We start from the raw sequence: 57,671 nt of genomic DNA on the forward strand, positions 1-57,671 counted from the left end.
AACACAGGAGGTTTCATCTTTTTTAGTTAAATACGAAAAAAGATGATTACTAAGATATACTCAGTAATCATTTTACTGTTTATATAGATAAAATTGAGGGTAGTGTATTAGTGCTATGTGCTATAGATTTTTGACACTACCAATTTATTGAAGAGGGATGTTTATGAAAATACATGAAGTAAAAGAAAAATGTTATCTGGAAACATTGGAAGAATCGATTACCAATGTGGAGATGGTTATTAACCATCTTGAAAAGCTCGCGTTAAGAGAAGGGGAGTTTGCGAGTCATATTTTAAGAAAAGATCGCATTATCTCCATATTACACCTTGAATTAGCATTAGCTTCTTACTGTGTCTTATTAAGGAAGATGAGAGAAAATCAGATGATTATCTATAATGATAAATTAAGAGCAGATATCAATTCGATTATTCATTCTAATCGCTTTGAATATTTTGGAAGCTATATTATTGTTCATTCACAAAAAGGAAAAGAGGAAGTAGATCTTCACTCGCTATTGCGTTATGGGAAATCTATTCTAAAAGAAAATGAAGCCTGATTTTGAAATCAAGGCTTTTCCATTGAATTTGTATAGAGATAATGTTATCATTTCATCAGTAAATGGAGGATTAAGGAAATGAAAAAAAGACCTATAGTTTTATGTATCTTAGATGGTTATGGACTTACTTCCCGTGTGGATGGTAATGCTGTAAAATTAGCAAATACACCAAATTTGGATGATTTGATGGCTATGTATCCAACAACTACAATTCAGGCATCTGGAAATGCTGTTGGTTTACCAGAAGGACAGATGGGAAACTCTGAAGTAGGACATATGAACATCGGAGCTGGTCGTGTTGTTTACCAGTCATTAACTCTTATTAATAAAGCTGTTGAAGATGGAGAATTCTTTGAAAACGAAGAATTCCTAGCAGCGATCAAACATGCAAAAGATCATGGATCTAAATTACATATCTGGGGATTATTATCAAGCGGTGGTGTTCACTCATTCAATGAACATATCTATGCTTTATTAACTCTTGCTAGAAGAGAAAGACTTGAAAAAGTTTATGTACATGCTTTCTTGGATGGTAGAGATGTTGCTCCAGATAGCGGACTTTCATTTGTAGAAGAATTAGATGCTAAAATGAAAGAAATCGGTGTTGGAGAAATCGCTTCAATCTCTGGACGTTACTATGCAATGGATAGAGATAAGAGATTCGACCGTGTTGATTTAGCTTATAAAGCAATCGCTGAACATGAAGGACCAAGCTTCACTGATCCAGTTCAGTTCGTAAAAGATTCTTATGCTAATGAAGTATATGATGAATTCGTTGTACCAGGATATAATAGCAACGTAGATGGTGCTGTAGAAAATGATGATGCAGTTATCTTCGCTAACTTCAGACCTGATAGAGCAATTCAGATGGCAACTGTTATTACTAATCCAGAATTCTATGCTGATAAGGGTTATGTACCAGCAGTGAAGAGAGAAAATATTTATTTCGTATCAATGATGAAATATGCTGATAGTGTAAAGGGTCATATCGCCTTCAAGCCACAGGTATTAACTAACGTTCTTGGTGATTACTTATCAGCTAAAGGTATGAAGCAGTTAAGAATTGCTGAAACTGAAAAATACGCACACGTAACATTCTTCATGGATGGTGGTGTCGATAAAGAAATCGAAGGTGCAAAAAGAGACCTTATTAATTCTCCAAAAGTTGCTACTTATGACTTACAGCCAGAAATGTCAGCTTATGAAGTTAAAGATAAGTTAATTGAAGAATTAGATTCAGGTGAATTTGATGTTGTTATTGTCAACTTCGCAAACTGCGACATGGTTGGACATACAGGAATCATCCCTGCTGCTATCTCAGCTGTTGAAACAGTTGATGAATGCGTTGGTGAAGTTTATGACAAAGTATTAGAATTAGGTGGAACAATGTTAATCACTGCTGACCATGGTAATGCTGAAACATTATTAGATGAAGAAGGTAACCCATTCACAGCTCATACAACTAACGTTGTACCTCTAATCGTAACTAACTCTCATATCGCATTAAAAGAAGGCGGTAAATTAGGAGATTTAGCACCAACAATCTTAACATTATTAGGATTAGAAGTTCCTGAAGAAATGACAGGTAACGTATTAATCGATAATGAACCAGATTGCTTCCAGTAATCTTAAAAGTGCAGCATTGCTGCACTTTTTGTTTTTCAAGAAATATGCTATGATGTAAACACGAGACTAAAGGGGGGAACACGATGAAAAAATCATTCATTTTAATAATCTGTTTCCTTCTTCTTTTAGGATGTACAAGCAGTGCAAAAAAAGAGAAGGTAACAGGAATAAAAGAAATACAATATAAGGCATTGAAAAAGAAGATGTCTCAAAATGTAGAATTCATGGTCTACATTGGAAGACCGGATTGTGGAGACTGCATGGCCTTTAAGCCTATATTAGAAGAATATCTTGCTAAAAATAAGAACGCAGGATTATATTATCTTAATACGAAAGCCTATCGTGATGCAGCCAAGAAAAAAGATGCCACAAAAGAAGAAAAAGATTTCTATGATAATCTCTATAAGACCTTTGAAATTGACTGGACACCAACATTAGAAGTCATTTCCAATGGCAAGATTGTAAAACAGTACAAGTATCTTGATGAAGCTTATTATGAAATAAAAGATCGTGCTAAACAGATTGAAAAACAGAAAGAGTTTGTAAAGAAATTTAAGACATTTATGGATGACTATTTTAAGGAGGATGCTTCATGAAATGTCCACACTGTCATAATGAAGTAAAAGATGAAGCACGCTATTGTCCACATTGTGGATATCATCTACATGAACAGAAACCATCTATACCAGTATATCGCTATGTGATCGGAGCAGTCGCAGTTGTTGTATTTATCTTTTACACATTGGCCATGACAATGTTAAATCAGTATTTTATCAAGCCTCAAATCAGCAACACTATTGGGACAACTGTTAAGGGAGAAGGTACTTTCTTAAAAAGCTATACGTCCCTTGATGAATTTAATAAAGCCTTCGATAATGCGGACAAGTTTATTTCACCAATTAAAGATTATAATCAATCATTAAGCAAGACCTACGGCCTTACTTTTACGACAAGCTATACTTTCCGTTATTATTCTAATGAGAATCTTAAAGTAAAGATTATTAATAAAGCTATCATCAATAAAGACGTCAGTCTTGAGATAGTAAGAGAATATGATCGTACAAAGACTTATGATGAAGAGATGCTTACATTATCAAAATCAGGATGTCTTCTTTTTGATGATCTTAAGATGAAAGACTTAAAGCCCTATATCTTAAAAATGACAACGAAAAAAACATATCAGAGTCTCCTGAATGCATTTGAAGAGAAACGTACATTGTTTGAAAATAAGGAAGGACTTGGTCATTACGGGGTAGGTGCCTATCTTGAAGGTGGATCTCTTGTCTACTATCCTGATGGACAATCATATCGAAGTGTACTTGAAATCTATAAAAACAAAAACTATCGTTTAGCGCGATAGTTTTTTTCAGGTGTCATATATATAGTTATATGATATAATGAAGTAAGACGTGTCTTACAATTAATATAGGATAATAATTTGGGGAATGTATAGATATGTTTGAATGAGATGTTTTTGGAAGGTGAATATTTAATGAGAAAGGATATGGTCAACACTGTCATTGAAAAAACACGACAGATAATTGAAAGCTTCTGGAACAAGGAAGTGGAACCCTTAGATGATTTTCTTTCTGATGAAGTTATCTATATAGGACCTTTCAGCGGTCAGTTTGTACACGGCAAGAAGGAAACACTGAATCTACTGAAAGGAACAAGGGATGAATTAACAAGCTGTGAATTACGTAATGAAGAGTTTTACCCGATTGTTAATGAGAATCATACATGTGTAGTATGTGGACGCTACATCAGTATGAGCAATAAGAATAATAAGGAATTGTTCTATCAGGGACAACGTGTAACTGTCATTTGGGTATTGACGAAGGATAAGGAACTTAAAATTACGCATATACACTTGTCATCAGGAAACAAATACTATAATGGAAACAAGGAATTCCCACAGGGTCTTAGCAAGCTTGCTTATAATTATCTACAAGATCAGATCTATGCAAATAAGAATAATGATCTGATTCATGTAAAGGATGATAAGAAACAGATTCGTCTGATCAGCTTAGGGGATATTGAATATGCGATGGCATTGGGACATGATACAGTCATCTATATGAACAATGAAAATATCCACGCTAAAATCACATGGAAGAATTTCTTGGAATTGCTTGATAATCGTTTTATTCAGGTACACCGCTCTTATGTTATACAAAAGAGCTGTGTAAAACTAATCGGCAAAAAGTTCTTAGAAATGCAGTCGGGTGATAAAATACCTGTTCCAGCTAAGAATATGAAGAGCGTTTTCTATACTTTGACACAAAAAGAGGAAAAAGGACAATAAACCTTTTCCTTTTTTCGTTATTGACTAAAAAACAATGATAAATTATAATTGCTAAAAAGAGTAGGAGATAAACTATGAGCTGGAAAGATAATCTTAAGAACGTAGAACCATATGTGGCTGGAGAACAGCCTAAAGATAAAAAATTAATTAAACTTAATACCAATGAGAATCCATATGATCCAGGTGAAAAAGTGAATGAAGCCATCAAGAGCTTCGATGCCTCTTCACTTTCTCTTTATCCTGATCCAGAAGCAACAGGCTTAAAGGAAGCGTTGGCTTTATATCATGGTGTCAATGCTAATCAGATCTTCTTAGGCAATGGCTCTGATGAAGTGTTAGCCTTGATCTTTTTAACATGCTTCAATGGTGAAAAGCCAATTCTATTCCCAGATATTACATATTCATTTTATCCAGTATATTGTCATCTGTTTGATATTCCTTATACACAGATTCCATTGGATGAACAGTTCCGCATTAACAAAGAAGACTACTATGTAGAAAACGGGGGCGTTATTTTCCCTAATCCTAATGCACCAACTGGAGCTCTTCTTTTTGTAGAAGATATCAGAGATATCCTTCTCCATAACAAAGATAGCGTTGTAGTGATTGATGAAGCCTACATTGACTTTGGGGGAGAAAGCAGCGTTAAGCTATTAGAGGAGTTTGACAATCTCCTTATCACACAGACCTTCTCTAAATTCCGTTCTTTAGCAGGAATCAGATTAGGAGTTGTGATCGGTAATGAATATTTGATTTCACGTCTTAATGATGTAAAGAATTCCTTTAACTCCTATCCACTAGATCGACTTGCTCAAGCCATCGGAAAAGCGAGCGTGATGGATAGTGATTATATTAAAGAGAACGCTAAAAAGATCATTGCGACAAGAGAGAGAGTTGCTGCTCGCTTAAAGGAACTTGGTTTCGTTATGCCAGAAAGTCGCTCTAACTTTATTTTTGTCAAGCATCCATCCTATGATGCCAACAAGCTCTTTAAAGAGCTAAGAGACCAGCATATTCTTGTTAGACATTTTAATGCGCCACGAATTGATCAGTATTTACGTATTTCAATTGGTACTGATGAACAGATGGATGAATTATTAAAAGCGATTGAGAACCTAGAGGTGTAAAAACACCTCTTTTTGCTTGTATAGGAAGATAATTTTTCGCATAATGTTAAAGCAATATTTTATAATTATGCTATAATGTACACGTATAGTGGTCAGGAGGAATAATTATGGAGGATTATGAAGTTGTATTAGTATCAGGAATGTCAGGCGCTGGCAAGACATTAGCAATGGCAGGTTTTGAAAACATGGGGTATTATTGCATGGATAATTATCCGGTAGCCCTATTAGAAGTATTTGGAGATCTATTGAAATCTTCAAGCTTTGAACCAGCAAAGATTGCGATGGCAGTACGCCTTCACGATGCATTGGATGCGATTCGTATTCTTTCTAATGTCGATCATATAGCTCTAAGTGTCATTGTTTTAGATTGTGATGATGAAACACTCTTGAAGCGCTATAAACAGACAAGACGCTCTCATCCGATGATGATTGCCAATATGGCATCAACTTTAACAGAAGCTATTCAGCTTGAAAGACGTCAGTTTGAACGTATGAAATCACAGGCTCATAAGGTCATTGATACGACATTATTAAAGCCAAAGGCTCTTCAGGATATTCTAGAATCATCATTCTTTGAAGAACAGCGAGATGTCTTTAGAGTCAGCTTTGTTTCATTTGGCTACAAGTATGGTGTACCAAAAGATGCCGATTTAATTCTAGATGTACGTTTTCTTCCTAATCCGTTCTATGTGGAAGAACTTCGTCCAAAGACTGGTAATGATGTAGACGTCTACAACTATGTCATGGAAAAAGAAAGTACAAAGGAATTTGTAAAGAGAACAACAGAATATTATGATTATCTTCTATCGGAATATGAAAAAGAAGGTAAGATGCAAGTAATTGTAGGAATCGGATGCACTGGCGGACAGCACCGCAGTGTTACACTTACAAATTATTTTGCCAACTATTATAGTCAGTATTATCAGGTGTATAAATATCACCGCGATGCTGACCATTAAGGAGTGAACACAGCATGCTTTCTTTTGCGAGAAAGGTAAAAGAAGAAATTGTATTTAATGATTTTGATGTCGATTGTTCAAAAGCTTTGCTTTGTGCCTTGATCAAGGTTACAGGAACATTGCACTTAGGCAATGGCATGTCTTTAACAATACGTACAGAAAATGCCAAGATTGCCTCTAAGGCACATAAGCTTATCAAGGAAATCTATCATCCACAATTGGAATTTAGAGTTTCTAAGAAGATGAAACTTAACAAGAACAACGTCTATATCTTAAGAGTCTCTAAGGCACGTGTGATTCTTGATGATCTTCATCTTATGGATGGACTAGGTTTTCCTATTGTCCCATCACAAGAAATTCTTCATTCATCAGATACTAAAAGAGCCTATCTTGCAGGAGTCTTTCTAGCAAGTGGGTCAGTAAACAATCCGGATACATCAAATTATCATCTTGAAATGAATGTCAATGATCAGCAGCATGCTGATTTTATTGCCAAACTCATGAATGAATATGAACTGAATGCCAAAGTCATTCAGCGTCGTAAAAAATATGTAATCTATCTTAAATCAGCAGAGAAGATTGGTGACTTTCTTCGTGCCATTGGGGCAAGCTCTTCAGTCATGGAATTTGAAATGACAAGAATTGATCGATCAATGGCCAATACTGTCAACAGATGGAATAACTGCGATATTGCTAATGAGATGAAAGTCATGTCAGCAGCAGAAAAGCAGATTGAAGATATCGCTTATGTCATTGATAAGGCAGGAATAGAAATACTAGATGAAAAGACTGCCATCGTTGCTAATATTCGTCTAGAAAATCCGGAACTGTCTTTAAATGAATTGGCAGATGTCTACTTTGAAAAAACAGGAAAGACTATTTCTAAGTCTGGGCTACATCATCGATTCAGAAAGATCAAGGATGAAGCTAATAAACTCAAGCATATGGAGGAGTGATTTTTTGACAACAATCGAAAAGCGATTTGGTATGCGTATTCGTGAACTGCGCATGCTGCAGGAAATTTCTCAAGAGGAGCTGGCGTGGAGATGTCAGCTTTCTAAAAATTATGTCTCTGATGTAGAAAGAGGACGTAGAAATGTCTCATTAAAAGCTATTGAAAAATTTGCAAAAGGTCTCGATGTTAAACTGGAAGACCTTTTTCGATAAAAGGAGATTCTATGGATATACTTGTTATATTGTTAATCGTATTAATTGTCTTGCTGCTATTATCATCAGTGATTTCATTTATTATTTATTTATGGCCATTGCTTTTGATTGCAGCTATCGTCTACGCAATTGTGAATGCTTTTAAAAAGCCACATGAAGAAGAAGTAGAGATACATGAAGAAAATCCAGATATCATCGATGTAGACTACACAGTCGTCGATGAAGAAGAAAAAAAGGAGCAATAAGATGATCTGTTCACATTGTGGAGCTGAAAACCGCGATGATGCCTTATTCTGCAGTCAGTGCGGTCAGCCAATTTCAAGAGCAGTCTGTCCTAACTGTCATCGTGAAGTATCAAAAGATGCATCATTTTGTCAGTATTGTGGATATGCATTAAAACAAGATAACGGTGCAGTGTGCCCGAAGTGCCAGCATGTCAATAACCCAGGAGTTGGCTATTGTGTGCAGTGCGGTACAAAATTAAATCAGTCTGCTACTGAATATAGAATGGAATATATAGAAAAAAACGTAGAAGCAGTGGATTCAAAGATTCACTGGAGCAAAGTGCTAAGAATTTTTCTTGTCTTTGTTCTTGTAACAGTTTTCTGCTACATAATTCTAAAATCAACTCATGGCGTACAGGTCACTGACATGCCAAAGAACGCTATGGTGGTAAAATAAGAGAGGTTAATATGTTAGTAAGAGAGATACTTGAAGCAACAAAAGGAACCCTTCTTTCAGGTCGTGAGGACGATATAATCGAAGGGTTTACACAAGATTCAAGACAAGCAAAAGAAGGAATGATGTACATTCCTTTAAAAGGAGAAAATCATGATGGACATGATTTTATCGCTTCTGCCTTCGACAATGGCGCTAGCGCCATTATTACCGAAAAAGAAGTGAACTATCCTGACAAGAATGTCATTCTTGTCAAAGATACATTAAAAGCTCTAGGAGATATGGCTCGCTATGTGCGTATTCATTCTCATGCGATTGTTGTGGGGATTACGGGCAGTGTTGGTAAGACAAGCACTAAGGATATGATCTACAGTGTTGTAAGTGAACATTTCAAGTGCTTGAAGACGCTTGGAAATTATAACAACCATATCGGTTTACCGTTGACTATTCTTCGCTATAAGGATGAAGAAGCAATGGTGATCGAAATGGGAATGAACCATCTTGGAGAAATTGATTATCTGACAAATATTGCCTTGCCTGATGTGGCAGCTATTACCAATGTCGGGACAGCGCACATCGGTGAAGTGGGATCTAGAGAAAATATTCTTAAGGCCAAGATGGAAATTACTCATGGTCTAAAGAAAGATGGTGTTCTAGTCATCAACCATGACAACGATATGCTTTCTACTGTAAAAGAAGATGGCTTCACATTAAAAGGTATCGGTATTGATGATCAAGCAGATCTTATGGCACAAGATGTCATCTTAAATGAAGATTCTTCTTCATTTAAGATTGAAGTAGAAAATAAGCTTTACGATGTTCATGTACCAGTTGCTGGAAAACACTTTGTCTACAATGCGTTAGTGGCCATTCAGGTAGGATTGTCGCTAGGTGAAAGCATTGAAGAATGTATTCATGGTGTAGAACATTTTGAATTAACGAAGAAGAGAGCTGATCTTATTGAAGTAAAGAATGGCATGAAAGTCTTTGATGGGACATACAATGCCAACTTGGATTCAATGATTGCTTCTATTGATGTCCTTTCTGCCTACAAGGAAAGAAAGGTTGCGATTTTAGGTGATATGCTTGAACTTGGTGAGTATGAAGAAGAACTTCATAGAGAAGTTGGAAAGCATCTTGTCGAAAAGAATATTGATTTAACACTTGCGGTAGGAGAAGCTTCGGAGTATATTATCGATGAAGTCAAGAAAGCTGGACGTAATGGCTATCATTTTAAAAACAAAGAAGAAATGATTAAGGCTATGCATGAATTACTTAATGAAAATGATGTTATTCTAGTAAAAGCGTCCAATGGTATGGGTTTAAAAGAAGTCGTAGATGATTTAAAAGGAGAATAATTTATGAAATTACTTTTAGTCTGTGGTGGACAATCAACAGAACATAGTGTATCGAGAATGTCATGTACTAATATTAGAAAGAAGATTGATGATACACGCTACGAGGTAACTGTATTAGGTATCGATCAGGAAGGTACTTGGTATCATCTTGATGATGAAGTTAAAGATTATGCAAGTGATAATTGGCTTAATAATGCAAAGGAAGTAAAAGAAATCTTCGATTTCTTACGTTCTTTTGATGTTATTTTCCCTGTTCTTCACGGAATGTATGGAGAAGATGGAACTATCCAGGGATTATTTGAAATGGCTGGTGTGCCATATGTGGGATGCAGAGTCAATGATTCTGCCAATGCGATGGATAAGGTTATCACTAAGAAGTTAATCGATGCAGCAGGTATTAAACAGGTTCCTTCTCTTTATGTCAAGAAACGTTTTGATGATGAATTTGTCATTGTTAATGATGATACAACTGAAGAAAAAGATATCGTCAAGAAAGTTATGGATACATTTGGTGTCCCATGCTTTATCAAGGCTAGCCGTTCAGGTTCTTCAGTGGGATGCTATAAGGTCAACAAGGAAGAAGATATTCTTCCTAAGCTAAAAGAAGCTGGACAGTATGACCGTAAGATTCTTATTGAAAAGAGCATCAATGCGACTGAATTGGAATGTGCAGTATTAGGTAATGATGATATTATTTCATCACGTGTAGGTCAGATTCTTCCACATGGGGAATTCTATACATTTGAATCTAAGTATGAAGATGAAGAATCAGCGACTTGCATTCCAGCAAGAGTGGATCAGTCCATCCAGGATACTATCAGAAAAGAAGCAGTACGTGCATTTAAGGCTATCGATGGTCATGGATTAGCACGTTGTGACTTCTTCTTAGATAAAGATACAGGAGATCTTTACCTTAATGAGTTAAATACATTGCCAGGATTTACAAATATTTCAATGTATCCTCAGCTAATGGAAGATTTCGGTATTTCACAGGAAGAACTCATCAACCGTCTTATCGCGCTCGCATTAGAAAGATAATAGAAAAAGACGCTAAAGTATTGGCTTTAGCGTCTTTTTTCTTTTTCATTTTAAAATAATATCTCTTCCTCTTTTTAAATGTAAGCGTTATAATAAAAAAGGACGAAAAAGTAATGTTTAGGTCATTTTTTGTTTATTCCAAAATATGGGTGCTTTAATTATCTTGAAATATAAAAATATGTTTATTTTTTGTTGACATCATAAGATGTTGAGTGTAACATGTTAAGCAAGTTAATAATAAAATACGTTGATGGGAACTAGTAGAGATGAAGACAGGCAGAGAGAGGCTCTGGGTGGTGTAAAGAGCTGCTGTTGACATTTTGAACTCATCCCTGAGTGGAGCACTGAATCAAGTAGGTGGCTACGGTAATTGCGACCGTTATCACGCTAGAGTATGAACTTAAACATTTAAGCGTACTTAATGAGGTTGATGTTGTGAAGCATCAATGAACTGAGGTGGAACCACGGAGTATACGCGCTCTCGTCCTCTTTACTAGCAATAGTAGGGACGGGAGTTTTTTTATAACGTTAGGAGGAGAAATGAAGATGATGAATTACAAGAAGTATAAGAGGTTTGAGACAATTAGTTTGCCAGATCGTACTTGGCCAAACAAGCATATCGAACATGCCCCAACATGGTGTTCAGTAGATTTACGTGATGGTAACCAAGCTCTTGTTACTCCAATGAAGATTGAAGAGAAAGTAGAGATGTTCCAGACGTTAGTTGATCTTGGCTTTAAGGAAATTGAAGTAGGTTTCCCTAGTGCAAGTCAGATTGAATATGATTTCATCAGAGTCTTAATTGATGAAAACATGATTCCTGATGATGTAACTATTCAGGTATTAACACAGTGTCGTGAACATTTGATCAGAAGAACTTTCGAATGTCTTCAGGGTCTTGATCGTGCTATTGTACATATTTACAATTCCACAAGTATTCTTCAAAGAGATGTGGTCTTTAATAAAAATAAAGAACAAATTAAGCAGATTGCTATTGATGGATGTCAGCTTGTTAAAGATCTTTCTTCTGAATTCGATGGAGAAGTCATCCTAGAATATTCTCCTGAATCATTTACTGGAACAGAAATGGATTATGCGGTTGAAGTCTGTGATGCAGTTATGGATACTTGGGGAGCAAGCAAGGATAAGAAAGTCATCATTAATCTTCCTGCTACTGTAGAAATGGATACACCAAATGTCTATGCTGATCAGATTGAATATGTATCACGTAAGTTTAAAGATCGTGATCGTGTTATCTTATCATTACATCCACATAATGATAGAGGGACTGGTGTAGCTGCTACTGAATTAGCGTTGCTTGCTGGTGCTGATCGAGTTGAAGGAACATTATTTGGTAACGGTGAACGTACTGGTAATGTGGATCTTGTTACTGTGGCATTGAATATGTATGTACATGGTATCGATCCTGAATTGGACTTCTCTCATATCAATGATGTAAAAGCCATGTATGAACGTTGTACTAAGATGAAAGTTGGTCCTCGTCAGCCATATGCTGGACAGTTGGTATTTACAGCTTTCTCTGGTTCACATCAGGATGCCATTAACAAAGGTATGCATAAATATCATGAACGTGGTGAAGGTATCTGGGAAGTACCTTATCTTCCAATTGATGCAGCTGACTTAAATAGACAGTATGAACCAATCGTCAGAATCAACTCTCAGTCAGGTAAAGGTGGCGTTGCCTTTGTTATGGATACAGTCTTCGGATATCATCTTCCAAAACAGATGCAGGGTGATTTTGCTAAGGTTGTACAGTCAATCTCAGAAGCTGAAGGAGAAGTTTCTCCAGAAAGAATTTTTGATACATTTACTAAAGAATATATTGATAATGAATCTCCATTCAAATTTATTCATCAGAAACAGACTGATGAATCAGAAGATAAATCACATGAACATGAACGTAAGGTTGAATTAACAATTAGCGATCATGGTGAAGTGAAGACAATTGTAGGGTATGGAAATGGTCCAATTGATGCAGTAAAAGATGCCTTTAACTCAAATGGTTATCCATATATGCACTTATTGGATTACAGTGAACATGCCTTAACTTCAGGGTCTTCTTCAAAGGCAGCATCTTATGTACAGTTGCGTGCTAAAGGAACATCAATCACTGAATTTGGTGTAGGTGTTCATGCTGATATTACGACAGCGACAATGAAGGCTATCATTTCTGCAATGAACAGAATTCATCGTCGTTTGAATAAGCAGTAGGAGGAAAACATATGGAAAGAATGATTCTTTCGATCCTGGTGGAAAATACGCCAGGGGTTCTCAATCGTGTAGCTGGTCTATTCTCACGAAGAGGATACAATATCGATTCGCTGACAGTTGGGGAAACAAATAATCCCGACATCTCACGAATGACTGTTGCGGCAAGAGGAATGCCTGATACGCTCATTCAGATTGAAAAACAAGTAAAGAAAATTGAAGATGTTCTTGATGTCTTTGTTCTTGATGATAACAGTTCCGTCTATCGTGAACTTGTGATGATCAAGGTGAAAGCATCAGCGGCAGAGAGACAGGACATTGTCTCAATTGTCGACATCTTTAGATGTAATATAGTTGATGTGGCTCCAGATTCACTAATCATAGAAGCAACGGGGACACAGTCCAAGATTGATGGTCTATTGGCCATGTTAGATAGCTTCAAGGTCATGGAGATCGTTCGTACTGGGGTAGCTGGTATGGCACGTGGTCTCAGTGATTTTGATATAAAAAAGATGTAAAGTAATAGAGAAACAGGGGGTATATCAAATGGCTAAAATCTATTATGAATCAGATTGTGATTTAAGTTTACTAGAAGGAAGAAAGGTAGCAATTATCGGTTATGGTTCTCAGGGACATGCACATGCATTAAACCTTAAAGAATCAGGTGTAGATGTTGTTGTTGGTTTATATGAAGGATCTCGTTCAGCTGCTAAGGCTGAAGCACAGGGTCTTAAAGTAATGACAACTGCTGAAGCTTCTAAATGGGCTGACATCATCATGGTACTTATTCCAGATGAATTACAGGCTAAAACATATAAAGAAGAAATCGCTCCATATTTAAATGAAGGCGATATGCTTATGTTTGCACATGGTTTCAATATCCACTTCAATCAGATCGTTCCACCTAAGAACGTAGATATCACTATGATCGCACCTAAGGCTCCAGGACACACTGTACGTTCTACATATGTAGATGGACAGGGTACACCTTGCTTAGTTGCAGTTGAACAGGATTACACAGGAAAAGCTCATGATTATGCATTAGCATATGGTGCTGCAATCGGTGGTGCAAGAGCTGGTCTATTGGATACTACATTCAGAACTGAAACTGAAACTGACTTATTCGGTGAACAGGCTGTTCTTTGTGGTGGTGTCGTAGCATTAATGCAGGCTGGTTTCGAAGTACTTTGCGAAGCTGGTTATGATCCAAAGAATGCTTACTTTGAATGTGTACATGAAATGAAATTAATCGTTGACTTAATCTATCAGTCAGGTTTCGCTGGTATGAGACAGTCAATCTCAAATACTGCAGAATATGGTGATTACATCACTGGTCCTAAGATCATAACAGAAGATACTAAGGATGCAATGAGAAAAGTATTAAAAGATATCCAGGATGGTACTTTCGCAAAAGACTTCCTATTGGATATGTCAGCTGCAGGTGGACAGGCTCACTTCAAGGCTATGAGACAGTTAGCTGCTGAACATCAGTCAGAAAAAGTTGGTGCAGATATCCGTGCATTATACAGCTGGGCTGAAGATGATAAGCTATTAAACAACTAATCTTAGTACAACACACAAATTTTGTGTGTTGTCATAAGGAAGCAAGATCTTGCTTCCTTATGACAACATATAAAGGGGGATAAAAGAGTATATGACTAAGATGACGATGACACAAAAAATCCTTTGTGATCACGCAGGATTGGATCATGTGACTGCAGGACAGTTGATTGAGGCCAAGCTTGACCTCGTGATGGCAAATGATATTACAGGTCCGATGGCGTTGCCTATTATCGAAAAGATGGGTGGGCACGTTTTTGATAAAGACAAAGTTGTCTTTGTGCCGGATCATTTTACGCCAAATAAGGATATCAAATCAGCAGAAAATGCGAGAGATATTTTAAAATATGCGATTAAAGAAAATCTGACACATGTCATGGTGCAGGGAAAATGTGGTGTGGAACATGCCATCTTGCCTGAACGCGGACTTGTCTATGGTGGACAGTGCGTCATTGGGGCAGATTCTCATACCTGTACATATGGTGCTTTAGGAGCATTTTCAACAGGTGTTGGAACAACTGATATTGCTGCTGGAATGGTTTCTGGAACAGCATGGTTCAAGGTTCCAGAAGCAATTAAATTTAATTTGACAGGAAAGCTTCCTCAATTTGTCAGCGGGAAGGATGTCATCCTTCATATTATCGGTATGATCGGTGTTGATGGAGCTTTATATAAATCAATGGAATTTGTAGGAGAAGGCGTCAAAGAATTAAGCATGGATGATCGTTTTACTATCTGCAATATGGCCATTGAAGCAGGTGCTAAGAACGGGATCTTCCCAGTTGATGACTTAGCGAGAGAGTATATGAAAAATGCAGGGGTAGAAGACTGGAAAGAATATACTGCTGATGAAGATGCTGTCTATGAAAGAGTCATTGACATTGATTTAAGTTCAATTAGACCTACAGTCGCATTCCCACATCTTCCAGGAAATGCACATACAATTGATGAAGTAGATCAGGAAGAAAAGATCATGATTGATCAGGTTGTTATTGGTTCATGTACAAATGGACGAATGAGCGACTTAAGAAAAGCAGCTGCTGTTCTTAAAGGACATACAGTTGCTGATAATGTGCGTGTTATGGTTGTACCAGCTACACAGAAAATCTTCATGGAATGTGTTCATGAAGGATTGGTAGATATTTTTGTAGAAGCAGGATGCGCTTTCAATACACCATCATGTGGACCATGTATGGGTGGACATATGGGTGTACTTGCAAAAGGTGAAAAATGTGTCTCTACGACAAACAGAAACTTTGTCGGACGTATGGGAGATACTGAAGCATTGATTTACCTTGCTTCACCAGAAGTGGCAGCAGCTAGTGCTATTGCTGGCTATATTGCCAACCCAGAAAAAGTAGGAGGTATGAGTCATGAATAATGCACATGGAACAGTCTTTAAATATGGAGATAATGTCGATACAGATGTTATCATTCCAGCAAGATATTTAAACTCTTTTGATGCAAAAGAACTTGCATCACATGCGATGGTTGATATTGATCCTACATTTACTAAGCGTGTAAAAGAAGGCGACATCATCGTTGCACGTAAAAACTTTGGTTGCGGAAGCTCACGTGAACATGCTCCTCTTGCCTTAAAGAGCGCTGGAGTCGCATGCGTTATCGCTGATTCATTTGCGAGAATTTTCTATCGTAATGCGATCAATATTGGCTTTGCAATCATGGAATGTCCAGAAGCTGCGGCTGCCATCAATGATGGTGATGAAGTTAAGGTGGACTATACAACAGGTACTATTACTGATGTAACAACTGGACAGACATTCCAGGCACAGCCTTTCCCTGAATTTATGCAGAAGATTATTAATGTAGGTGGATTAGTGAACTACGTTAATGGAAAGAAGAGTGTCAATGAATAAACATATAACAGTGATTAAGGGTGATGGCATTGGACCAGAAGTGGTCAATGCTGCCATCACAGTCTTAAAAGGTATTGAGAAGAAATATAATCATCATTTTACTTATACAGATATCCTTATGGGTGGATGTGCAATTGATGCCTACGGTGTGCCTTTAAGAGATGAGGATGTTGCTTTTGCTAAAACAACAGATGCAATTCTTTTAGGATCAATTGGTGGCAATACCAATACTTCACCTTGGTATAAGCTTCCTTCTGATAAAAGACCAGAAGCTGGTCTTTTGAAGATCAGAAAGGAACTTGGTCTATTTGCGAACTTAAGACCTGCTGTGCTTTACCCAGAACTTCGCTATGCTTGTCCTTTGAAGGAGTCCATTAGTGAAAAGGGATTTGATATGGTCATCGTTAGAGAATTAACTGGTGGTCTTTATTTTGGTGAACGTGATACAAAGGTAATCAATGGGGAAAAAGTTGCTCATGATAATCTTGTCTACACTGAAACTGAAATCAGAAGAATTGTTAAGCGTGCTTTTGAAATTGCCTTGAAGAGAAGAAAGAAAGTCACTTCTGTAGATAAGGCCAATGTATTGGATTCTTCTCGTTTATGGAGAAGCATCGTCAATGAAGAAGCTGCTAATTATCCTGAAGTAGAAGTAGAACATATGCTAGTAGATAATGCTGCTATGCAGCTTGTCAAAGATCCAGCACAGTTTGATGTTATTCTAACTGAAAATATGTTTGGAGATATTTTAAGTGATGAAGCAAGTCAGGTTACTGGCTCAATTGGTATGCTTTCATCAGCATCACTTAGAGATGATGCATTTGGTATGTATGAACCAAGTGGTGGTTCTGCACCAGATATTGCCGGAAAGAATATTGCAAATCCAATTGCAACAATTCTTTCAGCCGCAATGATGCTTAGATATTCATTTGATTTAGATGAAGAAGCTGTCGCTATTGAAAATGCGGTAAAGAAAGTTATAGAAGAAGGATATCGTACTTTTGATATCTATAAAGAAGGAGATAAGAAAGTTTCTACTTCCGAAATGGGAGAACTTATTGTCTCAAGATTATAAGGAGGAAACATGACATGAGAAGTGATAATGTGAAAAAAGGTGTTGAAAGAGCACCTCATAGATCATTATTTAATGCACTAGGGTTCACTGAAGAAGAATTAGATCGTCCTCTAATCGGGGTTGTGAGCTCATATAATGAAATTGTACCAGGACATATGAATCTTGATAAGATTTCAGAAGCGGTCAAGAAAGGTGTCTATATGGCTGGTGGTGTCCCAGTGGAAGTGCCTGCAATTGCGGTATGTGATGGGATTGCGATGAACCATACTGGTATGAAATATTCTTTAGTTACAAGAGAATTGGTCGCTGATTCTACTGAATGTCTTGCAACAGCACATCAGTTCGATGGTTTGGTCATGATTCCTAACTGTGACAAGAATGTTCCAGGATTATTGATGGCAGCTGCACGTATCAATATTCCTACAATCTTTGTTTCTGGTGGACCAATGCTTGCTGGTGGAGAATTAAGAGGAAAGAAGACTTGTCTTTCATCTTTATTTGAAGCTGTAGGTCAGTTCAATGCTGGTAACATGGAAGCAAGTGAACTTGAAGAATTTGAAAAGAAAGCCTGTCCAACATGTGGATCATGTTCAGGTATGTATACAGCCAACTCAATGAACTCATTGACTGAAGCATTGGGTATGGGTCTAAAAGGAAATGGTACAATTCCTGCTGTTTATTCAGCTCGTATCAGATTAGCTAAACATGCGGGTATGAAGATCATGGAACTTGTAGAAAAAGATATCAAGCCACGTGATATCATGACAGAAGATGCATTTAGAAATGCGATGACTGTTGATATGGCTTTAGGATGTTCTACAAACTCTATGCTTCATCTTCCAGCTATCGCTCATGAAGCTGGCGTTAAGCTTAATTTGGATATCGCTAATGAGATTTCTAAGGTTACACCAAACCTTTGTCATTTAGCACCAGCTGGTGATACTTTCATGGAAGACTTGGATAATGCCGGTGGTGTTTATGCGGTCATGAATGAATTGGATCAGTTGGGTATCTTAAAGACTGATGGTATTACATGTACTGGTAAGACTATCGCTGAAAATATTAAAGGATGCGTTAATAAGAATCCAGAAATTATTCGTCCAGTTGATAATCCATATATGAAGACTGGTGGAATTGCGGTATTAAGAGGAAATCTTGCCCCTGATAGCTGTGTTGTAAAAGCATCGGCTGTCGCTCCTGAAATGATGACACATTCAGGACCAGCTCGTGTATTTGATTGTGAAGATGATGCTATTGCTGCCATCAGAGCAGGAAAAATTGTTGCTGGTGATGTTGTTGTCATCAGATATGAAGGTCCAAAAGGTGGACCTGGTATGAGAGAAATGCTTTCACCTACTAGTGAAATCGCTGGTATGGGTCTTGATAAAGATGTTGCTCTTATCACAGATGGTCGTTTCTCTGGTGCAACAAGAGGTGCATCAATCGGACATGTTTCACCTGAAGCAGCTGTTGGTGGACCAATCGCTTTAGTAGAAGAAGGAGATATCATTGATATCGATATTCCTAATAATAAGATCAATGTAAACGTCGATGATGAAACATTGGCTAAACGTAAAGAAAAATGGCAGCCTAGAGTTCCTAAGATCAATACTGGCTACCTAAAGAAATATGCGGCTATGGTTACAAGTGCCAATACTGGAGCCGTACTTAAAGTAGATAAATAAGGAGGGCCTCTCATGAAACTAAAAGGATCAGACATTGTTGTTGAATGCTTGCTTGAGCAAGGCGTAGAAACTGTCTTTGGATATCCTGGCGGAACAATTCTTGAAGTTTATGATAGTTTATATAAATATCAGGATCGTATCAATCATGTACTGACTTCTCATGAACAAGGAGCAGCTCATGCCGCTGATGGATATGCCAGAGCTACTGGTAAAGTCGGTGTCTGTATGGCAACATCAGGACCTGGTGCTACCAACCTTGTTACTGGAATTGCCACAGCGTATATGGATTCTATTCCACTTGTTGCAATTACAGCTAATGTTCCTGCAACAGCATTAGGAAAAGATTCATTCCAGGAAATTGATATTAAAGGGGTAACTATCCCAATTACAAAACATAACTTTATTGTAAAGAAAGTAGAAGACTTGGCACCAACAATCAGAAAAGCATTCAAGATTGCAGCTAAAGGTCGTCCAGGACCTGTTCTTGTGGATATTACTAAGAACGCTACTATTTCTGAGTGTGAATATGAATTTGTTAAGGCTGAAAAAGAAGTTGATAATAAGAAAGTCAATTCATATCAGCAAGGTGAAATTGAAAAAGCCATCAAGATGATTGAAGAATCAAAGAAACCATTCGTCTTTGTTGGTGGTGGAGCCATCGCTTCTGATGCGAGTGAAGCATTAAAAGAATTTGTAGAAAAAATTGATGCACCAGTTACTGATTCATTAATGGGTAAAGGGGCATTTGATGGCTTAAATCCAAGATATACAGGAATGCTTGGTATGCATGGTACTAAAACAAGCAACCTTGGCGTTTCTAAATGTGATTTGTTAATTACAATTGGGGCAAGATTTAGTGACCGTGTTATCGGTAATGCAAAGAAGTTTGCCTTGAATGCAAAGCGTATTCACATTGATATCGATGAAGCTGAAATCAATAAGAACATCAAGGTTGATCTTGGCATCGTCGGTGATGCGAAAGCTATTCTTGAATCATTGAATTTATTCTTGAAGCAGCAGAATCATCCAACTTGGATGAAAGAAATCAGGGAACTTAAAGATCGTTTCCCATTAAAATACGATTTAGATCGTTTGACTGGTCCTTATATTATTGAACAGTTAGACCTTCTTACTGATAGTGAAGCTATCATCACTACTGATGTAGGACAGCATCAGATGTGGGCAGCACAGTACTATCATTTCCGTCATCCAAGACAGCTCTTGACATCCGGTGGTCTAGGGACTATGGGCTATGGTCTAGGGGCTTGCATTGGTGCTAAATATGGATTACCATATAAACATGTTATTAACATCGCAGGTGACGGATGTTTCCGTATGAACATGAATGAACTTGCCACAGCATCAAGATACAATGTGCCAATTATTCAGGTTGTCTTCAATAACCACGTATTAGGTATGGTAAGACAGTGGCAGACATTGTTCTATGATAAGCACTATAGTGCTACAGTTCTTCATGATAAAGTTGACTTTGTCAAGACTGCAGAAGGTCTTGGAGTCAAGGCTGTCAGAGTTACGACTAAAGAAGAAGCAACTGCCGCAATCAAGGAAGCATTAAATTATGATGGACCATTCCTTATTGAAGCAATTATCGATGATGATGATAAAGTCTTCCCAATGGTTGCACCTGGTGCACCAATTGAAAGCGTCTTTGATGCTGATGATGTTAAAAACAAATAACATCCTATAAGGAGGAAGTCATGAAAACATTTATTAAATTCATTGATGGTGTACTGATTGCCTTGCTTGCTTTTACTGTATGTTTATCTTTTGTTTGTAAAGAAACAATCATGCAGAAAGAGTATGTTAAGAAGCAATTGGCATCTAGTGAGATATATACTTCTTTAACTAAAGAAATCAAGGAAAGCATTCTTTCTGATTATCGCAATAGTTCAGTGTACAATGAGGTATTATCAGCGTATCTTGAACCACTTTTAGATGAAGCTGTAAAAAAGAAAACAGTACAGAAAGAAGTTGAAGCGATGGTAGATGATCTTTACGCTGGTAAAGAGATGAGTGTCAAGGGAACTTATTTTACTGAAGACTATAATGATGCTATCAATTCTTATCTTAAGAAGAATAATCTTAATGTCATCAATGCTGACATGCTTTCGCCTTTTATATCAAAAGCTGTAGAGGTTGCTATCAGTCATGTAGATATGACTAAATATACAAACCGTATTGCTCAGCAGTTTAAGATCATTAAAGATCATATTCAGATTATCTTTATGGCCTCAAGTGTCAGTCTTGCCGTATTGATCATTCTTTCAATGATCATTGTGAAAAGAAAGATTCGTTTCTTTGGCTGGACAATGCTACTGACTTCACTCTTGCATCTGCTTTCGCCAATGCTTATGAGTGCTTATATGTCCTATGCTCATCTTTCATTCAATAAAGAATATCTTACTGATTTCTTTATGTTGATGAAAAACAAGGTCACGCAGCCAGTCATGATTGCTGGGGTTGTCTATGTGATCTTAGGATTTACATTTATCTATTTGAGCAGAAAGAATAAGGAACCTGAAACAGAAGTAAACAATTTCTGAAAATAAAATATGTTAAAAAACCTCTTGTGCTACGATGAGTACAGGAGGTTTTTATTATGAAAAGATTACTTAATTGTACAGGAAAAGAAATGCTGTCTTATAATGGGAAAGAATTAAAACAGGCAATCAAGGCCAGTGAAGGGCGTACGATTGTGAGTGAGACAGTTATCAGTATTCATCCGTTGCTAGATGATATTTCTAATCCAGAATTGGCTGCGAGCTTTGGCAGTGATCTCATCTTATTGAATACATTTGATGTCCTTCATCCTCGTATTGAAGGAATTGATTCTCCTACACCAGTAGAAACATTAAAGAAGCTAATTGCTAGACCGGTAGGATGCAATCTAGAACCAGTGGATGAAAACATTGCGATGATGGAAGAAAGATTAGCTATTCCTGAAGGAAGACAGGCAAGTGAGAAGACGTTTAAGCGTGCTAATGAATTAGGACTGCAGTTTATATGTTTAACTGGCAATCCTGGAACGGGGGTAAGCAATGCGTCAATATGTTTGGCAATCAAGAAGGCAAAAGAACATTTTGATGGCTTGATCATTGCTGGAAAGATGCATAGTGCTGGTGTAGATGAAGAGTTGGTCGATCTAGAGGCAATTGCTTCATTTATTGAAGCGGGTGCAGACATTATTTTATTGCCAGCAGTTAACACTGTCCCAGGTCTTGATGAAAAGAGTGTCAGTGAAGCATGCAAATTTATTCATAACCACAATGCATTAGCATTGACTGCTATTGGGACAAGTCAGGAAGGAGCTGATGAGCATACCATTCGTGAGATTGCGTTAGCTAATAAAAGATGTGGAGCTGATCTTCAGCACATCGGAGATGCGGGATGGTGCGGCATTGCTTTACCTGAAAATATTATGAGTTTATCTATTGCGATAAGAGGAAAAAGATGGACTTATCATCGTATGGCTTCTTCCATTAATAGGGATTAGAATTTAGCTCTAATGACGGAATAAATTAGAAAAATAAAAGAGCAAGCGTTTTCATAAATTTAATCATCTTTAATTTAATTGAAAACGCTTATTCTAGGTGATATAATGGCACCATGGAGGTCAAGAATAATGGATAAAAAAACAATTAGAGATATTGATGTCGCTGGCAAGACAGTCCTTGTACGTGTAGACTTCAATGTTCCAATGAAAGACGAAGGAAAGGTTATTACTGATGACAACAGAATTGTTGCCGCTTTACCAACAATCAACTATTTATTAGAACATAATCCTAAAGCTGTAGTATTATTCTCACATTTAGGAAAGATCAAGACAGAAGAAGACAAAGCTAAAAACAATATGGCTGTTGTCGCTCCTAGATTAGCTGAATTATTAGGTAGAGATGTTAAATTTGTTGACGCAACTCGTGGACCTAAATTAGAAGAAGCAGTTAAGAATGCTGAAAATGGACAGGTTATCTTAGTTCAGAACACTCGTTATGAACCAGGTGAAACTAAAAATGATCCTGAATTAGGTAAATACTGGGCATCACTTGGTGATGTATTCGTAGAAGATGCATTCGGTTCTGTACATAGAGCTCATGCTTCTACTGTAGGTATTCCTACTAACTTAAAACCTGCTGTAGCTGGTTTCTTACTAGAAAAAGAAATCGCTTATATCGGAAAAGCAGTTTCTAACCCTGATAGACCATTAGTAGCTATCTTAGGTGGATCTAAAGTATCTTCAAAAATCGGTGTTATTGAAAACTTATTAGGTATTGCTGATAAGATCATCATCGGTGGTGGTATGATGTTCACATTTGCTGCTGCAAAAGGTCATAAGATCGGTTCTTCATTAGTTGAAGAAGATAAGATTGAATTAGCTAAGAAATACATCGATAAAGGTGGAGACAAACTTGTATTACCAGTAGATTCAGTTGTAAATACTGCATTTGCTAACGAAGGTGATATCAAAGTTGTTGGTGAAGATGTACCAGATGGATACATGGGATTAGATATTGGTCCTAAATCTGTTGAAAACATCAAGAAAGCACTTGAAGGTGCTAAGACAGTAATCTGGAATGGCCCAATGGGTGTATTCGAAATGTCTAACTTCGCTAATGGTACAATCGAAGTATGTAAAGCATTAGCTGCATTAGATGGTGCTAACACTATCATCGGTGGTGGAGATAGTGCTGCTGCTGTTAAACAGTTAGGATTCGCAGATCAGGTATCTCATATTTCTACAGGTGGAGGAGCTTCACTTGAATATATGGAAGGTAAAGTATTACCAGGTATCGCTGCTGTAGATGACAAATAATAATATCAAGGAGATAGAGAGAAATGGCTAGAAAACCAATTATCGTTGGAAACTGGAAAATGAATAAAACAATTGCAGAAACTAAAGAATTCGTTGCTGCAGTTGATCCAAAAGTCACTGATAAAGCTGACTGGGGTATCGCAACTCCATATTTAGACTTACAGGCTGCTAAAGCTGCTAAAAACTTGATCGTTGCTGCTGAAGATATGCACTTCAAAGATAGCGGTGCTTACACTGGTGCTGTATCTGCAGCTATGTTAAAAGAAATCAATGTTGAATGGACTATCTTAGGTCATTCTGAAAGAAGACAGTATTTCGGTGAAACTGATGAAACTGTTAACTTAAAGATGATCCAGGCTATCAACAATGGTATCAACCCAATCGTTTGTGTTGGTGAATCATTAGAACAGTATGAAGCAAATGAAACTAAAGAAGTTGTTAAAACTCAGGTTGTTGCTGCATACAAAGATATCGCTAAAGAAGACATTGAAAAGACAGTTATCGCTTACGAACCAATTTGGGCTATCGGTACTGGTAAAACAGCTACTAACGAAATCGCTCAGGACGTTTGTGGATACATCAGAACTGTTGTAGCTGATTTATATGATCAGGAAACAGCTGATAAAGTAAGAATCCAGTACGGTGGATCTGTTAAACCTGCAGGTTTAGCTGCATTATTAGAACAGCCAGACATCGATGGTGCTCTAGTTGGTGGAGCTTCATTACAGGTTGAATCTTACATCGCAATGATCGAAGCTTTAAACTAATATAATGTGAGGATGGATGAGAAATCATCCATCTTTTTTTATGATAAGTCTAAGTAAAAAATTAACAAGAGTGTGTAATTATTTAATAATAAAGTATGTAGATATACTGTTTGATAACGCATACATTAATAAAAAATGTAAACGCGCACATTTTAAATAAGCCTGTATTTATCAATGGTTTTTAAAATCGTTTGTCAAGAGATTTTCACTGTGTGAAAATTTCTTTTAGAAAACGCTTGCAAAAAATGACAAATGTCATTAAAATGTAGACGTAGTAAAGAGCGAATGAAAACATTTACATTTCAGTGTTTTCACTTAATAGACTATTTGATGGGGTTGTCTATAACAAACGCTCTTGTAGAAAGGGGAGTATGAGAAATGGTAGGAATTATCATAGCGAGTCACGGTAAGATGTGCGAAGGTATCTTCCAGTCGGGTTCTATGATTTTTGGTGATCAGCCTCAGGTTGCTGTTTGCTCACTTATGCCTAGCGAAGGTCCAGATGACTTAAGAGCTAAGGTTGAAGAAGCAATCGCATCTTTTGATGATCAAGAAGAAATCCTATTCCTAGTTGATTTATTTGGTGGTACACCTTATAACCAGATCAATGGTTTAATGAAGGGTCACGAAGATAAATGGGCTATGGTTTGTGGATTGAACTTAGGTATGCTTGTAGAAGCATATGGCTGCAGATTAGGTATGGACAAAGCACATGATATCGCAGCTCACATCGTTGGTACAGGTAGAGACGGTGTCAAAGTATTACCTGAATCATTAGATACAGCTAAAGAAGAAGCTGCTCCAGCAGCATCTAATGAACCAACTGGTGCAATTCCAGAAGGAACTGTACTTGGTGATGGACATATTAAATATGTTCTTGCAAGAATTGACACAAGATTATTACATGGTCAGGTTGCTACTGCTTGGACTAAAGCAACTCAGCCAACAAGAATTATCGCTGTTTCTGATAATGTAGCTAAAGATGCATTAAGAAAACAGATGATCGAACAGGCCGCGCCTCCTGGGGTTAAAGCCAATGTCGTTCCAATTGATAAAATGTGTAAAGTTGACAAAGACCCACGCTTTGGTTCAACTAAAGCATTATTGTTATTCGAAACACCTCAAGATGCTTTAAAAGCAATCGAAGGTGGTGTTCAGATCAAAGAATTGAACTTAGGTTCAATGGCTCATTCTGAAGGTAAAGTCGTTTGTACAAAAGCAGTTGCTATGGGTCCAGATGACGTTAAGACATTCGAAAAATTACGTGAATTGGGCGTTAAGATTGTAGTTCGTAAAGTTCCAGCTGATGCTGAAGAAAACTTTGATGCAATCATGAAAAAAGCGAAAGCAGAATTAGGTTTATAATCAGGAGGAAAAAATAATGTCAGGTATTTCAATTATACTGGTTATTGTTGTAGCATTCTTCGCTGGTATGGAAGGTATTCTTGATGAATTCCAGTTCCATCAGCCACTAGTTGCATGTACATTAATCGGGTTAGTTACTGGTCATTTAACTGAAGGAATCATGCTTGGTGGTTCTTTACAGATGATGGCTTTAGGTTGGGCAAACGTTGGTGCTGCCGTTGCACCAGATGCTGCGTTAGCATCAGTTGCTTCAGCTATTATCATGGTATTAGCTTTACAGGGTGGAGCTAGCAATGCAAAAGCAGCAATCGATACTTCTATCGCTGTTGCCGTTCCACTTTCAGTTGCAGGTTTATTCTTAACAATGATCTGCCGTACTATCGCAATTCCAATGGTACATTTCATGGATGCTGCTGCTGAAAAGGGCAACATCAGAGGTGTAGAATTATGGCACATTTTAGCAATCTGCTTACAGGGTGTACGTATTGCCGTACCAGCTGCTGCACTTTGCTTCGTTAAACCAGAAGTTGTAACTGGAGCATTAAACTTAATGCCTTCTTGGTTACAGGGTGGTATGGCTGTCGGTGGTGGAATGGTTGCCGCTGTAGGTTATGCAATGGTTATTAACATGATGGCTACTAAAGAAGTTTGGCCATTCTTCGTACTTGGTTTCGTATTAGCATGTATCGATTCTAGCCAGTTAACATTAATTGGTTTAGGTGCAATCGGTGTTGCTTTAGCATTAATCTACTTAGGATTAAAAGAATCAGCTGGATCTAATGGTGGATCTAACGGTGGTTCTGGAGATCCTTTAGGTGATATTCTTAACGACTATTAATACTTGAAGGGAGATACGAAAATGGCAGACGTAAAATTAACTAAACAAGATCGTTTTTCTGTAGCATGGCGTCATCAGTTCCTTCAGGGGTCATGGAACTATGAACGTATGCAGAATGGTGGTTGGTGTTATGCAATTATCCCAGCTATCAAGAGATTATATCCAAACAAAGAAGACCAGAAGGCAGCTTTAAAGCGTCATTTGGAATTCTATAATACACATCCTTATGTATCAGCTCCAGTTATGGGTGTTACATTAGCATTGGAAGAAGAAAGAGCTAATGGTGCTCCTGTAGATGATACAACTATCCAGGGTGTTAAAGTAGGTATGATGGGTCCTCTAGCAGGTGTCGGAGATCCAGTATTCTGGTTCACAGCTAGACCTATCTTAGGTGCCTTAGGTGCATCTATGGCGATGTCAGGATCAATCGCTGGTCCTATCATCTTCTTCGTAGTATGGAACTTAATGCGTTTCGCATTCTTATACTACACTCAGGAATTTGGTTACAAAGTTGGTACTGAAATCACTAAAGACTTATCTGGTGGATTACTTGGTAAAGTTACTCAGGGTGCTTCTATCTTGGGTATGTTCATCATCGGTTCATTAGTTCAGAGATGGGTATCAATCAGCTTCACTCCAGTTGTTTCAACTGTAAAACAGCAGGCTGGTGCTTATATCGACTGGGCTAAATTACCAGCTGGTACTAAAGGTATCCAGGAAGCATTAACTCAGTACAATGCTTTAGGTGGAAATGGTTTATCTCAGGATAAAGTAACTACTTTACAGCAGAACTTAAACCAGTTAATTCCTGGTTTAGCTGCAGTATTATTAACTTTATTATGCTGTAGACTATTAAAGAAGAATGTTTCTCCAATCGTTATCATCATCGCATTATTCGTTGTTGGTGTTATTGGACGTTTCTTCGGATTCATGTAATCATTGTTAGACTCGGGTCTTCCGAGTCTAACTTTATTTAGGAAGGATGATTGAATATATGGCACAATCAATGAATACAAAGGTAGATTATTCTGTAGCAGCTTCTTCATTTTTAGGTTTATCAAGTCAAGGTAAAGTTATGGTTGGAGATGCAGCTTTTGAATATTACAATGACAGAAATGTCGAAGATTATATACAGATTCCATGGGAAGAAGTGGATTATATCCAGGCATCCGTTCTTTTTGGAAAGTGGATCAACAGATTTGCAATCTATACAAAGAAAAATGGACATTTCACTTTTTCTGCAAAAGATAATAAACAGCTTCTACGTGAAGTGAGAAAATATGTTCCACAGGAGAAGATGTATCGATCTTTAACATTTTTCCAGGTCATCACCCGTGGTGTAAAAGGAATTGTGAGAAGAATTTTAAGAAAATAATCTTTCCTTATGAAAAGCAATACGTAAAAGTATTGCTTTTTTAACATTGAATTTACATTTTTCCTGTATACTAATCTTTGGGAGGATTATTGAAGAATGCTACAAATTAAGAACATATCTAAGATTTATCATCTCGATTCTTATGAACAAAAAGCACTTGATGATGTCAGTGTCAATTTTAGAGACAATGAGTTCGTAGCTATTCTTGGCCCTTCGGGGAGCGGGAAAACTACGTTGCTTAATATTATTGGGGGATTGGATCATTATGATGAAGGTGATCTGATCATCAATCATGTTTCTACGAAAGACTATAAAGATAAAGACTGGGATGCTTATCGCAATAGCAGTATCGGTTTTATCTTTCAGGCGTATAATCTTATAGCGCACCAAAGTGTTCTAGCTAATGTAGAAATGGCTATGACGCTTACTGGTGTATCTAGAAAAGAAAGAAGAGAAAGAGCTCTTGAAGCATTAGAGAAGGTAGGACTTTCTGAACATGTGCATAAAAAGCCAAATCAGCTATCAGGAGGACAGATGCAGCGTGTTGCTATTGCAAGAGCGCTTGTAAACAATCCACCGATTATCTTGGCTGATGAGCCTACTGGGGCATTGGACAGCGCTACAAGTGTGCAGGTCATGGATCTATTGAAAGAAGTGGCGCAGGATCGTCTTGTCATTATGGTTACACATAATCCCGAATTGGCAGAGGAATATGCAACGCGTATTGTCAATCTTTCTGATGGAAAGATTACTGATGATTCTCATCCATTTTTAGATACGCAAGATGAAAGCAATACGACGCGTTTTAAGCATACGAAACTTTCTTTTTTAAGTGCGCTTTCTTTATCGTTAGCGAATCTTTTGACTAAGAAGGGAAGAACAGCTTTAACAAGTTTTGCAGGATCCATTGGGATTATCGGTATCGCATTGATATTGGCATTAAGTCATGGAGTCAATCAATATATTGCTGATCAGGAAAATGATATGCTAGGAAGCTATCCGATTGAGCTAGAAAAGCAGGCTATTGATTTATCTACAATGGTTAATCATACCCAAAAGGAGAAAAGTGTACATGATCAGGCAAAGATCTATTCAAGAAACCTTGTCGCTGATACAGTGGAAACATCTCAGAATATGATTAAGCAGAATGACTTAGCTAAGTTTAAGAGTTATCTTGATAAAAATAAAAACAATCTACAATCTTCAGTGTCTGCTATTGAATACAGCTATAACATGAACCCTCAGGTCTATCGTCTAGATAAAGACAAGGTAGTAAAAGTCTCTCCAGCTACATTGATCTCTTCTGGCTCATCCGATAGTTCAGGGATGCAGCTTAGCTTAGGGTCTAATATGAGCATGGGTGGTCTATCTTCTACTTGGACACAGATGGTTTCTGATAAGAAATTACGTAATGATCAGTATGAGCTTATTAAAGGGAAATGGCCTTCTTCTTATAATGAAGTGGCTTTGATCATGAGTGAAAACAATGAAATTTCAGATTATTCACTCTATACTTTAGGACTTATGGACTATGATCATATGCAAAAGCTAATCAAGCAAGTTGAAGATGGCAAGGAAGTAAACGATGAACAGAAGTCCTTTACTTACGATAGTGTCTTAGGTAAAGAATACAAGGTCTTTGCCCCTTCACAGATGTATGAGAAGACTGATAAGGCCTATGTGGATAAGTCTAGTGACAATGACTATGTAAAAAAGAATTTATCTAAAGGGTTAAATGTGAAGATCGTTGCGGTGCTCCGTTCTAATGATAAATCATCAATTAAGAGTGGAATTGGTTATGATGCTTCGCTTTCTAATTATCTATTGAAGCTTACTGCTGATTCTGGAGTAGTGAAGCAGCAGCTTAATAATCCTAAGATCAATGTTTTAACAGGAAAGAAGTTTGGTGAAAAGAGTTCTACAAATAAGAACCCGTTTTATCAGATTAATCCTACTGGATCAAATGTCTCACGTATGTTAAGATTTCCTATCTTAAAAGAAACAGAAATGCCTAAGAGCTATACTGTGACATTTAAGAACTATAATGGAGATGTTATTCATAGTGAACAGATCAATGAAGGTGAAACGCTTAATGCGTTGAGCTTTGAAACACCAAAAAGAGAATCTACTAAAGAGAAGGACTATGTCTTTGTAGGATGGATGGGTCCTAATGGTTTTCTTACAAGCAGACAGATTACCAATGTGCAGGTTACTAATGATGTCACATACACCGCAACATTTGTAGAGTATACAAAAGATGCTAAGATTGAAGATTATCTTCCTGAAGGAATGACACAATCACAGCTTAATAATGCGATTGAAGATTATATTAAAAAACAGGCAACTGTGAATCCTCAGGCTAATGTTAACGAGAAAGAACTTCAGAAATATATTTCCTCATATCTAAAAACGGATGTAGGCCAAAAGATGGTACGTGACTACATGAAAAAGTATGCTCAAAGCTATATGAAAACATATCAGAAACAGATGGCTTCAAAGATGAAGAGCCAGATGTCTTCTTATATGAAAAAGTATATGCAAAATTACATGAAGAAATATATGAGTAAACTAAAAGGTTCAATGAATATGAATCTTTCTAAAGATCAGCTTCAGGTATTATTGGCTCAGATGTCTGATACGACACCTACAAGTTATGATGAAATGCTGTCAAAGCTTTCTTATTATACTGAAGGACAGCCTTCAAAGATTTCCATCTATCCTAATAGTTTTGATGGAAAGGAGAAGGTTGATAAGTTTATCAACAGTTATAATAAGCAGGTAAGCGATGATAAAGAGAAAGTCACTTATACTGATCTTATTGGCGTAGTTACCAAGAACATTACGTCTATTGTAGATACAATCAGTTATGTGCTTATTGCCTTTGTGGCTATTTCACTTGTGGTATCTTCTATCATGATTGCGATTATCACTTATATTTCTGTATTGGAACGTACGAAAGAGATCGGTATTTTAAGAGCGCTGGGTGCTTCTAAGAACGGTATTTCTAAGATATTCAATGCGGAGACATTTATTGAAGGACTGCTTTCAGGGGTATTTGGGATCATTGTGACATTGTTGCTATGTATTCCAATCAATGCCATTGTGAAGTCGCTTGTCGATGTTGATCAAGTGGCAAGATTGCCGCTTGAATATGGCGTGATTCTGATTTTAATCAGCGTATTCTTGACTTTGGTGGCAGGGTTCTTCCCATCAAGAATTGCTGCTAAAAAAGATCCAGTTACTTCGTTAAGAAGTGAGTAGAGAAGAGACGATTTTCGTCTCTTTTTTAGTAAAATGACATATATTTTGATTGTTAAAAGTTAGGCAAAAAAAGAAATTGTTGGCTCATAATGGTCAAATTTCTCTAAAATGTAAGCGTTTGACAGTGTATTGGTGATGATGATATAATCTACTAATATGAATATGATAACGCATTCATTTTGGAAAAATAGAAACTGGTAACGTTTACAAGAAACTAAAAACCTAATTCGTGCATTTTTTCACAAATAAATCTTGTGTTTTATATATTCATAGTGTACTATGACGATAGACAAAATAAAAAAAGAGTATTTTGTAAATAGATGGAGGACATATTATGGCTGAAAAGAAAGTAACAAAAGATGTCAAAGAATGGCAGACTACAGAGCAAGTTGATGCTGCAATTGACGAAATGGTCAAGAAAGCACAGGCTGCTCTTAAAAAGTTTGAACAGCTAGATCAGGAAGCTGTAGACTACATCGTCGCAAAGATGTCAGTTGCAGGACTTGATCATCATGGATCATTAGCCGAAATGGCAGTTAATGAAACAGGGCGTGGGGTATTTGAAGATAAGGCTGTGAAGAACTTATTTGCTTGTGAGTATGTAACAAACAATATGAGACATACTAAAACAGTTGGAATCATCAATGAAGATCCATTAACTGGTATTACTGAAATTGCTGAACCAGTAGGTGTTGTAGCAGGGATTGTTCCTGTAACTAACCCAACTTCAACAGCTATCTTTAAATCATTGATTTCTATGAAAACTAGAAACCCAATCATTTTCTCATTCCATCCAGGTGCACATGATTGTTCAATTGCAGCTGCGAAGGTAATGTATGATGCTGCCGTTGCAGCCGGCGCACCAGAAGGATGTATTCAGTGGTTACCAATGTCATTAAAGAACGTAGAAGATGGTTCTTTATTGATGCATGCTACTAATGCATTAATGAATCACCCAGGTGTTGCTACTATTTTAGCAACTGGTGGTAATGCAATGGTTAAGGCAGCTTATTCTTGTGGTAAGCCTGCTTTAGGTGTAGGTGCTGGTAACGTTCCTGCATATGTAGAAAAGACTGCTAAGATTCCAATGGCAGCTAATGATGTTTATTTATCAAAAACATTTGATAATGGTATGATCTGTGCTTCTGAACAGAACGTTATCGTAGATAAAGAAATCTATGATGAATTCAAGAAAGAATTAGGTCGTTTCCATGTTTATTATGCTAACGCTGAAGAAAAGAAGAAACTTGAAAAATTCATGTTTGGATTTGAAGCTTACAGCGAAGGTGTAGAAAACGCTAAATTAAATGGTAAAGTTGCTGGTAAAAATGCAACTTGGATCGCTGAACAGGCAGGATTCAAAGTACCTGATGATGTACAGATGATCGTAGTAGAATGTAAAGAAATTGGTCCTAATGAACCAATGACAAGAGAAAAGTTATCTCCTGTATTAGCTATGGAAAAAGCTAACTCAACTGATGAAGGTATCGCTTTAGCAGAAGCTTCAGTAGAATTCAACGGGTTAGGTCATTCTGCAGCTATTCATACTGCTAATCATGATATCACTGTAGAATTTGGTAAGCGTGTAAAAGCTATCCGTGTTATTGAAAATGCACCTTCTACATTCGGTGGAATTGGTTCAGTTTACAATGCATTCTTACCTTCATTAACATTAGGATGCGGTTCTTACGGACACAACTCTGTATCTAACAACGTAAGTACAGCTGATTTATTAAATATTAAGAGAATAGGGAGACGTAACAATAATATGCAATGGGTTAAACTTCCTCCAAAGGTATACTTTGAACGTAATTCAATTAAGTATCTAAGAGATATGAGAGATATGGAAAAGGTTATGATCGTTACTGATAGAGGTATGTATAACCTTGGATATGTTGCTAAGATTGAAGATGTAATCAGAAGAAGACGTAATAAAGTTGATATTGAATTATTCTTCGACGTACAGTCTGACCCTACTTTAGAAGTTGTACAGGCTGGTGTAGAATTAATGAGAAGCTTTGAACCAGACACAATCATCGCTCTTGGTGGTGGTAGTGCAATGGATGCTGCTAAGGTTATGTGGTTAATGTACGAACATCCAGAAGTTAACTTCGATGATATTAAACAGAAGTTCATGGATATCCGTAAACGTGCAATCAAGTTCCCTGAATTAGGTAAGAAAGCTAAGTTAGTAGCTATCCCAACAACTTCAGGTACTGGTGCAGAAGTTACACCTTTCGCTATCATTACTGATACAAGAAACAATGTAAAATATGCATTAACTGATTACTCATTAACTCCAACAGTAGCTATCGTGGATCCAGAATTCACATTGACTGTTCCAGCAACAATCACTGCTGATACTGGTATTGACGTATTAACTCATGCAATGGAAGCTTATGTATCAATCTTAGCTTCTGACTTCACTGATGGTTGGGCTAAACAGGCTGTTAAGCTTGTATTCGAAAACCTTGAAAAATCAGTTATTGAAGGAGACGTTGATGCAAGAATCAAGATGCATAACGCAGCTACAATCGCTGGTATGGCATTTGCCAATGCATTCTTAGGTGTTAACCACTCAATGGCTCATAAGATCGGTGGAGAATGGCATATTCCTCACGGTAGAGCAAATGGTATCTTATTACCACATGTCATTAGATACAATGGTACAGTACCAACTAAGTTAAATGTATGGCCAAAGATTGAAAACTATAAAGCTGATAAGAAATATAGAGAATTAGCAGAATTAATCGGACTTCATCCAAAGACTGATGCTGAAGGTGTAGAAATGTTTGCACAGGCAGTAGAACAGTTATGGGTAAAAGTTGGTGGAGCTACAAACGTTGCTTCTCAGGGTATCGAAAAAGATGCTTGGATGGAATCAGTACACAGAATGGCAATGAATGCTTACGAAGATCAGTGTACACCTGCTAACCCAAGAATGCCTATCGTAAAAGATATGGAAGAAATCTTTACTAGAATCTATGATTACCAGACTCCATATGGTGATTTATACCCACAGTTCGCTAAAGAAAGAGATGCTAGAAAGAAATAATTAAAAAGAGGCTTCGGCCTCTTTTTTTGTTTAGTATCAATTAGTGGTCAAAAATTATGTAATTAGTAAATAAACTTCAATATAAAGTGTTTTTTTTTATAAATATTGATATAATATCCAAGTGAAAATAGAATTTTAGGGGGATTAAGAGAGAATGACTTTTTTAAAGAAGAGAAAGCTACCTATCTTAGTGATTTTGGGGATTATTTTATGTTTAGCTGCAAGCTATTTTGCATATCGCCATATTCATGCTAATACTTTTTATGGCAAAACAATCATCAATGGGGTGGATGTGAGTTCACAGACTGTAAAACAGGCTCAGAGTGCCTTGGAAGCTGAAACCACAAATGGTGTCTTTACAATCTTAAAGGGAAATGAGAAAGTATTGACACTTCATTTAAGTGATGATGCAGAAACTAAGCTTGATGCAGAAGATGAATTAAAGAGCATCAAGAAAAAACAAGATACACAAAATGTATTTACTTTATTATTTAAAAAGAAAGTCTACGGGTTAGAATCTGTTTCCTATAATCATAAGAAAATTGCGAAGTTGTTGGCGGGTCAGTCTTGGGTTAAAGATCAAAGCAATCCAACTAAGGATGCATATGTGACTTATGATCAAGAGAAAAAAGCTGTCACTATCGTTAAAGAGTACTATGGTACAAACTATAATGCGCAAGATTTAACTACAAAGATCATTGAAGCAATGAGAGCAGGGAAAACAAGTATTAACTTAACTGATAAAAAATACTATGTTCAGCCTACAATCAAGTCTAATAATCAGGAATTAGTTAAGAAGAAAGACGCTTTAGGAAATGCGGTTGGTGCTACAATCACTTTATCTTCACAAGGTAAACAGGCGGTAGTAGATGCACCAGTATACTTTAATTGGATGAAATATGAAAATGGAGAAGTTTCTCTATATAAAAAACGTGTAAAGAAGTATGTAGAAAGTTTAAAGAAAACATTTAATACATACGGTAAACCTATTTCCTTTACGCTTCCTAATGGTAAAACAATAAAGGCGAGTGGAGGAACATATGGTGCTATTGTCAATGTCGATAAAGAAGTAAAAGCTTTATCAAAAGATATTCTTGAAAAGAAGGTTGTTACTCGTGCTATCAATGCTAAACATTATGGCAATGATACATTAGGCAAGACTTTTATCCTAGTAAGTCTTGCTAATCAGCGTGTTACTGCCTACAAGAATGGAAAGAAGATTTTAACAAGCAGTGTTGTAACAGGAAATACAAGCTTAGGAAGAGGTACAACAGCTGGAGCTTATTATATTTTCTACAAATCAGCACCTGCAGTGCTTAGAGGATTTGAAAATGGTAAGCAGACATATGAAAGTCATGTCGATTTCTGGATGCCATTCCATAATGGACAAGGATTACATAATGCGCCATGGAGAGGTGCGTTTGGTGGTACAATCTATCGCTATAATGGTTCTCATGGTTGTGTCAATATGACTTACAGTGCTGCACAGACGATCTATAAAAACTTTAAAGTTGGAACACCGGTCATCGTTATTTAAAGGAGCTATGCTCCTTTTCTTTATAGAATAAAAAGGAGGAAACATGGAAAAACAACCACCACATGTCACAAGCAAGCTTCGTCATAACATCTTAGAAATGCCCTCAGTTATACATGAAGCAACTGGTATTCGCGTCTATGGACGATTAATCAAGTCATTAGTTTTTACAACAGATTTAGCAATCATTCGTAACTGTGATGCTGATGCAGTATTCGCAGTATATCCCTTTACGCCCCAGCAAGCCATCTCTAATGCTATTATCAATGCATCCTATATCCCGGTCTTTTGTGGAGTAGGTGGCGGTACAACTAATGGATTACGTACTGTTGGACTTGCCAAGGATGTTGAAAGCCAAGGTGCGATGGGAGTGATCTTGAATGCCCCCATTACTAATCGCAATCTTTTGGCTGTTTCTCGTTCAGTTGATATTCCTATTATTATTACTGTTGTCAATAAGAAAGTTGACATTAATAGAAGATTAAAAGCAGGTGCTTCTATCATCAATGTTGCAGCAGGAGAAGATACGCCAGAAGTCGTACAATGGATTCGCAAGTCTTATCCTGATATTCCTATTATCGCTAGTGGCGGTAATACGGAAGAGAAGATCAAGAAGACTATTGATGCAGGTGCCAATGCGATCACATTTACACCACCTTCTACTTCTGAATTATTTAAGACTATGATGGAAGGCTATCGTCAAAAAAAATAAAGTACGGATTCTATCCGTACTTTTGCATTATGTTAGAGAAAAGAGTATGCTTATTATTATGATTGGGGGAAAATCCATGAAAATATTTAAACGTCTGATCATTCTTGTGGTAGTTGCCATTGTGGTAAATGTCGTAACCAATAAGTTCTTAGATTATTCATCGTCAAGCAATGATAATCAGAGGCAGATCAGCCTATTGCGAAAAGCGATGGTTAATAGAGATTCTGATGCGACAATACATTATGTGACGAAGGGTGATGAAAGCAAGACATTGGGAAAGACGCTTTTTGAAAAAGCGGTAGCCTACACCGGTGTTGCAGATGAAGGAGATTATATTAAATACAATCTTTCTTCCTATAGAACAAGAGTCAGCTATGTCAAGAAGGTAGGAGAATATCAGTATGATATTGATTATCATTTTGAATTCTATACTAACTTAAAACAAGAACAGGCGGTAGCCACTAGAGTAAAAGCAGTGGTTAAAACGTTAGAGGGTAAAAGTGATTATCAGAAAATCAAGTATATCAATGATTACATTACTTCCCATGTACGCTATAGAAATACTGGTACATTGGCACATACAGCCTATGGCGCTTTGCATTATGGAAAAGCAGTCTGTCAAGGATATACCTTATTGATGTATCGTATGCTTTTAGCATGTGGAATCGATAATCGTATGATTGTAGGAACAGGGTTCAATGGAGAAAGAAGTGCTTCTCATTCATGGAATATCATCAAGTTGAAGGGTGCTTATTACAATAATGATGTCACTTGGAATGATACTGTACCTGCCAATCAGTATTTCTTAAGAGGAAATGATTATTTTATTGCTACTCATCAAAGCGATAAGGAATATCAGAGTACAAGTTTTAGGACAAGTTATCCTTTATCTAATACAGATTATGTGTAAGGAAGAGCTGAGCTCTTCCTTTTTGTGTGAAATAAAGTGAAATCGTCCATTTCACTTATGAAAGCTTTCTTTCTCAATTACAATGATACAAAAAGGAGGCTAATATGAAAAAACATTATTTACTTATTTTTGGGTTAGTAGTAATGTTGATGGGAAATGGAATAAGTCCAGTTAGTGCCACAAGTTCTATTGAGGACAAGCTTAATCTTGCAAACAATACAAGCTATACGTGGACGTATGATGCGTCATCACAATCGTGGACATCCTCTGTCGTCACGGCAGTCACTTCACCAGAAATTGAAGAAGAACAGGGTGTTTCAATCTGCGTTCCAGCAAACTATGTCAAAGGCATAGATACCAACCGTGATGGCAAGGTGGATATCACTGAAGAGAACTATAGCCAACAGGTAAATGGCAATATGATCATTGATAAAACTGGCCAGGTTGTAAGTTCCAACAAGCAGACATACACAGCGACAAGCTGTCCGGTCATTATCAATACGGGCGCTGCTGGCTATAGCAGTCAGACAAGCCAAAAGGCGTCTAGCGAGTATGCGAAAGAAGGCTATATTAATGTAGCGTGTGGAAATCGTGGGAAGCAGGATAGCGTGACGGATTCTTCAGGGAATACGTACTATACGGGGGATGCACCATTGTGTCTGGTGGATCAAAAGAATGCGGTACGTTTTGTGAAGTATAATATCTTACTGGGCAATATTCCTGGTAATGTGAATTACTTTGTTTCTACTGGTGGATCAGGTGGTGGTGCGCATGCCACAATGCTGGCGGCGACATCTAATAATGAAGACTATTATGATTATGAAATAGAAGCAGGGGCTGTTGGTGTCTATAAGAATACGGATGGAAGCTATGATACGAGTGTTGTGATCAATGGCAAGCGTGTCGCTATAAGTGATGGTGTCTGGGGCTGTATTGCCTATAGTGCCATTACGCCATTATCATCGGCTGATATGGCTATGGCCTTTGAATATTATCTTGATACATCTTATTCATTTAATACGAACTTTCAAAAGAAGCTGGCTTCTTATCTTGCTAAAAAGTATATGAGCTATATTAATAGTCAAAAGCTTTCTATTGATGAAAAACAGGTAGGATTGGATATTAATAATGATGGTGATCAAGAGGACCGTGTTCTACTCGCTATTGAATATGATAAGAAGAAATATGCATCTACCAATGGGTATGGTGGAACTTATCTGAATTATTATCTTGCGACGATGATAAACTCTTTACAGAGTTATCTTGATAATCTTGATTATAGTGAAGGATGGACATGGTTTGATCAGAACGGGAAAGCTTTATCTGATGAAGCAGTGTCCAAGATGAGTACTAAGGATAAAGCAAAAGCCTTTATTGAAGGACGATATGCGAAAGTGGAAAATAGCTATACTGGACAAGTGGGAACACATACGAAGTCTTCTTCAAGTGGAGTCAATGCGAACAACTACAGTTCATTTAAGGAGATGTATGAAGCTTACAAGTCTGACATTAATGAAATTTCAAGTGGTGATAAGTATGGCAATAATATTGTAGATCTTTATGATCCAATGGTTTATATTGGCAAGAAGACCACTGACAATCCTACTTGGAGTAGAATTGTCATGGGAGCTGCAGAAGGTGATATGTCGATGATGTCATCACTTCAGCTTCAGGCAAAATGGCTCAGTGTTGGAACTGATGCAAAGATTGAGTGGCAATGGGATGGCGGACATGTGCCTTCGGAGGTACTTGGGGATTCATTCTCTTTATATGTAGATCAGATGTATGGAAAATATGTCAATAATAAAGAGATTGTCAAGTCGTCTACAAAACAAGTAAAGAATGGTACAGCTACAAAAGCGACAGGTACTAATATTAGCTCTTGGGTCAATGAAGATGGATCATTTACATTGAAAGCTGCAGTATCTTATCGCACTCATAATGCTAACAAGGCGACTCCTGGTTTTGATGTTATGGATTATGGACAGGAAGATTATGTCTTTGGCAATGCAAGCAAGGATGCTAGACATTGGGATAAGTATGTTCTTGAAGTATTTAAAGAACATTATGAAGAATTGGAGAAAATATTTAATCAGGAAGTAGCTACTCCATCCTATGTATACTATCTGATTATTGCAGGTAGCTGTTTAGGATTGATTATTATTGTCTTGATTTTATTTAAAGTGAAAGAGATCCGTGGGTAATACACGGGTCTTTTTTTGTCACAATATAACCAATTATGAATATGGTAAAGAAAACATCAGGTTATGCACATTTTATTGTGAATACAGCCACAGTTTTTTTGGATTTTCTTATAGAAAAAGTGTACAAGTGCAAAACAGGTTGTTATAATAGTGGTAAACAGTGGCAGAAAGTGGGAAAAGGTGGTGGATTCTGGTGTTCTTTGGTGAATATAGACACAACATGGATACTAAGGGCAGACTATCTATTCCTGCAAAAATGCGCAATCAGTGCGGATCTTTGGTCTATGTAACACGTGGAAACGAAGGATGCCTGAATGTTTACAATGAGGAAGGATGGAATGCCTATTATCAAGGGTTGGCACAGCTTTCTCAACGTAAAAAAGAAGCCCGTAAGTTCTTGCGACTTGTACAGTCTAAGACTCATGATGTTGAGTTTGATAAAACGGGACGTATTAATATTCCTGCAGATTTAAGAAGTTTGGCAGGACTAGAAAAAGAATGCATCATCATTGGTGTAGGTGACCATATGGAAATCTGGAATCAGCAGAAATGGGAAAGCTACTATGAAGAAAATGATGCAGATTTTGATGAATTATCAGAGATGTTGGAAGAGGAGTAATTATGTTTGAACACAAAAGTGTGATGTTACATGAAGCGGTAGACGCTTTACAAGTAAAAAAAGATGGTATTTATGTGGATTGCACACTTGGTGGAGGTGGACATAGTTCGCAGATTCTTTCACAGCTAGAGAGTGGACACCTTTACTGCTTTGATCAAGATCAGCATGCCATTGACGCAGCAAGCGAACGTTTAAGCAAGATCAGTGATCATTTTACGATCATTCATTCGAACTTTAAAAATATTAAAAGTGAACTTGAAAAACGTGGAGTCTATAAAGTCGATGGTGTACTTTTTGATTTAGGTGTGTCATCACCACAGTTTGATGAAGCCTCAAGAGGATTTAGCTACAATCTTGATGCAAGATTGGATATGCGCATGAACCAGCAGCAAAAGCTAAGTGCTTATGAAGTTGTCAACGAATATTCGTACAATGATTTAGTACGTATCTTATTCAAATACGCAGATGAAAAATTTGCGAAATCTATTGCTAGAGGCATTGAGAAAGAAAGAGAAATTCAACCGATTGAAACAACTTTCCAGTTGGTTGATGTAATCAAGAAAGCGATTCCAGCCAAATATCGACGTAAAGGCGGACATCCTGCAAAGAGAACTTTCCAGGCTATTCGTATTGAAGTCAATGATGAGCTAGGTGTATTTGAAAAAGCATTGGATGATGCTTTGTCAATGCTTAATGTCAATGGAAGAGTAGCAGTGATTACATTCCAGTCATTGGAAGATAAGATCTGCAAATATCGTTTTAATGAATTAACGAAGATGCCAGATCTTCCAAAGAATATTGCGATTATTCCTGAAGGACTTGAACCATCCTTCAAGAAGGTTACAAGAAAACCAATTCTGGCAAGTGAAGAAGAATTGGAAGAGAACCATCGTTCTCATTCCGCAAAATTAAGAGTGATTGAGAGGGTAAAAGAAAATGGGGAAGAAAAAGACTAATGATCCAAAAGTTTTAATTATTGCTAAAAGAGTTGCTTTTTTTGCATTTGTCGTTGCCATTTTAGGTAATATTGTCTTTAACTCACTTGAAATGGATATTAATGCCAAAACAAAAAAGAGACAGGATGAAATTTCTGCTATTCAATCAGATATTGATGGGCTTGAAATTCAGAAATCAGAGCTTGCTTCATTTTCTAGATTGAAGAAAGTAGCAACTGCTAAAGGCTATACATATAAACAGGGATCAACTGCTGCAGTCGTAGTAAGTGAGGATAAATAGTGAAAAGAAAGAAAAGAGATCCAAATTATGGTATTATTGCTTTAAAGAGAATAATGGCGGTAGTCGTAGTAGGACTAATCGTCAATATTGCTTATCTATGCGTAACTGGTAAAACAATCGTTAGTGGAGAAAACATTCGCGATTATAATAAGACACGTGGAGCTGGTCGTATTACTAAGACAGAATATGCGACTAGAGGTACGATCTATACAAGTGATGGTGAAGTTGCTGCTAAGGATGTTAAGAGATACAATCTGATTACATATATTTCGCCTATTCGTGTTACTGCAAAGAATGAGCCTGCGTATGTAGTTGATAAAAGAAAGACTGCTAAGGCTTTATCAAAGATTCTTGGAGCAGATGAAGAGTATCTTTACAAGAAGATGCAATCAAAGGGTTATCAGGTAGAATTTGGAAACTACTCTAAAAACCTATCTGCTGTTGTGAAAGATAAGATTGAAAGATTAAAATTACCAGGATTGGAATTTAAAGAAGTACGTTCAAGAAACTATACTTTTGGTGATTTTGCATCGTATGAGATTGGCTATGCCAAATCAGCAAAAGATGATGATAAGCAGCTCGTTGGAGAACTTGGTATCGAAAAGAGCTACAATAATTATCTTCAAGGAAAAAATGGAAAACAGATCTATTTGATTGATTCCAAGAAAAATGTATTGCCAGGTGGGGAACTTTATTATAAGAAATCAACACCGGGTAATGATGTTTATTTAACAATAGACAGCCGTATTCAGACTGAGCTTGATTCATTGATGAAAGAATTTATTGAGAAAGCTAAGCCTGATAAGGCAACATGTGCGATTATGGAAGCAAAGACAGGAAAAATTCTTGCAGTAAGTGATTATCCTTCTTTTGATCCTAATAAACGTAACATGAAAAACTTCAATAGTATTTTCTTAAATGGAGCCTATGAATGTGGTTCTGCATTCAAGGTCTTCGTCTATGCGAATGCGCTGACTGATAAAGTGTTAGATATCAATGATTACTATCATTCAGGGGTCTTCACTTATCGTTCAGCAGGTAAAGTGATTGCCCAGATTCATGATGTCAATAGGACAGGTTGGGGTAGAATCACTTATGGAGAAGGATTATATCGTTCTTCCAATGTAGCTATCTGTAATATTTTACAAAGCAAGACAAATATGAAATCATTGATTTCTGATTATGATCGCTTAGGATTCTTTAAATCTAGTACGGTTGATGGCTTGACATCAGGTTCTGGGGTTAAAGGATATGATGGGAAATCAAAGAGTCTTGAATACTATACAACTGGATTTGGACAAGGTTCTTCTGTAACACCATTCCAGCTGTTAAGAGGGTATAGTGTTTTTGCAAATGATGGAAAATATGTTGAACCTTATCTTGTAGAAAAGGTTGTTAATCCGACTAACAAGAAAACAATCTATTCTGCTAAGACTACATATTCAGAGAAGATCTATTCTACTGAAGCAGTAAAGACAATGAAGTATCTGATGTATGGTGTTACTCACAATAAGGCTGGTACAGTACATGCGCACTATAAAGATTCCGAAGTTGATATTATCGGTAAATCTGGTACTGGTCAGGTGGCAGTAAATGGTTCTTACTCAGCATCACTTCATTCACATACATTTGCAGGTCTTGCACCTTATGATGATCCAGAAGTTGTCTTTGTGATTACATGGCAGAATACATCCAACTATACTGGAGATGCTGCTAATGTCATTAAGGCAATTGCGAAGTCCGCATTGAATATTCATAAGGATAGTTCTAAGAAAGTTAAGACGAATACTTACACGATGCCAAACTTTACAAATCAGTCTGTAGAGTATGCCAATAATATGTTAAAGAAGAATGGTGTCACACCAATCATTATTGGAGAAGATGGCAAGAGTGTTACAAATCAGTATCCTGAAAGTCAATCGACAATTACATCGTCGTCACGTGTTATGATTGCAACCGATGGCAATAAGATCATCATGCCTTCAATGGAAGGATGGTCAAGAAAAGAAGCGGAAGCTTTTGGTGCTCTTTCTGGGGTCACAATTGAAACTGAAGGAGCAGGTACAATCTATAAGCAGGATGTAGAAAAAGGTGCTGAAATCAAACTAAATCAAAAGATTAAGGTTTATGCAAAGTAGCATAAACCTTATTGTTAATAATGATAAATTATGCTATAGTGTAGGCGTTTAACAAAGGGGAGAAAAACGTTATGAATCTTATTAGATTAGTATTAACTTTTGTCGTGGCACTCTTATTTGTCTTGCTGACAATGCCACAGGTTATTCCATTCTTGCATAAGCTTAAGTTTGGACAGATTGAAAGAGAGGAAGGACTTGCTTCACATAAAGCTAAGCAGGGAACACCTACAATGGGTGGACTTGTCTTTATTATTGCAGCTATCGTTGCAGTGTATTTATGCAATATTGAATTCTTGAAGAATCCCTATATTAATCTTCTTGTTTTTGCATTAGCTGGCTTTGGCTTTATTGGTTTTGTAGATGATTACTTAATTGTAGTACAAAAAAGCAACAAGGGATTAAGACCGCTACATAAATATCTATTGCAGTCAGTATTTGCGATTGGTTTCTATATGTTAGCAGCGAGAACTATTCCTGAATTTAGTCATCAGATTACGATTCCGTTTACACAGTTGAATGTGGATCTTGGATGGCTTTATCCAGTACTTGTTTATTTCATGTTTACTGCTGAAAGCAATGCGGTCAACTTATCTGATGGACTAGATGGATTGGCTACAGGATTAGTCATGATTGCCATTGTTCCCTATATCATCTTCGCATTGATCTTAAAAAATTGGGCTATTGTGATCTTCTGTGCAGCAATGATCGGGGCATTAGCAGGCTTTATGCATTTTAACTATAATCCAGCTAAAATCTTTATGGGGGATTGTGGTTCTTTAGCATTAGGTGGTGTTCTTGCCGCATTATCAATCTTAACAAAGCAGGAACTGCTATTGATCTTAATTGGACTTGTTCCACTATGTGAAACACTGTCTGTTATTATTCAGGTTATTTCATTTAAGACTAGAGGAAAAAGAGTCTTTAAGATGGCACCTATCCATCATCATTTTGAAATGTGTGGATGGTCTGAAACAAAAGTGGTACTTGTATTCTGGCTTGTAGAAGCATTAGCTGCTATTGCCAGTGTGTTGATTGGAGTCATGTAAAATGGAAATAAAAGATAAGAAAGTCTTAGTATTAGGTCTAGGAAAATCAGGTCAGGCAGCTATTCGCCTTTTGGAACATTTTGGTGCTAAGATCACTATCAATGATGGAAGCCCAAAAGAAAAGATTGCTCATTATGATGAGTATATCAACAAGGGGATGGAAGTTATCTACGGTGGTATGCCTGATGAATTATTTGAAAGAGATTTTGATTTTGTCGTAAAGGTACCTGGCATCAATTACCATGCACCTTATGTTTTAAGATTAAAAGAACGTGGTATTCCTGTTCTTACTGAAATTGAGTTAGGCTATCAGGTAGCCCGCCCTCAGCATTATATTGCGATTACAGGAACAAATGGAAAGACGACAACGGTGTCTTTGCTTTATTCAATCTTAAAGCATGCTAATAAGAAAGCACACATTTGTGGAAACTATGGTATTCCTTATTGTGATGTTGTTATGGATGAACGTCTTTATGAAGAAGAAGGACATGATATTGTACTAGAAATGTCTAACTTCCAGCTGTTGGATATTCATGAATTTAAGCCACAGGTTTCAAGTGTCTTGAACTTGACTCCTGATCATCTTGATTATATGGACAGTCTTGATGAATACTATGCATCAAAGATGAGAATCTATGAAAACTGTGATCAGGATGCGATCTTTATCAGAAATCTTGACGATAAGACTTTGACATCTTATCTAGAAAAGATTCCTCCTCATAATAAGATTGAAACATTCTCGCTACATCAGGATGCTGATTGTATGTTAAAGGATCGTACAATCTACTATAAGGGAGAAGAAGTTATCACTCGTGATGAAATCAAGATTGTAGGACTTCATAATATTTCTAATATCATGGTTGCTATTATTGCCTGTGTTCATAGTAACGTATCGTTAAAGACAATTAGAGAAGCTATTTCATTATTTACTGGGGTAGAACATCGTCTAGAATATGTTACAGAGAAAAAGGGTGTGAAGTTCTATAATGATTCAAAAGGGACTAACACTGATGCCGCAGTGATTGCGATTAAGGCTTTTGAGAAACCTGTTATCTTATTGATGGGTGGACATGAAAAAGGATTACCTTTAGATGATGTACGTGCATTAAATGATCACATTAAATACCTTGTGACATTTGGTGAAGCAGGTCATCGTTTTGCTTGTGATATGCATCATCCTCATACTTATGAAGTCTCTCATATGAAAGATGCTATCTTGAAAGCTAATGAACTTGCAACAAGTGGAGATGTCATTTTGCTTTCTCCTTCTACTAGCTCATTTGATGAATTTAATAACATGGGTGAAAGAGGAAGAAAATTTAAAGAAATCGTTAAGCAGCTTTAAGGCTGCTTTTTGAGAAAAAAAGATAATATGATACAATAGATAAGGTGATAAATATGAAAATAATAGTAAGTGCCGGAGGGACAGGAGGACATTTATATCCTGCTCTTGCATTGGTAGATTATATTAAAAGTCAAGATCCTACAGCAGAGTTTCTTTTTGTAGGAACAACTGATCGATTAGAAGCGCATGTCGTACCTGAATTAGGTTATGCCTATAAGGGACTTCATGTAAAAGGACTATCAGGTAATCCTCTTCAGAAAGTAAAGAATGTTTTGCTTTTTATTAAGTCATTATCTCACTCGAAGAAGATCTTAAAAGAATTTAAGCCTGATTTAGTTGTTGGATTTGGTGGCTATCCAAGTGCATCCATTGTACTTGCTGCAAGCAAGAAGAAGATTCCTACTATGATCCATGAACAGAATTCTATCATTGGTTTAACAAATAAGATCCTCATCAACAAGGTTGATGAAATCATCTGCTGCTATAAGCAGGCGCTTGAACAGTTCCCTGCTGAAAAGACAAAGCTATTAGGAAATCCTCGTGCCAGCAAGGTGTGGGAAAATGATCTTAAGGATGTACATGATATCTATAATATCCCTCGTGATAAGAAGGTTGTTGTGATTGTAATGGGATCTTTAGGTTCAGCGACTATCAATAAGACAATGGTTTCTGCTTTAAAGAAGATGGAAAATGAAGATTATCATATTTTATATGCGACAGGAAAAGCACATTATGAAGAAATGAAGAAGGAAGCTTCTTTCAATGATAATATTCATATTGTACCCTATATCGATGATATGCCTAGCGTATTGAAGAGCAGTGATATTATTGTATCTCGTGCGGGAGCTACAACTTTAGCAGAGATGACCTCTCTTGGCAGTGCTTCTATTCTTATTCCAAGTCCTTATGTTGTGATGAATCATCAGGAACATAATGCGATGGAATTAGTTAACAATGAAGCAGCCCTTATGATTCTTGAAAAAGATCTTAATGAAGATGAATTAGTAGAAAAAATTTCATTATTGATGAACAATGATGAAATGAGAGAAAATATGAAAAAGAATGCTAAGGCTATGGGAAAACCTCATGCCTGTGAAGATATTTATGGTGAAATCAAGAAACTCTTAGAAAGGGGTTAGTATGATGAATATGACGACAATCTATAATGAATTATTGGCGCTAGATATTGGGGAAGTCATTCAAGATGAACCAATGTATAAGCATACGACCTATAAGGTCGGTGGACCAGCGCGAATCTTCTGTGAACCACGTGGTATTGATGAGTTAAAGAAAGTACTTAGTTTTATAAGAAATCATCAGTTAAAGTATATGGTACTTGGAAAAGGCAGTGACCTGCTTTTCTCTGATAGTGTCTTTGAAGGTGTTATTGTTTCACTTAATGCCTTAAATAAAGTGCATTATAATGGCAATATCATTAAGGCACAATCCGGTGCTAGTCTTATTGCATTGGCTTATCAAAGTGCTAAGGTAGGCTTGTCAGGATTTGAATTTATGGGTGGTATCCCTGGAACAATCGGGGGAGCGCTCTATATGAATGCAGGTGCTTATAAGTACTGTATTGCGGATGTTTTTGAGTCTTGTCAGATTCTTAATGAAAACAATGAGATTATCACTTTAAATAAAGAACAGATGCAGTTTGATTATCGTCATTCTATTTTACAAAGTCATCCTGAATGGGTGATCATTGAAGGAACATTCAGGATGAATGTGAAAGATCCTAATGAAATAAGAGCGGTGCTTGATAAACGTAAAGAACGACGCATGTCGTCTCAGCCTTGGAATTTTGCAAGTGCCGGCAGTGTGTTCCGTAATCCAGCCAATAAAGCCGCATGGCAATATGTCGATGAAGTGGGCCTTAGAGGATATGAAATCGGTGGAGCACAGGTGTCACCAAAGCATTCTAACTTTATTGTCAACAACGGATATGCATCCGCTAAGGATGTTCTTGATTTAATACATTTGGTCGAAAAGAGCGTTAAAGATAAATTTGGAGTAGAACTCAAAAAAGAAGTTATTCTTGTCAACTGGGAGAATCTATGACCAAAAGACAAGCGCAGGAACTATTTGGAAACATAGGGGAATACAATAGTGATCCTCGTAAAGTCCTGCTTAGAAAAAAGAAGAAGCTAAGATTAAAAAAGAAGGCAAAGATCTTTCTTTTCCTTTTCGTTTTATCTTTGATTGTACTCTATTTTATCTCTGATTTCTCAAGAATTCGTACCATTAGTGTAGAAGGCAACCAGACAATTTCTACCAAGTATATTCAGAAGGTATTAAGTCAATATAAGAAAGATACGATTTTCTTGCTTAATACCAACAAGGTAGAAAAGAAAGTATTGGATATGCCACTTATTAAGAAAGCAGATGTTTCTAAGAATCTACTAGGACATCTGAGTGTTCGTGTAAGTGAAGGTGATATTCTTGCTTATGCGACAATCAAGAATAAGACATATATCATTGATTCAATGGGACATGTCTTTGAAAACAGTCCTGAAATGGGACTAGGTGATGTTAAGAAATACGTGAAGGTTTCTCATTTTAAATCTTTTGGACAATTGAAAAAGTTTGCAAAAGAATATGTCAAAATACCAGAGAATGTACATAGTTCAGTAAGTGATATCATTCTTTCTAATTCTAAGACGGAACCTTTCAGGGTACGTATGATTATGGATAATGGAAAAGTTCTCGTTGTAAGAGTCAATGAGATGGTTGATGTATTTGAAAGATTTGATTATCAGGCCAATAATGTCGTTCAAAAAGATGTACAGACGTATGTCTTTATGAATGGAAAATTATATATGTATTCATCTGATGATAAATTTGATTATAAGAAATAAACCTTTTGTTTAGACAAGAGGTTTTTTTACAATAAATTGTATACTTTTTGTCTTACTTTATTTCAATAAACCTTGTTTTATGATAATATAAATATATGTGTAAATGGGGAGAATAAATATGAAAGAAATATATGCCGTTTTAGATATCGGATCAACGACAATTAAATTACTGGTAGCTGAAACAGTCAGTGCAAATATTAATATCCTTTTCTCTAAGAAGATTCCAAGTCATGGTATCAGCAAAGGAGAAATAAAAGATATGGATGCGGTCGTAGAAGACATTCATTCCATTGTTAATGAGGCAAACAAAGAATTGAATACGACTATTCAAAGTGTTGCGCTCGTTCTTCCATCACATGATGCAAGAGTTTATTTGGGAGATGGCATTACTAAAGTAAATTCTCCATCAGATAAAATCGGTGTTGATGATGTACTACGTACAATCAAGCTTTCTAGAAGGTTTGAATTGAGCAAGAATGAAGATGTTGTTTCAACGGTGGCTATTCGTTATCATACAGACACTAGAACGCTCGATAAGATTCCACTTGGAGTCAGATCAGCATCTCTTAAAGCAGAAACAATGATCATTGCAACACGCAAGAAAACGTTATATGCCTATTTGACAGCGGTAGAAAAAGCAGGTCTAGAGCTGTTGGATATTACAATAGATGCCTACGCTTCAGCGAAGGAAGCATTTGATGCAGTTTATTTACAGGAGGGCGCTATTCTTATTGATGTAGGATATCGTTCATCTACAATTGCATTCTTTGAAGATGGATACTTAAAGTATTTAACACAGGCCCCGGTGGGAGGCTTTGACTTAACAAAAGCAATCGCAGTAGAATGGCAGATTCCAATGAATCAGGCTGAAGTCTACAAGGTAAAATATGGAACATGTCAAAAAGATCTTGGCAATGAAGATGTAATTCTTTCTTCTAACGTGGATGGACGTATTGTCAATTATACGCAGAAAGATTTATCTGGCGTATTGACAAGAGCTGTTCAGGACATGATGGAAGTTGTTAAAAGCAAGATTGATGTAATCAACGATGGACGTAATTATGAAACAGTCATTGTTGGTGGTGGAGGAGAGCTGCCTTTCTTTGATGAAGTGGCTACGGATGCTCTTGGATCACCGGTAAGATGTTACCGTCCAGAAACAATCGGTGCGAGAGATATGACTTTTGTTCCATCGTTAGGTATGGTTTATTATCTCAATGATCGCAAGGAGCTGCTTGGTGAACAGAATGTCTCATTGACTCTACCTGATTTGTCAAGTACAATGAATATGCGATTAAAAGGGTTAACAAAAACAAAAACAGAGACAGAAAATAAAGGTCGTTTTAAAAGATTTTTAGAAGCGATTTTAAGTGATGATGAGTAAAGAAAGAGGATAGAGGACTATGGATTTAAATATGGATTTTGTTCAGGTTGCAAATATTAAAGTAGTGGGAGTTGGCGGCGGAGGATGCAACGCTGTCACAAGAATGGTTCAGGATGGCGTTAAAGGCGTAGAATTCTATGTAGCCAACACTGATGCACAGATGTTAAAAGGTATCAATGATGTAGAAAAATTAATTTTAGGTAAAGATTTAACTCACGGACTAGGTGCCGGTGGAAATCCAGAAATTGGACGTAAGGCTGCAGTTGAAGCTGAAAATGATATTCGTGAAGCTTTAACTGGTGCTAACATGGTCTTTGTTGCTGCCGGTATGGGCGGTGGAACTGGTACTGGTGCTGCACCTGTCATTGCTAAGATCGCAAGAGAACTAGGTGCATTGACAGTAGCTGTTGTCACTTCTCCTTTCTCATTTGAAGGACCAAGACGTGCAAGACAGGCACAGGCTGGATTAGATGAATTAAAACAGAATGTCGATTCTATTATCGTCGTATCTAACGACCGTCTATTAGATGCTATTGGTGGTAGACCAATGGGTGAAGCATTCAAGGAAGCAGATAATGTGCTTCGTCAGGGTGTTCAGACAATCACTGACTTGATTGCCATTCCAGCATTCATCAACCTTGACTTTGCGGATGTATCTTCAGTCATGAAAGATCGTGGTGCTGCATTGATTGGTATTGGTATGAGCGATGGCGACAACAAGGCAGAAGAAGCTGCTAAGAGAGCTATCTCTTCTCCACTTCTTGATGTATCTGTTGCTGGTGCTAAGGATGCAATTGTTAACGTAACTGGTGGACCAAATATTTCATTATATGATGCAAGTACAGCTTTAGCTGCTATTCAGGAAGCTGTTGGTAATGAAGTTAATACAATCTTAGGTGTTGCTATTAATGAATCATTAGATGATCAGATTATCGTTACAATCATTGCAACTGGTTTCGAAGAAGAAGAGGAACCAACAATGCCTGAAACTTCGTATACGGCTAAGACATCTCGTAAGATTCCATCTTCAAGCTTTGAAGAACCAGAAGATGAAATCGATGATGATGTACCTGCATTCTTAAAGAATAGAAGAATTTAAAAAAGAAGCTAACAGGTGACTGTTAGCTTTTTATATAATTGAGGAGGAAATTATGTACAAATTTGGATTTATTGGGATGGGGAATATGGCTTCTGCCATCCAAGAAGGCTTTATTAAAAAAGGGGCTGTACAATCAGAAGATATCTGTGGATGTGATCTTTCTGAAGCAGCACAGAAACGTGCAATCGAAAGAGGCGTAGCTGTCTTTGATGATGCTAAAGAAGTCATCAATCAAAGTGAAATGATCTTTATTGCTGTTAAGCCACAGGTTGTTGAAAAGGTTATTGCCCCAATTAAAGATGATTTAAAAAACAAGGCTGTTGTATCAATGGTATTAGGATACGACTTTGCTAAATATGAAACAATGCTAGATTCTTCTACTAGACATTTAACATTCATGCCAAACACACCAATCCAGGTAGGAGAAGGTATGGTACTTATTGAAGAAAAACATTCATTAACAAATGAAGAATTCAATTTTATCAAATCATGCTTTGAAAAAGCAGGTTCAGTAGAAATCTTGCCATCTCACCTTATGAATGTCGGTGGTGCCTTGTCAGGATGTGGACCAGCATTCATCTATATGGTCATTGAAGCATTAGCTGATGGTGCAGTCGCAAAAGGACTTCCACGTCAGGCTGCCTACACATTAGCTAGTCAGACAGTATTAGGTAGTGGAAAGATGCAACTAGAAACTGGTATTCATCCAGGAGAATTAAAGGATCGTGTAACATCACCAGGTGGTTCTACAATCCGTGGTGTCAGAGCACTAGAAGATGGTGCTATTCGTTCTGCTTTCATGGCAGCTATTGAAAAATCAATGTAATAGAAAAGAGGGATAATCTTGAAGGGATTTAAACTGTTAATTGTTTTGCTTGTTTTTTCTTTATTGCTTCCTATCGGAAGTGTATCTGCTAAAGAAAAAAAGATTGTTTATCTTACATTTGATGATGGACCATCACAAAACACACCAAAGGTTCTTAAGGTCTTAAAGAAATATCACGTAGTAGCTACATTCTTTGTCACTGCTCAAGAACCAGCTTACTTCAAATATATGAAGAAAGCTTACCAGATGGGAAATGGTGTTGAAGTTCATACATACTCACATGACTATAAGAAAATCTATAGTTCAACTAAAGCTTTTTGGAAGGATCACGAGAAGATGAATAAGATTGTTAAAGCCTATACAGGACATTCTTCAAAAATCTTCAGATTCCCTGGTGGAGCTTCCAATACCATCTCACGTCATTACTCACGTGGCATTATGAAGAAGCTTGCTAAAGAGGCAAAAGAAAAAGGTCTTATTTATCAGGACTGGAATGTCAGCAGTGGGGATGCTGCGGGAGCCACTGTTCCTTATAAGCGTATTGCAAGAAATGCGACTAAGAGCGGCAATATGAATCACTGTGTTATTTTAATGCATGATATGCGTACAAAGACAACAACAGTAAAGGCTTTGCCAAAGATCATTAAATACTACAAGAAACATGGGTATACATTTAGAAAATTATCTAAATCATCATTCCAGGCACATCAGCATATCAATAATTAGTGGATTTTAAAAAAAAATCCACTTTTTTTAAAAAAAGAACTTGTAAACGCTTACAAGTTATGGTATATTTTAATTACAAAGAAGGAGGACTGATTAAACCAACTTCTTAAAGAAAAAAGATACTCTAAAATAGAATCTGACCTGGCATAACAAAGAATAGGTTGAGAAATCATTCGGAAAAGCCAAAGTAGGACTATCAAAACTGATAGTAAATATTCTGATGATGCAAACAGAAATCTATGAGCGAGAAGAGTCATAGGTGGAGAGCTCAATGAAACGAATCAGAATAGAGAGCCAAGAATAATAAGCTGGAAAAGGTTAGATTTTAAAAGAGTATCTTTTATTTTGCAAGAAAACTTCTATTTGTATGCGTATAGAATAGTAGGAGGCATACTTATGGAAGAATGGATCTATTTGAGTCAGCCGTTTTTTAAAAGTGTCATGCACAGCCTAGATGAGCAGTTCATTAAGCAAATCATTGAATCTCTTATTAAAGAAGACATCACCAACTTATCTATCGAAGAAGGAGATCTTCTCTTAGGTACATTTTATAAAAAAGAGATACGCTGTCACTTTATAATAGAACGTGTAGAAACCTTTGAACTACTTTTTAAGCAGCTGATGTCAAGCTATACTTACGGTGAACCGTTTTATCAGATTGTTTTTACGGGTATAAAGAGAGATATTTTTATTGAGACATTTACTTATCGTTCATCTCGCACAATGCTTTATGATAAAGGAATGCGTACTGATCTCATTTCTTTGACTTGTTCAAATAGGGATGATAGTTTTCTTTCTCATTTTGTAGAACAGCTTACATCTCCTTCTGATGAAGATGAATTAGGCTCATCAATACTTTCATGTTTCCATCATTTCATTGAAAATGAAGAAAACATGAAAAGTGTCTATAGGGACTATTATCAAGAAGAAGTCAAAGCCATCAAGCAACAGTGCAGTTTATTAAAGAAACAGCTGAAGCTCTCAGAAGAGCGTCAGATCAAATCCCAGGTGCTGTTTTTAAAGAAGGTATTTATTCAGCGCTTTGGGGATATGAACTATCGTTTTTTGGATTATCTTTCTCACAATGAACTCGATCATCTGATAGAAAACTGTGTCACTTTAACTTTTGAAGAATTAAAAAACTATATCGAATGAAAAAGACTGAACAATGCGTTCAGTCTTTTTTGTGAAATTGAGAATATAGTGAGCCAAGTCCAATGGCAGCTACAATGATAATAATAATCTGCATGTCTATCGCCTCTTATAGAAAATAATCTCGTTTCCATTTACGTAATGCTTCTAGAAACAGTGCGTGTGATTCTTCTTCAATGTTATTGTGTTCAATATTCATGATCGCATCATGGTGAGCAGCTAAAATGGAATCAATCTCTGCTTGTGCTTCTGGTTTGTCAGAAGAGGCATCGAGCATTTCATTTCTAAGTGCTTTTGATAACTGATCATGGGAGAATTTATCATACTCCCAAACGTGAGAAATATTAATGATATTTTGTAATGTTCTACTTATTAATTCTCTATCCATGTAATCACCATAAAATATTTTATCAATTTATGAAGTGAGATGCAATTGAATTTAAAATCTAATATAAAAAGGGAATGAAATCACTTTCATAAACCGCTATCATAAGATATAATATGATTGTTGAAGAGAGTAGGGGAGGATATTATGAAGAACCTCTTTTATAGATTGATTATTTATTTAGATACCGCAAATGAAAAAGATACAAATTATAACATTGCCTTGTTTATGGCAAACAATTTTGCATTGATTTCAGGAATGCGTATCAGTGAACTGGCCAACGCATGTTTTGTGTCGCCAGCAACTATTTCACGTTTTTGTCGTGCATTGGGATATGAGAACTATGCACACTTAAAACAGGAGTGTCAGATGTTTGAATCTGATGTACATAAATTTAATAATCTGATCAATATCCCAGCTGCCAAAATGAAGTCGCAGCCTGTAGCCGCTACAAGAGAGTATGTCAATCAGGTTATTGCGACTATGCAGGATTTACCAGACTCATTGGATTGGAATGTGATTGATCAGGTGCTAAAGCTTATTCATGACTGCAAGCAGGTTGTATTCTTTGGAACACAGTTTTCCAACAGTGCAGCTATGCATTTCCAAACTGATCTATTGATGCTTGGAAAGTTTACGACTGCCTATATGGATACTGAAAGACAGCTTGAATGTGCTATGAATATGACTAAAGATTCAGTTGCCATTGTCGTTTCAGTCAATGGTCATTTTATGGGTACTGCCAGCAAGATGATGAAATATCTAAAGAAATCTAAATGCAAGGTCGTACTTATTACCAGTGAAGAAAGAAACTTCCTGAATATTCCAATTGATTATCGAATTAAGCTCAGCATGCCAAAAGATGGCAAGTCAGGCAAGCATGCTTTACTGACTACCGTTGAATTGATGAGTTTAAGATATTACACGCTTTATAGTCCTTCAGAAAAAAATAAGCGTTAGCAATTGAAAGGAGACAGTATGAGAGTTATTGAAGCATCCTTGATTAGTGAAAAAGTAAAAGAAATGTGCATTGAAGCAAACTATGCTTTACCTAAGGATATTTATGCACTTCTTAAAAAAGGAATCTCTCAAGAAGAGATGCCTCTTTCTAAAGGTACATTGGAAGTAATCAAGCGGAATGCGGATATTGCCAAAAGCAAGAAACGACCTATCTGTCAGGATACAGGCATGGCCTGTATATTTATTGAACTGGGACAGGATGTTCATATTGAAGGGAATCTGACTGATGCAATTAATGAAGGTGTAAGACAAGGGTATGTGGAAGGCTATCTTCGTAAAAGCGTAGTCGCTGATCCACTCTTTGAAAGAAAGAATACCAATGATAATACACCAGCCTTGATTCATTATGAAATCGTGCCCGGTGATAAGCTGAAGATCATTGTAGCGCCAAAGGGATTTGGTAGTGAGAATATGTGTCAGCTTAAGATGCTTAAGCCAAGCGATGGTGTCGAAGGTGTTAAGCAATTTGTATTGGACACTGTGGAACAGGCGGGACCCAATCCATGCCCACCTATTGTCATAGGTGTGGGGATTGGCGGAAACTTTGAAAATGTGGCACTGCTTTCAAAGAAGGCGATGTTAAAGGATGCAAATGAACATCATGAAGATCCACGTTATAGTGCTTTAGAAAAAGAGCTTCTAGAGAGCATCAATGCCTTAGGTATTGGTCCAGCAGGATATGGTGGAGCGACGACAGCTTTGTCTCTTCATATTGAAACACTGCCCACTCATATTGCCGGATTGCCCTGTGCCGTCAGCATCTGTTGCCATGTGGCAAGACATAAGGAGATGGTATTATGATTTCAATTCATACACCTTTGACACTTGAAAAAGTCAAGAGTCTTCATACTGGCGATCAAATCAAATTAAGTGGGACAATCTATACTGCCAGAGATGCAGCGCATAAACGGATTATTGAAATGTTAGATAATGGTGAAGAGCTCCCTTTTGATATGAAGGATGCGATTATATATTTTGCAGGACCGGCGCCTGCAACTGATGATGAAGTAATTGGTCCTTGTGGACCAACGACATCCTATCGTATGGATGCCTATTCTCCTCGTTTATTAAAAGAGGGATTAAGAGGCATGATCGGCAAGGGAAAACGCAGTCAGGATGTCATTGATACAATGAAAGAGACACATGCCTTATATTTTGGGGCTATCGGCGGGGCTGGCGCAATCATGGCTGATTGCATTACTTCCTGTGAAGTGATTGCCTTTGAGGATCTTGGTCCAGAAGCAATAAGAAGACTTGAAGTTAAGGATATGCCTTTAACAGTCGTCATAGATGATGAAGGTCATGATCTCTATGAAATTGGTAAATTAAAGTATACGGAGGGACGATATGCTAAGATCAATAAATAATTATAATGAAGTAGATATCCTATATACTCTTATGAGTTATGTGAATGTTTCATCTTCACAGGATATGTACTACACAATCGCAGAAACGATTCTTGATAATCTTGATGAGATTCCAAACATCTCAATTAATGATCTTGCGAACATGTGCTATACGTCACCAGCAACGATTTCAAGATTCTGTAAGGATCTAAACTGCAAGAGTTTTGCGAGTTTTAAGAAAGAGCTGCAGATTGCCTTGGATCTAGCCAATGATGAGATTCATCTTGAAGAAGAAGAGAAAAAGCAGTTAGCAGAAAATCCTCAGGAGATTGTCAATAAGATCTATGAGGAAACAAAGAAATCATTAACATTAGGACAAAGCTCAGTACAGATAGAAGA

At 37.0% G+C, this 57,671-nt stretch carries 54 protein-coding genes and 1 other annotated feature (1 of these 55 running past the window's edge); of the genes, 53 read left to right on the forward strand and 1 reads right to left on the reverse strand.

What is annotated here, in order from left to right; genetic code table 11:
• The first annotated feature begins 163 nt into the window (after nt 1-163).
• The 49 genes from J6L95_RS00590 (at nt 164) to J6L95_RS00830 (ending at nt 54,524) form a co-directional block, all read left to right on the forward strand.
• Entirely contained in the window at nt 164-556 is a 393-nt protein-coding gene (locus J6L95_RS00590; RefSeq protein ID WP_029070170.1) for a hypothetical protein, read from the forward strand.
• Nucleotides 557-634: 78 nt separating this feature from the next.
• Nucleotides 635-2,182, forward strand: coding sequence for a 2,3-bisphosphoglycerate-independent phosphoglycerate mutase (gene gpmI / locus J6L95_RS00595; RefSeq protein ID WP_029072358.1), 1,548 nt, complete (start codon nt 635-637; stop codon nt 2,180-2,182).
• An 83-nt stretch (nt 2,183-2,265) separates the two neighbouring features.
• Nucleotides 2,266-2,778, forward strand: coding sequence for a thioredoxin family protein (locus tag J6L95_RS00600; protein ID WP_287457718.1), 513 nt, complete (start codon nt 2,266-2,268; stop codon nt 2,776-2,778).
• Nucleotides 2,775-3,542: a zinc ribbon domain-containing protein gene (locus J6L95_RS00605; RefSeq protein WP_287457719.1), complete on the forward strand. Its 768-nt coding sequence runs from the start codon at nt 2,775-2,777 to the stop codon at nt 3,540-3,542. Before J6L95_RS00600 ends, J6L95_RS00605 begins: the two co-directional genes overlap by 4 nt.
• A 132-nt stretch (nt 3,543-3,674) precedes the next feature.
• Nucleotides 3,675-4,487, forward strand: coding sequence for a LytTR family transcriptional regulator DNA-binding domain-containing protein (locus J6L95_RS00610; protein ID WP_287457720.1), 813 nt, complete (start codon nt 3,675-3,677; stop codon nt 4,485-4,487).
• A 74-nt stretch (nt 4,488-4,561) separates the two neighbouring features.
• Entirely contained in the window at nt 4,562-5,614 is a 1,053-nt protein-coding gene (hisC, locus tag J6L95_RS00615) for a histidinol-phosphate transaminase (protein WP_287457721.1), read from the forward strand.
• 107 nt (nt 5,615-5,721) lie between these two features.
• Complete coding sequence (gene rapZ / locus J6L95_RS00620; protein WP_029070176.1) at nt 5,722-6,573, forward strand: RNase adapter RapZ; 852 nt, start codon at nt 5,722-5,724, stop codon at nt 6,571-6,573.
• Between the two features lie 14 nt (nt 6,574-6,587).
• Nucleotides 6,588-7,529 (forward strand): DNA-binding protein WhiA, encoded by a 942-nt coding sequence (whiA, locus tag J6L95_RS00625; protein WP_029070177.1) that lies wholly within the window; start codon nt 6,588-6,590, stop codon nt 7,527-7,529.
• 4 nt (nt 7,530-7,533) lie between these two features.
• A complete protein-coding gene (locus tag J6L95_RS00630; RefSeq protein WP_029070178.1) occupies nt 7,534-7,740 on the forward strand; it encodes a helix-turn-helix domain-containing protein in 207 nt (68 codons plus the stop codon).
• 11 nt (nt 7,741-7,751) lie between these two features.
• A complete protein-coding gene (locus tag J6L95_RS00635; protein WP_031589396.1) occupies nt 7,752-7,985 on the forward strand; it encodes a hypothetical protein in 234 nt (77 codons plus the stop codon).
• Nucleotide 7,986: 1 nt separating this feature from the next.
• Nucleotides 7,987-8,421, forward strand: a complete 435-nt coding sequence (locus J6L95_RS00640) for a zinc ribbon domain-containing protein (protein WP_287457723.1) — start codon at nt 7,987-7,989, stop codon at nt 8,419-8,421.
• Between the two features lie 11 nt (nt 8,422-8,432).
• Entirely contained in the window at nt 8,433-9,776 is a 1,344-nt protein-coding gene (locus J6L95_RS00645; RefSeq protein ID WP_074688426.1) for a UDP-N-acetylmuramoyl-tripeptide--D-alanyl-D-alanine ligase, read from the forward strand.
• A 3-nt stretch (nt 9,777-9,779) separates the two neighbouring features.
• Nucleotides 9,780-10,814: a D-alanine--D-alanine ligase family protein gene (locus J6L95_RS00650; RefSeq protein ID WP_031589401.1), complete on the forward strand. Its 1,035-nt coding sequence runs from the start codon at nt 9,780-9,782 to the stop codon at nt 10,812-10,814.
• Nucleotides 10,815-11,052: 238 nt separating this feature from the next.
• Nucleotides 11,053-11,306 (forward strand) — a binding site (T-box leader).
• 54 nt (nt 11,307-11,360) lie between these two features.
• Nucleotides 11,361-13,046 carry a 2-isopropylmalate synthase gene (gene leuA / locus J6L95_RS00655; protein ID WP_287457815.1) on the forward strand — a complete coding sequence of 562 codons (1,686 nt, stop codon included), beginning with the start codon at nt 11,361-11,363 and terminating at the stop codon, nt 13,044-13,046.
• 11 nt (nt 13,047-13,057) lie between these two features.
• Nucleotides 13,058-13,561 carry an acetolactate synthase small subunit gene (gene ilvN / locus J6L95_RS00660; protein ID WP_287457725.1) on the forward strand — a complete coding sequence of 168 codons (504 nt, stop codon included), beginning with the start codon at nt 13,058-13,060 and terminating at the stop codon, nt 13,559-13,561.
• 28 nt (nt 13,562-13,589) lie between these two features.
• Nucleotides 13,590-14,606 (forward strand): ketol-acid reductoisomerase, encoded by a 1,017-nt coding sequence (ilvC, locus tag J6L95_RS00665; protein WP_287457726.1) that lies wholly within the window; start codon nt 13,590-13,592, stop codon nt 14,604-14,606.
• Nucleotides 14,607-14,706: 100 nt separating this feature from the next.
• Entirely contained in the window at nt 14,707-15,984 is a 1,278-nt protein-coding gene (gene leuC / locus J6L95_RS00670) for a 3-isopropylmalate dehydratase large subunit (protein WP_031589402.1), read from the forward strand.
• Nucleotides 15,977-16,480: a 3-isopropylmalate dehydratase small subunit gene (gene leuD / locus J6L95_RS00675; protein WP_029070187.1), complete on the forward strand. Its 504-nt coding sequence runs from the start codon at nt 15,977-15,979 to the stop codon at nt 16,478-16,480. The genes leuC and leuD overlap by 8 nt, the downstream gene beginning before the upstream one ends.
• Nucleotides 16,473-17,555 carry a 3-isopropylmalate dehydrogenase gene (gene leuB, locus J6L95_RS00680; protein WP_029072367.1) on the forward strand — a complete coding sequence of 361 codons (1,083 nt, stop codon included), beginning with the start codon at nt 16,473-16,475 and terminating at the stop codon, nt 17,553-17,555. Before leuD ends, leuB begins: the two co-directional genes overlap by 8 nt.
• A 14-nt stretch (nt 17,556-17,569) precedes the next feature.
• Complete coding sequence (gene ilvD / locus J6L95_RS00685) at nt 17,570-19,240, forward strand: dihydroxy-acid dehydratase (protein WP_029070189.1); 1,671 nt, start codon at nt 17,570-17,572, stop codon at nt 19,238-19,240.
• A 12-nt stretch (nt 19,241-19,252) separates the two neighbouring features.
• A complete protein-coding gene (gene ilvB, locus J6L95_RS00690) occupies nt 19,253-20,938 on the forward strand; it encodes a biosynthetic-type acetolactate synthase large subunit (RefSeq protein WP_029070190.1) in 1,686 nt (561 codons plus the stop codon).
• 20 nt (nt 20,939-20,958) lie between these two features.
• Nucleotides 20,959-21,804, forward strand: a complete 846-nt coding sequence (locus tag J6L95_RS00695) for a hypothetical protein (protein ID WP_287457729.1) — start codon at nt 20,959-20,961, stop codon at nt 21,802-21,804.
• Nucleotides 21,805-21,860: 56 nt separating this feature from the next.
• Entirely contained in the window at nt 21,861-22,754 is an 894-nt protein-coding gene (locus J6L95_RS00700; protein ID WP_287457730.1) for a DUF7916 family protein, read from the forward strand.
• A gap of 129 nt (nt 22,755-22,883) precedes the next feature.
• Complete coding sequence (locus tag J6L95_RS00705; RefSeq protein WP_287457732.1) at nt 22,884-24,071, forward strand: phosphoglycerate kinase; 1,188 nt, start codon at nt 22,884-22,886, stop codon at nt 24,069-24,071.
• 23 nt (nt 24,072-24,094) lie between these two features.
• Nucleotides 24,095-24,838 (forward strand): triose-phosphate isomerase, encoded by a 744-nt coding sequence (gene tpiA, locus J6L95_RS00710; RefSeq protein WP_287457734.1) that lies wholly within the window; start codon nt 24,095-24,097, stop codon nt 24,836-24,838.
• Nucleotides 24,839-25,216: 378 nt separating this feature from the next.
• Entirely contained in the window at nt 25,217-26,203 is a 987-nt protein-coding gene (locus J6L95_RS00715) for a PTS sugar transporter subunit IIB (RefSeq protein ID WP_029070195.1), read from the forward strand.
• Nucleotides 26,204-26,219: 16 nt separating this feature from the next.
• A complete protein-coding gene (locus tag J6L95_RS00720) occupies nt 26,220-27,041 on the forward strand; it encodes a PTS mannose/fructose/sorbose transporter subunit IIC (RefSeq protein ID WP_029072372.1) in 822 nt (273 codons plus the stop codon).
• Between the two features lie 21 nt (nt 27,042-27,062).
• On the forward strand, nt 27,063-27,977 hold the full coding sequence (locus J6L95_RS00725) for a PTS system mannose/fructose/sorbose family transporter subunit IID (RefSeq protein ID WP_287457735.1): 915 nt from the start codon (nt 27,063-27,065) through the stop codon (nt 27,975-27,977).
• A 58-nt stretch (nt 27,978-28,035) separates the two neighbouring features.
• Nucleotides 28,036-28,416, forward strand: a complete 381-nt coding sequence (locus J6L95_RS00730; protein ID WP_029072374.1) for a DUF956 family protein — start codon at nt 28,036-28,038, stop codon at nt 28,414-28,416.
• A 96-nt stretch (nt 28,417-28,512) separates the two neighbouring features.
• Nucleotides 28,513-31,677 (forward strand): ATP-binding cassette domain-containing protein, encoded by a 3,165-nt coding sequence (locus tag J6L95_RS00735; RefSeq protein ID WP_287457737.1) that lies wholly within the window; start codon nt 28,513-28,515, stop codon nt 31,675-31,677.
• Nucleotides 31,678-32,011: 334 nt separating this feature from the next.
• Nucleotides 32,012-34,732 carry a bifunctional acetaldehyde-CoA/alcohol dehydrogenase gene (adhE, locus tag J6L95_RS00740; RefSeq protein ID WP_287457738.1) on the forward strand — a complete coding sequence of 907 codons (2,721 nt, stop codon included), beginning with the start codon at nt 32,012-32,014 and terminating at the stop codon, nt 34,730-34,732.
• A gap of 154 nt (nt 34,733-34,886) precedes the next feature.
• Nucleotides 34,887-36,269 carry a L,D-transpeptidase family protein gene (locus tag J6L95_RS00745; protein ID WP_287457739.1) on the forward strand — a complete coding sequence of 461 codons (1,383 nt, stop codon included), beginning with the start codon at nt 34,887-34,889 and terminating at the stop codon, nt 36,267-36,269.
• A 43-nt stretch (nt 36,270-36,312) separates the two neighbouring features.
• Nucleotides 36,313-36,978 (forward strand): hydrolase, encoded by a 666-nt coding sequence (locus J6L95_RS00750; RefSeq protein WP_029070201.1) that lies wholly within the window; start codon nt 36,313-36,315, stop codon nt 36,976-36,978.
• Nucleotides 36,979-37,054: 76 nt separating this feature from the next.
• Complete coding sequence (locus J6L95_RS00755; protein WP_287457740.1) at nt 37,055-37,888, forward strand: transglutaminase domain-containing protein; 834 nt, start codon at nt 37,055-37,057, stop codon at nt 37,886-37,888.
• Between the two features lie 104 nt (nt 37,889-37,992).
• On the forward strand, nt 37,993-40,092 hold the full coding sequence (locus J6L95_RS00760) for a hypothetical protein (protein ID WP_287457741.1): 2,100 nt from the start codon (nt 37,993-37,995) through the stop codon (nt 40,090-40,092).
• Between the two features lie 160 nt (nt 40,093-40,252).
• Nucleotides 40,253-40,711 (forward strand): division/cell wall cluster transcriptional repressor MraZ, encoded by a 459-nt coding sequence (gene mraZ, locus J6L95_RS00765; RefSeq protein WP_353806775.1) that lies wholly within the window; start codon nt 40,253-40,255, stop codon nt 40,709-40,711.
• A gap of 2 nt (nt 40,712-40,713) precedes the next feature.
• Nucleotides 40,714-41,667, forward strand: coding sequence for a 16S rRNA (cytosine(1402)-N(4))-methyltransferase RsmH (gene rsmH / locus J6L95_RS00770; protein ID WP_029072379.1), 954 nt, complete (start codon nt 40,714-40,716; stop codon nt 41,665-41,667).
• On the forward strand, nt 41,648-41,947 hold the full coding sequence (locus J6L95_RS00775) for a hypothetical protein (RefSeq protein ID WP_051550640.1): 300 nt from the start codon (nt 41,648-41,650) through the stop codon (nt 41,945-41,947). Before rsmH ends, J6L95_RS00775 begins: the two co-directional genes overlap by 20 nt.
• Nucleotides 41,947-44,085: a penicillin-binding protein gene (locus J6L95_RS00780; protein WP_287457742.1), complete on the forward strand. Its 2,139-nt coding sequence runs from the start codon at nt 41,947-41,949 to the stop codon at nt 44,083-44,085. The genes J6L95_RS00775 and J6L95_RS00780 overlap by 1 nt, the downstream gene beginning before the upstream one ends.
• A 71-nt stretch (nt 44,086-44,156) precedes the next feature.
• The gene (gene mraY / locus J6L95_RS00785; protein ID WP_029070208.1) at nt 44,157-45,131 is read left to right on the forward strand and encodes a phospho-N-acetylmuramoyl-pentapeptide-transferase; all 975 of its coding nucleotides are present in this window, start codon (nt 44,157-44,159) and stop codon (nt 45,129-45,131) included.
• Nucleotide 45,132: 1 nt separating this feature from the next.
• The gene (murD, locus tag J6L95_RS00790; protein WP_287457743.1) at nt 45,133-46,476 is read left to right on the forward strand and encodes a UDP-N-acetylmuramoyl-L-alanine--D-glutamate ligase; all 1,344 of its coding nucleotides are present in this window, start codon (nt 45,133-45,135) and stop codon (nt 46,474-46,476) included.
• A 53-nt stretch (nt 46,477-46,529) separates the two neighbouring features.
• Entirely contained in the window at nt 46,530-47,615 is a 1,086-nt protein-coding gene (gene murG, locus J6L95_RS00795; RefSeq protein ID WP_029070210.1) for an undecaprenyldiphospho-muramoylpentapeptide beta-N-acetylglucosaminyltransferase, read from the forward strand.
• A gap of 1 nt (nt 47,616) precedes the next feature.
• Nucleotides 47,617-48,537: a UDP-N-acetylmuramate dehydrogenase gene (gene murB / locus J6L95_RS00800; RefSeq protein WP_353806776.1), complete on the forward strand. Its 921-nt coding sequence runs from the start codon at nt 47,617-47,619 to the stop codon at nt 48,535-48,537.
• Nucleotides 48,534-49,334 (forward strand): cell division protein FtsQ/DivIB, encoded by an 801-nt coding sequence (locus J6L95_RS00805; protein ID WP_287457744.1) that lies wholly within the window; start codon nt 48,534-48,536, stop codon nt 49,332-49,334. Before murB ends, J6L95_RS00805 begins: the two co-directional genes overlap by 4 nt.
• Nucleotides 49,335-49,452: 118 nt before the next feature.
• Complete coding sequence (locus J6L95_RS00810; protein ID WP_029070213.1) at nt 49,453-50,718, forward strand: cell division FtsA domain-containing protein; 1,266 nt, start codon at nt 49,453-49,455, stop codon at nt 50,716-50,718.
• Nucleotides 50,719-50,737: 19 nt separating this feature from the next.
• A complete protein-coding gene (gene ftsZ / locus J6L95_RS00815) occupies nt 50,738-51,817 on the forward strand; it encodes a cell division protein FtsZ (protein WP_107318147.1) in 1,080 nt (359 codons plus the stop codon).
• Between the two features lie 52 nt (nt 51,818-51,869).
• Entirely contained in the window at nt 51,870-52,643 is a 774-nt protein-coding gene (proC, locus tag J6L95_RS00820; protein WP_029070215.1) for a pyrroline-5-carboxylate reductase, read from the forward strand.
• Between the two features lie 18 nt (nt 52,644-52,661).
• Nucleotides 52,662-53,369, forward strand: a complete 708-nt coding sequence (locus tag J6L95_RS00825) for a polysaccharide deacetylase family protein (protein ID WP_287457745.1) — start codon at nt 52,662-52,664, stop codon at nt 53,367-53,369.
• Nucleotides 53,370-53,765: 396 nt separating this feature from the next.
• Nucleotides 53,766-54,524 carry a hypothetical protein gene (locus J6L95_RS00830; RefSeq protein WP_287457746.1) on the forward strand — a complete coding sequence of 253 codons (759 nt, stop codon included), beginning with the start codon at nt 53,766-53,768 and terminating at the stop codon, nt 54,522-54,524.
• A 106-nt stretch (nt 54,525-54,630) separates the two neighbouring features.
• Here the strand turns inward: J6L95_RS00830 and J6L95_RS00835 are convergent, their stop codons facing one another.
• Nucleotides 54,631-54,909: a hypothetical protein gene (locus J6L95_RS00835; RefSeq protein ID WP_287457747.1), complete on the reverse strand. Its 279-nt coding sequence runs from the start codon at nt 54,907-54,909 to the stop codon at nt 54,631-54,633.
• 144 nt (nt 54,910-55,053) lie between these two features.
• On the opposite strand from J6L95_RS00835, the gene J6L95_RS00840 reads away from it, so the two are divergent.
• The 4 genes in view from J6L95_RS00840 to J6L95_RS00855 are tightly spaced (at most 18 nt apart) and all read left to right on the forward strand, a layout consistent with a single transcriptional unit that may run on beyond the window.
• Nucleotides 55,054-55,866 carry a MurR/RpiR family transcriptional regulator gene (locus tag J6L95_RS00840; RefSeq protein ID WP_029070219.1) on the forward strand — a complete coding sequence of 271 codons (813 nt, stop codon included), beginning with the start codon at nt 55,054-55,056 and terminating at the stop codon, nt 55,864-55,866.
• An 18-nt stretch (nt 55,867-55,884) separates the two neighbouring features.
• Nucleotides 55,885-56,727, forward strand: a complete 843-nt coding sequence (locus tag J6L95_RS00845; protein WP_029070220.1) for a fumarate hydratase — start codon at nt 55,885-55,887, stop codon at nt 56,725-56,727.
• Nucleotides 56,724-57,293, forward strand: a complete 570-nt coding sequence (locus J6L95_RS00850) for a Fe-S-containing hydro-lyase (RefSeq protein ID WP_287457750.1) — start codon at nt 56,724-56,726, stop codon at nt 57,291-57,293. The genes J6L95_RS00845 and J6L95_RS00850 overlap by 4 nt, the downstream gene beginning before the upstream one ends.
• Nucleotides 57,274-57,671, forward strand: partial view of a MurR/RpiR family transcriptional regulator gene (locus tag J6L95_RS00855; RefSeq protein WP_287457752.1) — the beginning only. It continues 436 nt past the right edge of the window; 398 of the gene's 834 nt are visible here — the first part of the coding sequence; its start codon is at nt 57,274-57,276; its stop codon lies off the right edge, out of view. The genes J6L95_RS00850 and J6L95_RS00855 overlap by 20 nt, the downstream gene beginning before the upstream one ends.

The sequence above is a fragment of the Kandleria sp. genome, from assembly GCF_017934775.1.
Classification (GTDB): domain Bacteria; phylum Bacillota_I; class Bacilli_A; order Erysipelotrichales; family Coprobacillaceae; genus Kandleria; species Kandleria vitulina.

What these genes read in the sequence shown, in the direction of transcription:
- leuD (WP_029070187.1), top strand. Translation starts at nt 15,977, where the DNA reads ATGAATAATGCACATGGAACAGTCTTTAAATATGGAGATAATGTCGAT.
- J6L95_RS00760 (WP_287457741.1), top strand. Translation starts at nt 37,993, where the DNA reads ATGAAAAAACATTATTTACTTATTTTTGGGTTAGTAGTAATGTTGATG.
- J6L95_RS00830 (WP_287457746.1), top strand. Translation starts at nt 53,766, where the DNA reads ATGGAAGAATGGATCTATTTGAGTCAGCCGTTTTTTAAAAGTGTCATG.
- J6L95_RS00725 (WP_287457735.1), top strand. Translation starts at nt 27,063, where the DNA reads ATGGCAGACGTAAAATTAACTAAACAAGATCGTTTTTCTGTAGCATGG.
- hisC (WP_287457721.1), top strand. Translation starts at nt 4,562, where the DNA reads ATGAGCTGGAAAGATAATCTTAAGAACGTAGAACCATATGTGGCTGGA.
- J6L95_RS00810 (WP_029070213.1), top strand. Translation starts at nt 49,453, where the DNA reads ATGAAAGAAATATATGCCGTTTTAGATATCGGATCAACGACAATTAAA.
- J6L95_RS00805 (WP_287457744.1), top strand. Translation starts at nt 48,534, where the DNA reads ATGACCAAAAGACAAGCGCAGGAACTATTTGGAAACATAGGGGAATAC.
- J6L95_RS00775 (WP_051550640.1), top strand. Translation starts at nt 41,648, where the DNA reads ATGGGGAAGAAAAAGACTAATGATCCAAAAGTTTTAATTATTGCTAAA.
- gpmI (WP_029072358.1), top strand. Translation starts at nt 635, where the DNA reads ATGAAAAAAAGACCTATAGTTTTATGTATCTTAGATGGTTATGGACTT.
- J6L95_RS00700 (WP_287457730.1), top strand. Translation starts at nt 21,861, where the DNA reads ATGAAAAGATTACTTAATTGTACAGGAAAAGAAATGCTGTCTTATAAT.
- J6L95_RS00755 (WP_287457740.1), top strand. Translation starts at nt 37,055, where the DNA reads ATGAAAATATTTAAACGTCTGATCATTCTTGTGGTAGTTGCCATTGTG.
- J6L95_RS00715 (WP_029070195.1), top strand. Translation starts at nt 25,217, where the DNA reads ATGGTAGGAATTATCATAGCGAGTCACGGTAAGATGTGCGAAGGTATC.
- J6L95_RS00640 (WP_287457723.1), top strand. Translation starts at nt 7,987, where the DNA reads ATGATCTGTTCACATTGTGGAGCTGAAAACCGCGATGATGCCTTATTC.
- J6L95_RS00600 (WP_287457718.1), top strand. Translation starts at nt 2,266, where the DNA reads ATGAAAAAATCATTCATTTTAATAATCTGTTTCCTTCTTCTTTTAGGA.
- J6L95_RS00835 (WP_287457747.1), bottom strand. Translation starts at nt 54,909, where the DNA reads ATGGATAGAGAATTAATAAGTAGAACATTACAAAATATCATTAATATT.
- J6L95_RS00590 (WP_029070170.1), top strand. Translation starts at nt 164, where the DNA reads ATGAAAATACATGAAGTAAAAGAAAAATGTTATCTGGAAACATTGGAA.
- J6L95_RS00745 (WP_287457739.1), top strand. Translation starts at nt 34,887, where the DNA reads ATGACTTTTTTAAAGAAGAGAAAGCTACCTATCTTAGTGATTTTGGGG.
- J6L95_RS00735 (WP_287457737.1), top strand. Translation starts at nt 28,513, where the DNA reads ATGCTACAAATTAAGAACATATCTAAGATTTATCATCTCGATTCTTAT.
- mraY (WP_029070208.1), top strand. Translation starts at nt 44,157, where the DNA reads ATGAATCTTATTAGATTAGTATTAACTTTTGTCGTGGCACTCTTATTT.
- ilvB (WP_029070190.1), top strand. Translation starts at nt 19,253, where the DNA reads ATGAAACTAAAAGGATCAGACATTGTTGTTGAATGCTTGCTTGAGCAA.
- J6L95_RS00730 (WP_029072374.1), top strand. Translation starts at nt 28,036, where the DNA reads ATGGCACAATCAATGAATACAAAGGTAGATTATTCTGTAGCAGCTTCT.
- J6L95_RS00750 (WP_029070201.1), top strand. Translation starts at nt 36,313, where the DNA reads ATGGAAAAACAACCACCACATGTCACAAGCAAGCTTCGTCATAACATC.
- murB (WP_353806776.1), top strand. Translation starts at nt 47,617, where the DNA reads ATGATGAATATGACGACAATCTATAATGAATTATTGGCGCTAGATATT.
- murD (WP_287457743.1), top strand. Translation starts at nt 45,133, where the DNA reads ATGGAAATAAAAGATAAGAAAGTCTTAGTATTAGGTCTAGGAAAATCA.
- leuB (WP_029072367.1), top strand. Translation starts at nt 16,473, where the DNA reads ATGAATAAACATATAACAGTGATTAAGGGTGATGGCATTGGACCAGAA.
- whiA (WP_029070177.1), top strand. Translation starts at nt 6,588, where the DNA reads ATGCTTTCTTTTGCGAGAAAGGTAAAAGAAGAAATTGTATTTAATGAT.
- rapZ (WP_029070176.1), top strand. Translation starts at nt 5,722, where the DNA reads ATGGAGGATTATGAAGTTGTATTAGTATCAGGAATGTCAGGCGCTGGC.
- J6L95_RS00705 (WP_287457732.1), top strand. Translation starts at nt 22,884, where the DNA reads ATGGATAAAAAAACAATTAGAGATATTGATGTCGCTGGCAAGACAGTC.
- ftsZ (WP_107318147.1), top strand. Translation starts at nt 50,738, where the DNA reads ATGGATTTAAATATGGATTTTGTTCAGGTTGCAAATATTAAAGTAGTG.
- J6L95_RS00610 (WP_287457720.1), top strand. Translation starts at nt 3,675, where the DNA reads ATGAGAAAGGATATGGTCAACACTGTCATTGAAAAAACACGACAGATA.
- ilvN (WP_287457725.1), top strand. Translation starts at nt 13,058, where the DNA reads ATGGAAAGAATGATTCTTTCGATCCTGGTGGAAAATACGCCAGGGGTT.
- J6L95_RS00645 (WP_074688426.1), top strand. Translation starts at nt 8,433, where the DNA reads ATGTTAGTAAGAGAGATACTTGAAGCAACAAAAGGAACCCTTCTTTCA.
- leuA (WP_287457815.1), top strand. Translation starts at nt 11,361, where the DNA reads ATGATGAATTACAAGAAGTATAAGAGGTTTGAGACAATTAGTTTGCCA.
- adhE (WP_287457738.1), top strand. Translation starts at nt 32,012, where the DNA reads ATGGCTGAAAAGAAAGTAACAAAAGATGTCAAAGAATGGCAGACTACA.
- J6L95_RS00635 (WP_031589396.1), top strand. Translation starts at nt 7,752, where the DNA reads ATGGATATACTTGTTATATTGTTAATCGTATTAATTGTCTTGCTGCTA.
- J6L95_RS00605 (WP_287457719.1), top strand. Translation starts at nt 2,775, where the DNA reads ATGAAATGTCCACACTGTCATAATGAAGTAAAAGATGAAGCACGCTAT.
- tpiA (WP_287457734.1), top strand. Translation starts at nt 24,095, where the DNA reads ATGGCTAGAAAACCAATTATCGTTGGAAACTGGAAAATGAATAAAACA.
- J6L95_RS00840 (WP_029070219.1), top strand. Translation starts at nt 55,054, where the DNA reads ATGAAGAACCTCTTTTATAGATTGATTATTTATTTAGATACCGCAAAT.
- J6L95_RS00720 (WP_029072372.1), top strand. Translation starts at nt 26,220, where the DNA reads ATGTCAGGTATTTCAATTATACTGGTTATTGTTGTAGCATTCTTCGCT.
- ilvD (WP_029070189.1), top strand. Translation starts at nt 17,570, where the DNA reads ATGAGAAGTGATAATGTGAAAAAAGGTGTTGAAAGAGCACCTCATAGA.
- ilvC (WP_287457726.1), top strand. Translation starts at nt 13,590, where the DNA reads ATGGCTAAAATCTATTATGAATCAGATTGTGATTTAAGTTTACTAGAA.
- J6L95_RS00650 (WP_031589401.1), top strand. Translation starts at nt 9,780, where the DNA reads ATGAAATTACTTTTAGTCTGTGGTGGACAATCAACAGAACATAGTGTA.
- J6L95_RS00695 (WP_287457729.1), top strand. Translation starts at nt 20,959, where the DNA reads ATGAAAACATTTATTAAATTCATTGATGGTGTACTGATTGCCTTGCTT.
- rsmH (WP_029072379.1), top strand. Translation starts at nt 40,714, where the DNA reads ATGTTTGAACACAAAAGTGTGATGTTACATGAAGCGGTAGACGCTTTA.
- leuC (WP_031589402.1), top strand. Translation starts at nt 14,707, where the DNA reads ATGACGATGACACAAAAAATCCTTTGTGATCACGCAGGATTGGATCAT.
- J6L95_RS00845 (WP_029070220.1), top strand. Translation starts at nt 55,885, where the DNA reads ATGAGAGTTATTGAAGCATCCTTGATTAGTGAAAAAGTAAAAGAAATG.
- J6L95_RS00850 (WP_287457750.1), top strand. Translation starts at nt 56,724, where the DNA reads ATGATTTCAATTCATACACCTTTGACACTTGAAAAAGTCAAGAGTCTT.
- proC (WP_029070215.1), top strand. Translation starts at nt 51,870, where the DNA reads ATGTACAAATTTGGATTTATTGGGATGGGGAATATGGCTTCTGCCATC.
- murG (WP_029070210.1), top strand. Translation starts at nt 46,530, where the DNA reads ATGAAAATAATAGTAAGTGCCGGAGGGACAGGAGGACATTTATATCCT.